Origin of the sequence: Streptosporangium fragile, assembly GCF_039534445.1 — a bacterium.
Taxonomy (GTDB): domain Bacteria; phylum Actinomycetota; class Actinomycetes; order Streptosporangiales; family Streptosporangiaceae; genus Streptosporangium; species Streptosporangium fragile.
The window spans coordinates 141,743-197,749 of sequence record NZ_BAAAVI010000006.1; the positions used below are offsets into that span (position 1 = coordinate 141,743).

Genomic DNA, 56,007 nt, shown 5'->3' on the forward strand with positions numbered 1-56,007 from the left:
GCGAGGACGACGGCGACCGGCGCGACCGGTGGCAGGGCGAGGACGACGGCGACCGGCGCGACCGGTGGCAGGGCGAGGACGACGGCGACCGTGGCTCAGAGGCCGCGGAGTTTCCGCGTTCCGGACCGCCGCCGCGGCGGCGCGCCCGCCGTTTCCGGCTGGCCGCGTGGGTCGCGCTGATCATCGCCGCGGCTGTCGTCGGCGCGTCCGTGGTGTGGGTGAACGGCCCGCCCACCGAGGCCGAGCTGCGGGAGAAAGCCGGGCTGTTCGACAAGGACAGGCTCCGCATCGGCGTGAAATCCGACACCCCGGGCATCGCCCTGCAGGAGGAGGGCGGCAGGCGGGTCTACAAGGGCTTCGACATCCAGATCGCCTACATGATCGCGGCGGACCTGGGCTACCCGCCGGACAAGGTCGACTTCCTGGCCATCGAGACCGAGGACAGGGCGCGCATGCAGGCCCTGGACGACAACGGGCGCTTCATCAAGGTGGACCTCGTGGTCGCCACCTTCAGCGTGACGCCCGCCCGGAAGGCCGACCCGTCCGTCGGCTTCTCCACGCCCTACCTCTTCACCGAGCAGTCCGTGGTGACCAAGTCCGACTACCCCGGCACCATCACCTCGCTGGGACAGCTGGAGGGCAAGAAGGTCTGCACGCTCGGCACCTCCACCTCCGAGAGTGAGCTGTCCAGGGCGACCCGGGCCGTCGTCACCGGCAAGAACCTGCTCAGCGACTGCGTGCGCGGGCTCCACGACGGCGAGTTCGACGCGGTGACCACCGACGCGGCGCTCCTGGCCGGGTTCGTCGCGCAGTCGGACGGGAAGCTCCGCCACCACGACATCGCGCTGGAGAAAACCGAGATGTGGGCGGTCAACGTGGGCTCCAACCACGCGCTGCGCACCCTGGTCGACCTGGCGCTCTACCGCTCCTACGCCGACCCCCGGGACCAGCGTTGGGAGCAGGCCTACCAGACCCACATCGACCCGCTGCTCTCGGCCAGCCCCCGGGTGAACGTGGCGCAGTCGGAGCAGCCGTGCGCGCTTCCCCCGGAGGTGCGCCGGTGGCCCTGGGAGCGGACCCTCCCCGTCCAGGAGTGCCCGTCCCGGTGAAAACCGACCGGGGGCGGATCGACGCGCCAGGGGACGACGAGCGGGGCGGGGAGCCCGTCAGGGGTGACAGACGGGTCAAGGACGCGCCGAGGAACCAGGAGTGGCTGCTCGCGCTGCTGCCCGCCTTCCCCCTCGTGCTGCTGGTGATGCGGCTGTGGTACGCCAGCAGGCAGGACACCCAGACGCTGCTCCTGCTCGTGCAGACCATCAGCCCGTTGGGCATGCTGAGCGCGGTCCTGCTGACGACCGTGTGGGTCCTGCCCGCCCTCGTCCTCGGCGGGCGCCTGCTCGGCACCCTGTACTGGGTCAGCACCGGCCGCTCCTCATGGCTGGTGCGCGCCGCCGAGCGGCTGCCCGGCTGGGTCGTGCTGCTGGCCCTCGTCGTCGGGCTGTGCGCCTGGCAGCTGCGCTTCCTGCCGACGCTGGCGATGATGGCGCTGGCCGTGGCGGGCCTGACGGTGCGCGACCGGTTCCCCGGCCACGAGGAACTGCGGGCGACCGTCTGCTACGCGCTGCCGGTGATCGTGGCGGTGCTCTCCTACGCGCTGCTCTGGCCGGCCATCACCGCCGCCTTCGCCGCGCGGGACGTGGCCACCGCGATCCTGCTGACGCTCCCGCCCGGGCTCACGGTGCTGCTGACCGGCCCGGTGCCCGAGGCGCCCGCCAGAGTGCTGACCCACGGCATCGCGATCGCGATGTCGGTGCTCACGCCCTTCCTGGTCGGCGTGGTCGTCATGAAGGCGCCGATCCTCCCGATGATCGCCCTGCAGTTCGGTGACGGCGGGTCCAGGGAGGTGATCGTGGGCTACCTGGTCGCCAGCGACGACCAGATGTCCACCGTCCTCGGCCGGGAGGGCACCGTGCGCTTCATCCCGAACGACCGGCTCCAGTCCAAGGTGCTCTGCCCCGACCCGGGGGACGTGCCCAGGACCTGGGTGAACCTGCACGGCTGGTACGTCGAGCAGAGCGTGCTCTCCTGGCTCGTCCCGGCCGGGCAGCCGGGACCGGCCGACCCGCGCTGCCAGGGCCGCGTCGTCGACGACCCCACGCTCGGCTGACCGGCAACCCCGCCGGCCCGTCCGCCGCCACGTCGGCGCCGTGCCGCTCGCCCCACCGCCGCCGGGCGCAGGCCGGCCCGGTGGGGCGGCGAAGGTGGTACGGGGGTCAGGTGGAAGAACCGCGACCCCGAGGAATGCGTCACCGGCGCCCGCACGGCACGGCACCGAACGGCGGCCACGCCCCGGGGTGCCGGTCGGCCGTGTCGCCCGTGTCGTCGGCAAGCCCCAGGACACGGCAGGCCGACCGGACCAGCCGCAGAACCGCGGCCCGCTCATCACCCGTCAGTTCCGCCCCGTCCCTCCGGGACACGAACAGCGCCGGACCGTACTCGGACACGGAACCTCCAAACGCCGATGAATTCGGACGATCCCCGGATGGCGCAGGTCCGCGGGGACGGGACGCGACCGGGGGAAGCCGCGGAGACCGGTCCGGGGCGCGTGACCGGGGACCACGGAGACCATCCAGAGTACGTGGCCAGGGGGAGTCGCGAAGTCCGGCGGAAGAGGATGAACGACGAGAACGCACCCGAGCCGGGCGGGCCCCGTAGGCCCTGTCCGGGGGATCGCCGAGCGGACTACTGACGGTAGTCCTCGACCTCTTCGATCGGGCGGGGGGCCGCCGCGTCGGGGTCGTCGCCGAACTCGCGGCGCGCCCGGCGCTGCCTGAGCAGGTCCCACGCCTGGTCGAGGGCCTCCTCGAGGTTCTTGATCCGGTTGTTCTCCTCGTGGGAGGAGATCGAGTGCGCGGCGAGCCGCCGCCGGAGGTCGCGCTCCTCGGCGATGAGCTCGTTGATGTGCGTGAGGATGTCGCGGTCCTTCATGGTCCCTCCCACTGTCGGGGTCCTTTTGGACTGTATCGAATCGGCGACTGACCGCTCCGACGCGGACCGGGTCCGCCGCGGCCCACCGTGCCCGGCCCATCCGTTTCCCGCCCGGAAGTCGTGTCTGACCTGCGTGGACACCCTTCGTGGCCGGGTGCGCGGAGACCCCATGTCCCGCGATGTGAGACCGAGGTCCGAGCATCCGGACACGTCTGCTAACGTGCTATGCATGCTGCGCGGGCTGCTTCTTAGCTGCCGCGACGAGGGCCTGTAGAGGCCGGCTCCCTCGTCGCGGAGCGAGCCATGCGCGTCGGCCACGATTGTTTTTCCCCAGTCGAGGAGCCTTTGCATGTATCCGCAGCAGCAGCCCAGCCCCATGCCGTTCCACCGCTACCGGCCGTTCACCCCGGTCAGGCTGACCGACCGCACCTGGCCCGACAAGGTCATCGAGAAGGCCCCCCGGTGGTGCGCGGTCGACCTGCGTGACGGCAACCAGGCGCTGATCGACCCGATGGACTCCCACCGCAAGCTCAAGATGTTCGAGCTGCTGGTGAAGATGGGCTACAAGGAGATCGAGGTCGGCTTCCCGGCCGCCTCCCAGACCGACTTCGACTTCGTACGGCAGATCATCGAAGAGGGCCTGATCCCCGACGACGTCGTCATCCAGGTCCTGACCCAGGCCAGGGCCGAGCTGATCGAGCGGACCTTCGAGTCGCTGCGCGGGGCCAAGCAGGCCATCGTGCACCTGTACAACTCCACCTCCACCCTCCAGCGCCGGGTCGTCTTCGGCCAGGACCGCGAGGGCATCACCGCGATCGCGGTCGAGGGCGCCCGGCTCTGCAAGAAGCTGGCCGCCGAGATGGACGACACGGAGATCTACTTCCAGTACTCCCCGGAGTCCTTCACCGGCACCGAGCTGGAGTACGCCGTCGAGGTCTGCAACGCCGTCAACGACGTCTGGCAGCCCACCCCCGAGCGCAAGGTGATCGTCAACCTGCCCGCCACCGTCGAGATGGCCACGCCCAACGTCTACGCCGACCAGATCGAGTGGATGAACCGGCACCTGGCCTACCGCGACTCGATCGTGCTGTCCCTGCACCCGCACAACGACCGGGGCACCGCCGTGGCCGCCGCCGAGCTGGGCTACATGGCCGGGGCCGACCGGATCGAGGGCTGCCTGTTCGGCAACGGCGAGCGCACCGGCAACGTATGCCTGGTCACGCTGGGCATGAACCTCTTCTCCCAGGGCATCGACCCCGAGGTCGACATCTCCGACATCGATGAGATCCGCCGGGTCACCGAGTACTGCAACCAGCTGCCCGTCCACCCGCGCCACCCGTGGGGCGGCGAGCTGGTGTACACCGCCTTCTCCGGTTCCCACCAGGACGCCATCAAGAAGGGCTTCGAGCACCTGGAGCGCGACGCGGCCGCCGCGGGCGTCCCGGTCGACGACTTCACCTGGGAGGTGCCGTACCTGCCGATCGACCCCAAGGACATCGGCCGCACCTACGAGGCGGTCATCCGGGTCAACAGCCAGTCCGGCAAGGGCGGGGTCGCCTACATCATGAAGGCCGACCACCACCTGGACCTGCCGCGCCGCCTGCAGATCGAGTTCTCCCGCACCGTCCAGGCCCGCACCGACGCCTCCGGTGGCGAGGTCACGCCGGAGCACATGTGGGAGATCTTCACCGACGAGTACCTGCCCAACCCGGCCAGCCCGTGGGGCCGCCTGGGCCTGCTCGCCCACCGCACCACCTCCCGGGGCGACGGCAAGGACGCCATCGGCGCCGACCTGCGCGTCGAGGGTGAGATCCGTGAGGTCGAGGGCGTCGGCAACGGTCCCATCTCCGCCTTCTGCCACGCCCTGACCAAGGTCGGCGTCGAGGTACGCGTGCTCGACTACGCCGAGCACGCCATGAGCGCCGGCACCGACGCCAAGGCCGCCTCCTACGTCGAGTGCGAGATCGGCGGTCAGAGCCTCTGGGGCGTCGGCATCGACGCCAACACCACCACCGCCGCGCTCAAGGCCGTCATCTCCGCCGTCAACCGCGCCGGCCGCTAGCGGCCGGTCGACCGCACCGGCGGCCGTCAACCGTACCGGCCGCCGGGGCCGTCGACCACGCCGACCACCGGCCGCCGACGGGCCGCCAGCCGCACCGGCCGCCGGTGGAACCACGACCTGCCGGACCTGCCCCGCTCACCGGGCACGACCTGCCCATCGAGCATGGCCCGCGCCACCTCGGCACAACCTGCCGTCCCGGCGCCCGGCGATCGCCCACCGGGCACCCGCGCCGCCCACGAGGCACCCGCGCCGCCCACGAGGCACCCGCGTCGCCCATCCGACCGCGCCCGTGCGAACCCGCACGGGCGCGGTCGCGTCATGTCCGGGGAACCGCCCTATTTCTGGCCGGGCAGGCGGGCCGAGGCCTTGCGTGCGCTCACCGACCGCGAACGCACCGTGCTGGCCATGATGGCCGAAGGCCGCTCCAACGCCGCGATCGCCGGCGCCCTGTTCCTGTCGTACGGGTCGGTGGAGAAACACGTCACGCAGATCTTCGCCAGACTCGGCCTGTCTGCCTCGCAGAGCGACCACCGCCGGGTGCTCGCCGTCCTGCGCTACCTGGAGTCGTGACTGCCGCTGTTGATCCTGTCCGTAGGGCTTGTGATCGCTTGAGGGATCTTGTGCCGACCTGTCGGGACATTGGGATTCTCTGGACCGCTTCATCTTGCTGTCTCCTCGCCGCCGCCCGCCTTCAGGCACGTCCCGGACGGGTTCCCCGGTCGTAAACTGGGGGAAGTCCCAGGCCGGCGCGCCTGTACGGGGTGTCTGAGCCGTCTTCGGCGGCGAAGCGCGCGCCCGGGGCAGGACGGGGGTGAGACGCTGATGAGCGAGCAGCTTTCGGACGAGGTCCTCTCCGTTGCGGAGCGGGCGACCATGCGCGACCTTCTGATGGCCGATCGCGAGAGCACAGTGATCGAGATCGCGGCGCTGACGCGCGACTGGGACGACATCGTGGAGTCGTCGGTGCTGATGGCGGCCGACGACGAGCAGGACCCGGAGGTGGCGGCGATCGCCTTCGAGCGGGCCCATATCCAGGCCCTCCTCGGCCAGATCCGCAACCATCTCGACGACCTCGACGAGATGATCGAGCGGCTGGACAAGGGCACCTACGGTGTGTGCGAGCGCTGTGGGCGGCCCATCGCGTTCGAGCGCCTGCAGGCGCGCCCGGTCGCGCGGACCTGTATCGGGTGCGCGGCCCGCAGGAGGTGAGGCGGGCCTCCCGGACCGCTTCCGGAGGCGAGTCTCCCGAACCGCTTCCTTCCCCGCGCGGGGGTTGCGCCCACGGGCGTGACCGGCGCGGGGCAGGCCCGGGGACGTGACCGGCGCAGCATCGCCAATCGCCCACAACCGGGCGAAAAGCGGAGGGGCGCAGACTACCGCCTCATGCGGGTTCCAGTCATACTCCAGCACAGCCTCGTCGAATGCGGGGCCGCCTGTCTTGCGATGATCCTCGGCGCGCACGGGCACCATACCTCCGTGCGCGTCCTGGCCGAGGAGATGGGCATCGGCCGGGACGGCGTCAGCGCGCTCACCCTGGTGCGCGTCGCGCGGGCGCGTGGGCTGATCACCCGCGCGCTCTCCCTGCCGGCGGCGCACGTGCCCGAGATCGCCCTGCCGGCTGTCGCCTACTGGCAGGCCAGGCACTTCGTGGTGGTGGAGCGGGCGGTCAGGGGACAGATCACGATCGTCGACCCGGGCGCCGGGCGGCTCAGGCTCACCCAGGAGGAGTTCGCGCGGGACTACAGCGGCGTGATCCTCACGTTCGCCCCCGGCCCGGACCTTCGGCGGGGCCGCTTCGGTGAACGGCGATCCTGGTGGTCGCGCTACGTCCGCTCCAGCGTGCTGAACCACCGGGGCGTCCTGGCCGTCCTGGTGCTGCTCAGTCTCATCCTGCAGGGGCTCGGTCTCGTCCTGCCCGCCGCCACCGAGAGCATCGTGGACCAGGTGCTGGGGCGCGGGGAGATCGACCTGTTGCCCCTGCTGGGACTGGCCGCGATCACGGCGGTGCTCGCCCATCTCGCGGCAGGAGGGCTGCGGGCCTGGGCGCTGGTGGTGCTGCGGGCCCGGGCCGATACCGCCCTGCTCGACGATCTGGCCAGGCGGCTGCTCGCCCTGCCGTTCCGCTTCTTCGCCCACCGGGGCTCGGCCGACCTGGTCGCGCGGATCGCCGGAGCCGGCCTGCTGCGTGACATCCTCACCGGCCAGGTGTTGTCGGCCCTGCTCGACGCCCCCCTCGCCATCGGTTATCTGGTCGCGATCACCGTACGGTCGCCGCTGCTCGGCGGGGTGCTCGTCGTCCTGGCGGGGGCCCAGCTCCTCGTGCTCCTCCTCTCCCGGCAGCGGATCCGCGACCTGGTCCACCGCGAGCACGAGGCGCGCAACGACGCGCAGGGACAGCTCATCGAGTCCGTCAAGGGGATCGAGACGATCAAGTCGTCCGGAGCGGAGTCCCAGGTTCTGGAACGGTGGACGCGTCTGCTGGGCGTCCAGATGCAGTGGGTGCGGCGGAGCACGTTCGCCCAGGGCATGCAGGACACCGCGCTGGCGGCGCTGAGGTTCGCCACCCCGCTGACGCTGCTGTGGGCCGGCGCGTGGCAGGTGGTGGAGCACCGGCTCACCGCGGGCGCCATGCTCGGCGTGCTGGCCCTGGCCGCCGCGGCCCTGGCGCCGCTGACCTCGCTGGCCGGCAGCCTGCGGAGTCTTCAGACCGCCCGCGCCCAGGCCGAGCGGCTCGCCGACATCTGGGAGACCGCCCCTGAGACCGGTCCCGACGACGCGGCGGGTGACGAGGGCAAGGCCCCGCGCTCCTCCGCCACGACCGCGGTCGCCGGCCGTCGCGGTGCCGGAGCGCGGTGGAGCGGGATAGAGCTGAGGGGCGTCGGCTTCCGGTACGCGCCCGAAAGCCCGTGGATCGTCCGCGGCATCGAGCTGCGCATCACCCCCGGTCAGAAGGTCGCGCTGGTCGGCAGGTCCGGGTCCGGCAAGACCACCCTCGCGCGGCTGCTGCTGGGGCTGTTTCCGCCGGTCGAGGGAGAGATCCTCTACGACGGGGTGCCGGTGTCCCGCCTGGATCCGGGGTGGCTGCGCCGCCGCTTCGGGGTGGTCACCCAGGAGCCCGCCCTGTTCACCGGCTCGATCGCGGACAACATCGCGCTGGGGAGCCCCACCGCCTCCCCGGAGCAGGTGGAGGAGGCCGCCCGGCTGGCCTGCGTCCACGACGACATCGCCGCCATGCCGCTGGGGTATCACACCCTGCTCACCGAGGGCGCGGGCCTGTCCGGCGGTCAGCGCCAGCGCATCGCCCTGGCCAGGGCGATCCTGGCCCGGCCGGAGATCCTGCTGCTGGACGAGGCCACCAGCCACCTCGACACCGATACCGAGGCGGCGCTGAGCGCGAACCTCGGCACCCTCCCCCAGACGCGGATCGTGATCGCCCACCGGCTGAGCACGATCAGAGACGCCGACCTGATCCTGGTGCTGGACGGCGGCCGGATCGTCGAGAGCGGCGCGCACGACACGCTGGTCGGCTCGGACGGCCTGTACGCGAGCCTCACCCGGGCGCAACTCCCGGCAAGTCCCTGACAGGTCTCACATGCAAAGCACAAGCGAAGATCCGCAACATTGGTCAAGAGATCGCTTTCTCACAAGGAAAGGAGGAACGTTCCATGAACGCGAAGCCGCGTACTGAGATCGGGGACATCGCCCCGGTCGGCATGGAGCTGGACGAGAGCGCGCTGAGCAGCATCAGCGGCGGCCAGGAGCCCGTGATGGTGACGGCCGAGTACTTCGACCCGCCCGGCGTCTGCTACGGCGACTGACGAGCGTCCGCTCGCGTAACCGGTCGTGCCCACCGCCTCGTCCGAGGGACGGCGGGCACGACCGGTGTTCACCGGGCGCGGGCACGCGCCGTCCCCGCGCCCGGTGACCCCGCCGCCTCGAGTCCGGAGCGGTCCGCCGCCCGCGGTGACCCAACCGCGCGCAGGCCCGCTCCGCAAGGAGATCCGTGTCACCCCCGCATGTTCTCGTCCTCACCCGTGACAACGACCCGCACGCCGACCGCGTCCGGCACCTGCTGGCCGGACGCGGCGCCCGCACCACCGTCTTCGACAACCGGGACTACCTCACCCGGGCCCACGTCGAGCTGGCGTACACCGCTCGCGGGCTCGCCCGGCGGCTGCTGCACACCGAGTCCGGCACGCTCGACCTGGACTCGCTGACCGCGCTGTGGTGGCGGCGTCCGATGCCGCCGGAGGCCCACCCGGCGATCACCGACCCGTCGGTGGCCGCCTACACCGCCCAGGAGAGCGTGAACCTGATCACCGACCTCTGGGAGCATCTGCCGTGCCGTGCGCTGCCCGCACGGGAGTCGGTGGTCCGGCGGGCCGCGCACAAACCGTCCCAGCTCATGCTGGCCGCCGAGCTGGGGTTCGAGATCCCGGAGACGCTGATCGCGACCCAGGCGGACGCCCTGTGGGACTTTCACAACCGCCATGACGGGCACATCATCGCCAAGCCCATGGGCACACCCTGGGTGGAGAGCCTCGCGGGGGGCCACACGGTCATCCGCAAGTGCGATTTCGTCTCGGCCCGCGATCTGGCGTACGCGGAGGCGCTGCGGTTCTGCCCGGTCATCGTGCAGCAGTATGTGCCCAAACGGCTGGAACTCCGGGTCACCGTCGTCGGCCGGCGGGTGTTCGCGGCGGAGATCCACTCTCAGAGCAGCAACCGGTCGCAGGTGGACTGGCGCCGGTACGACTTCGGGGTGACACCGTACGGCGTGCACCGGCTTCCGGATGAGGTGGCCCGCCGGTGCCTGGCGATGACGGACCGTCTCGGCCTCGCTTTCGGAGCCTTCGACCTGGTCCTGACCCCGGACGGCCGGTACGTGTTCTTGGAGATCAACCCCAACGGGCAGTGGTTGTGGATCGAGGAGCTGACCGGTCTGCCGATCAGCGAGGCGGTCTGCGACCTGCTGCTGGAAGGAGCCTGACATGTCGCCGACGGTGCCCCCCGATCTCCTCGACGACGCCTTGGCGTGGCTGCGCGGGCTGGAGGGCGTGTCGCCGGAGCACGCGAAGGAGCGGCTGGCGGACCTGCGCGCCCGGTCCCCGGAGACGAGGATGCGGCTGCTGTGGCAGCGTGAGGCCGCCACCGGCGAGTACCACTACGACCTGCTGTTCCTCTCGCCCGAGGGGAGCGTCTCACTGGCCTTCGCGCCGGACCGGGTGATCCCGTGGCCGCTGCGGGGAAGCCAGCGCTCCGGCGAGCAGCTCGTCCTGCGCGTCAACGGCGTCGACATGACGATGGAGCGGGCCGTCTCGGTCCTCGACGTGCTGTGGGAGGACACCGGCCTCGCCAGGCGGTTGGTGAACGCCGCCCTGGTCGAACAGGCCCTGGCCACCCGGCAGACGAACCTGTCCGCCGACCGGCTCCAGCAGGCCATGGACGCCTTCCGCCGGGCACGGGGACTGCTGACCGCCGAGGCGACGCGGCGGTGGATGACCGAGCGTGGTGTGAGCCATGCCCGCCTGGAGGAGATCGTGGCGAGCGAGGCCGCCGTGGCCGACCTGCGCCGCGAGGTGGTCGAAGGGCGGGTGGAGGACTTCTTCGCCGCCCACCGGGAGGAGTTCGACCGGCTGCGCGTGGTCAGGCTGCGATACGCGGACCGTGATCGCGCCGACGCCGCAGCCGGGACCCTGCGGAACGGGGTGACGGAGAAGGACCCCGTCGCGCTGGCAGTGGGGGAGGTGCTGGCGGGCGTGGCCACCTGCCGGATGGAGGCGAACGGCAGGGACGAACTGGTCGCGCTCTTCGGCGCCCGGGCGGCGGAGGCGCGGACCGGTCAGGTGCTCGGACCCGCGGGGCTCCCGGACGGCGGCTTCTGCGTCGCGCATGTGCTGGCCGTGGAACCGGCCGTGCTCGACGAGGTGACCCGCGGGCTCGTCGAGCGGCGGATCTTCGAGGGCTGGCTGGCGGAGCAACGACGACACGCCCACATGGAGTGGTTCTGGGGCAGCCGGGTCCGCACCGACGAGATCACCGCTGACCTGCGTACCTGACACGGAACCCGCCGGGAACGTCCTCCGCGTCCGTGCCCCGCGCCCCGGTGAGCCGTACGTCTCCGGCGGCCGGGACGGGGCCGCCCGTCGCGGGGGAACGCGGTGCGTGGTTGCCGCGTCCTATGTGAGCGCGGTGCGGTGGGCGGCGCCCGGCACACCGCGTCTGGCGCGGCGGCGGGCATGGAGAGGGCACAGCGTGACCGGACAGCGGGGCAACTGGGCGGGCAACATCACCTACGGGGCCGCGCGGTTCCACCGCCCCGGCAGTGTCGGCGAGCTGCAGGAGCTGGTCGCGGGGAGCCGGGCCGTACGGGCGCTCGGCACGCGGCACTCCTTCAACGAGATCGCCGACTGCCCCGGCGGCGACGCCGTCTCGCTGGACGGCCTGCCCGGGGCGCCGGAGCTCGACCCCGCGCACGGCACGGTCACGGTCGGCGCCGGAACGCGCTACGGCGAGCTGAGCCGGTGGCTGCACGGTGAGGGATACGCCCTGCGCAACCTCGGCTCGCTGCCGCACATCTCGGTCGCCGGTGCCTGCGCCACGGCCACCCACGGTTCCGGCGACGCCAACGGCAACCTGGCGACCGCGGTGTCCGCCGTCGAACTGGTCACCGCGGACGGCGAACTCGCCGTTCTCAGCCGGGAGAAGGACGGCGACCGCTTCGCCGGGGCGGTGGTCGCCCTCGGCGCGCTGGGCGTCGTCACCCGGCTCACCCTGGACGTGGTCCCGGCCTTCGACGTGCGGCAGTACGTCTACGAGAACCTGCCGTGGGAGCGCCTGGAGGAGCACTTCGAGGAGATCATGTCCGCCGCGTACAGCGTGAGCCTGTTCACCGGCTGGCGCGACCGGGTGATCGACCAGGTGTGGGTGAAACGGCGCGAGGGCGACCCCGGGGCGTGGGAGCCCGCGCCCCGCTGGCTGGACGCCACCGCGGCCACGGCCGACCTGCACCCGCTGCCGGGCATGCCCGCCGTCAACTGCACCGCCCAGCTCGGCGTGCCCGGCCCGTGGTACGACCGGCTGCCGCACTTCCGCCTGGACTTCACCCCCAGCAGCGGGGAGGAGCTGCAGTCGGAGTACCTGCTGCCGCGCCGTCACGCGGTCGCCGCGCTCCACGCGCTGGACGGGGTCAGGGACGTCATGGCCCCGGTCCTGCAGGTCTCGGAGATCCGTACCGTCGCGGCGGACGACCTGTGGCTGAGCCCCGCCTACCGGGAGGACGTCGTGGGCGTCCACTTCACCTGGAAGAAGGACTGGCCGGCGGTGCGCCGGGTGCTCGGCGCGGTCGAGGAGGCCCTGGAGCCCTTCGAGGCGCGTCCCCACTGGGGCAAGCTCTTCACGATGAGCCCCGAGCGAGTGCGCTCCCTGTACGGGCGGCTGCCCGACTTCCGGGAGCTGACCGGCGAGTACGACCCCGCCGGGAAGTTCCGCAACCCGTTCGTCGACGAGGTCTTCTTCGCCGGAGAGCGTCCCGCCTGAGGGCCGCTCGTGCTCGGGTCACGTCGCTCCCGATATCCGGCGTGACCTGCTGAGCGGCGTCCGGCGGCCTGCCGGAGGGGCCGACGGATTCCGGGACGGGCCAGCGGATTCCGGGACGGGGCGGCGCCGGACGGGGTGGTCCCGGTGGGACAGCGCCGGGACGCGGCGGTGCCGGGAGACCCGGGGGACAGTGCGGGATGCGGCGGCGTCGGGGCGGAGTGACGCCGATCTCACCATGGGTGTTGGCCAGGTCCCGGCGCCGTCGCATAAAGTGTTTTACGGATAAAACACTTCTTAAACTTTCCCGTACGGAGATCATGAACGAGCGATCAGGCACTCGTGTGCATCCGCTGCCGCTGAAGGGGGTGTTCCGGCTCGGCCGGTGGGGCGACATCTGGCACAAACACGCGCTCAGCGCGGTCGTCGCCCTGGCCGTCCCCGACCTGATCCTGCTCGCCATGGGCCGTCTGGACCTGGCGGTCTACACCTCCGCCGGGGCGATGTGCGCCCTGTACGCACACGGCCTGCCGTACCGGGCCCGGGCCCGCGCGCTGCTCGGGGTGATACTGGGCATGATCGCGAGCGTGGGCGTGGCGCTCACCGCGGCCGCCCTCACCCGGTTCGCCGTCGTCCTGGTCGTCGTGTCCGCGGTGCTGGCCGCCCTGCACAAGGTGGCGTGCGACGCCACCCGGATCGGCCCGCCCGGGAACCTGATCTTCACCTTCATGGCGGCGGCGTGCGCCTTCGTGCCCCAGCGGCTCGCCGAGGTGCCCTTCCACCTGGCGCTCGCGGCGGTGGGCGCGGTCATCGCGTGGCTGGTCTGCATGGCCCCCGCGATCGTCCGGCCCGACGGTCCCCAGCGCATCGCCGTCGCCCGCGCCCTGGAGGCGGTCGTGCGGCTCCCGCGCGCCGGTGCCGACACCGCCGTCGCCACCGCCGTCGACGCCGATGGTGACGTCGGCGCCAACACCGGCGCCAACACCGGCACCGATTCCGGCACCGATTCCGGTGCTGTGCTCCGCGCCCGCCACGCCGCCGCCGCGGCGGTGAACGCCGCCTGGCACACCATCCTCCTCGTGCCCCCGAGCCCGGACCGCGGCGCACTGGAACGCCTTCTGGTGCACGCCGAGGAGTTCCTCGCGACCGGGGCCGTCGCGGACGCCGACCGGTTCGCCGGCTGGGCCGCGGACCTGCGCCGGAACCGGCCACTGCCCGAGACGGACCTCACCGAGGCCGAGGCCGCCGAGCTGGCGGGCGTGGCGGTGGAACGGGCCGCGTGGGGCGGCCGGCCGGGCCTCCTGAGCGCCTTCCACCCGTCCTCCCCGCTGTTCCCGATCGGGGTCCGCGTCGCCGCCGGGTCCGCTCTCGCGGGGCTGGTCTCGATGGCGGCCGGGGTCGGTCACCCCTACTGGGCGATCGTGACCGCGGCCGCCGTCTTCCAGGCCAACGCCACGCTGTCCTGGCAGCGAGCGCTGCAGCGCGTGCTCGGCAACCTCGCGGGACTTCTCCTGTTCGTGGTCCTGCTGCCGATCAGCCGCATCGGGCAACTCGCGCTGGTGCTGCTCGTGCTGCTCCTCCAGTTCGCCACCGAGGCGTTGATCACCCGCAACTACTGGCTCGGCACCGTGTGCGTGACGCCGATGGCCCTCCTGCTGACCGAGTTCCCCGGCTACCAGCCCGCCGGGCAGATGATCACCGATCGCTGGCTGGACACCTGCGTGGGCGTCGCGGCGGGACTGCTCGGCTGCCTGCTGGTGACCAACCGCCGCACCGCCGACCGGATCGACGCCGCGCTCGGGCGGGTGGCCGCCGCGCAGGATCGGGCGGAGCGCCTGCCGGAGGCCGGTCCCGCCGGTCCGGGTGAGGCGTTCCAGGCCCGCAGCCTGCTCGTCGCCGCCCTGGTGGAGCTCCGGGAGGCCACCGAGATCGCCGCAGGGGAGTGGTGGCGGGACACGCCGCCCGAGGAACGGATCGCCCGCGCCGAGCGGCGGGGCCATCGGACGCTCGCACGACTGGCCGAGCCCGTGCGCGATAGAGTCGGCTCCCGGCCGGTGGGCGGGTGAGGGGGCCGGTGGGCATGACGCCGGTTCGCGATGCCGGTCCCGACCGATGGGCGGGTGAGGGGGCCGGTGGGTATGGCGCCGGTTCCGGCCGGCGGACAGGTGAGGGAAGCAGGGGCGCGGAAGACGTGGAGGACGTGGAGGACATCGTCGCGCGGGTGATGCGCCAGTGGCAGCGCATCCACCCGGAGCTGGACACCGCGCCGATGGCCGTGATCGGCCGCCTCAACCGCTGTTTCCTGCTGATCCAGCAGGCCACCGACGCGCCGCTGCGCAGGCACGGCCTGACCCGGCCCGAGTTCGACGTCCTCGGTGCCCTGCGGCGGCTGGACCGGGAGCTCACCCCCGGCGAGATCGCCCGCGAGACCTTCGCCTCCGGGGCCGCCGTCACCAAGCGGCTACGGCTCCTGGAGGAGCGCGGGCTGGTGACGCGCCGCCCCGACGACCGCGACCGGCGGGTCAGCCACCTCTCGCTCACCGACGAGGGCCGCGCGCTCATGGACCGGATACTCCCCGAGCAGGTGAGCTACGACGGGTCGCTGCTGGCGGGCCTGGACGAGGAGCGGCGGCGCGAACTGGCGGACCTGCTCGGCGAACTGCTGCTCCGCCTGGAAGGGCAGCTGGGCGCCCACCGCTTCTGACCGTCCCGGGGCCGGGGCGGTCCGGCGGCCGGGCAGGCCAGGGCCGGGCAGGCCGAGGCCCGAGCAGCCGAGGTCGGGCAGGTCGAGGTCGGACGGATCTCGTCCGCCCCTTGCCTGCCTCTCGCCCGCTCCTCGTCCGCTTCGCGCTGCGACTGAACGCGCCTTGCGCCGACCCCGCAACTTACACACTCCATCGCAGCAAGAATCCATGTAAGAGTCGTACATATAAAGCAAGATTGCGAAACTGTTTCGCAGGAGCCTTGTGGAACGGGGTTCGGGGGTCCTACTGTCGCCTCACCCGCACGGCGTCCGCTCCGCCCGGGCGCCGTGCGGGTGTTCACCCCCCGAGAGAAACGAGCATCCGATGTCACGGAGCATCACGGGAGCCATGACGAGGTGGTCCGGCAGGCCACCGCGGGCGGCCGCAACGGTGATCGCGGTGGTGACCGCGGCCGCCGTCGGCCTCGGCGCCGTGCCCGGCGGTCCGGCCCTCGCCGACACGGGCGCGGCCGGCGCCCCGCCCCCCGTTGTGACGCGCGCCGCCCTCGACCCGTCGCTCGTCGCGGGACGGGGCGCCGCCGTCGCCTTCGCCGAGCAGGAGGCGGAGAACGCCGCGACGAACGGCACGATCATCGGCCCGGACCGCTCCGCGTACACGCTGCCGGCGGAGGCGTCCGGCCGTAAGGCGGTCAGGCTGACGCCGGGACAGCACGTGGAGTTCACGCTGCCGAGCAAGGCCAACGCGATCACCGTGCGTTACGGCATCCCGGACGCGCCCGGCGGGGGCGGCATCACCGCGCCGCTCGACGTCACGGTGAACGGCAGGGCCAAGAGGACCATGACCCTCACGTCGCAGTACGCGTGGCTGTACAACCAGTATCCGTTCTCGAACGACCCGAACGCCGACCTGCTCCACCCCGACTGGTGGATCACCGAGTGCGCCTGCGTACCCGCCACCACGACGCCGCCCCCGGTGATCGCGAAGCCGTTCCGCCCGAACCACTTCTACGACGAGCAGCGCCTCCTGCTCGGCCGGACGTACCGGGCGGGCGACAGGGTACGGCTCACGGTCCCCGCCGGGAGCAACGCCGCGTGGACGGTCATCGACCTGCTCGACTCGGAGCTCGTCGGCCCGCCGCGCGTCACCCTCGCCGCGGCCAACGTGCTGGCGTTCGGCGCCGACCCGTCCGGCAGGCGCGACTCCGCCGACGCGTTCGACAGGGCGATCGCCTTCGCGCAGCGCAAGCGCCTCAAGGTCTACATCCCGCCGGGCACGTACCAGGTGAACCGCCACATCATCGTCGACAACGTGACGATCGAGGGCGCCGGCAACTGGTACACGATCATCAAGGGGCGCGAGGTCGCCCTCGACACCCCGGCCCCCGACGGCTCGGTGCACACCGGTGTCGGCTTCTACGGCAAGGACGCGTCGGCCGGCGGCAGCAGGAACGTCCACCTGTCCGGCTTCGCGATCGAGGGCGACGTCCGCGAGCGCATCGACACCGACCAGGTGAACGGCATCGGTGGGGCGATGAGCGACTCGACCATCGACGGCCTCCACATCCGGCACACCAAGGTGGGCATGTGGTTCGACGGGCCGATGACGAACCTGCGGATCACGAACAACGTCATCGTCGACCAGATCGCCGACGCCATCAACTTCCACACCGGCGTCACGAACTCGGTCGTGTCCAACAACTTCGTCCGCAACACGGGCGACGACGGCCTCGCCATGTGGTCCGAGAAGACCGCGAACGCCGGCAACACGTTCGACCGCAACACCGTGCAGACGCCGGTGCTCGCGAACGGCATCGCCGTCTACGGCGGCAGGGACAACACGATCTCCAACAACCTCGTCGCCGACCCGATCCGTGAGGGCAGCGCCATCCAGGTCGGGTCCCGGTTCGGCGCCGAGCCGTTCGCCGGGCACCTGCGGATCGAGAACAACACCACGGTCCGGGCCGGCACGTACGAGCTGAACTGGAAGATCGGCCTGGGTGCCATCTGGTTCTACGCGCTGGAGAAGGACATCGACGCGGACATCCAGGTGGTCGGGGACCACTACCTCGACAACACCTACAACGCGATCATGCTGGTCAGCGAGTGGTCGGTGAAGGACCTGTACGCGATCGAGAACGTCCGGTTCAAGGACATCAGGGTCGACGGCACGGGCACCTCGGTGGTCAGCGCCCGGGTGAAGGGGACCGCGTCCTTCGAGAACGTGGACGCCCGCCACGTCGGCGCGGTCGGCGTCAACAACTGCGGCTCGTTCGGCTTCCCGCCCACCGGCTCGGAGTTCTCACTGACGGACCTGGGCGGCAACGACGGGGGCGGCACCACCGGGCCGTGGCTCGCCCCGTGGATGCTGCCGAACACCGTCACCTGCGACGACCGCCCGCCGGTCGTCGCACCACCGGCGCCGTCCCCGTGGTGACACCTCACCGGGACGCGTTCCGGGCGGTGTCGATCCGCCTGGTCGGCTGTCCGGGAAAACCCGGGCAGCCCGGCCGTGCGGTGGCCGGGGCCGGGACTACTTCACCAGGTACCCGCCGTGCGCGGCCGCGCGCTCGTTGAAGTCGGCGAACTCCTCCAGCCATTCGACCACGTCCTTGGTCGGGGGCGCGTCGTCGAGGAAGGACAGCGTGTCGCCGGGCACGTGATGCTCCACGGCCAGGCGCAGGCGCGACGCGATGAAGCGTGCCTCCTCGGCGGTGATGTGCCAGCCGTCGTTGGACTGGAACTTCGCCATGTCCACACTCTGCTCGTTCGGCTCCAGCCCTTCGACCTTCAGCGCTTGCTCCAGACCTGGCGCGGTGATCGCGCCGGCTTCCAGCATGATCAACCGGATGTACCCCATCATCCAGCCGTTGAAGTTGCACCAGTCGTGGGGCGCCTTCTTGAATTCGAACATATATCCCATTGCGGCACCTTAGCAGGTTCCGGGCGGGGAAGGATCTTGGCTGTTGCGCGGTGCCGGGGGCGTGCCGGAGGTGTGAAGGGCTTCCTCTCGCCGCCCCTCGACTGACCGCCCGGATCGGCGGTCAGTCGAAGGCGCCGCTCTTCACGGCGCCGAGGAAGGCGTTCCACTCGCCGGGGCCGAAGACCAGGACGGGGCCGTGGGGGTCCTTGCTGTCGCGGACACCCCTGCGACCGCCGGACAGGCTGGCGACCTCTACGCAGTTGCCGCCGTTGCTACCCGAACGGGAAGACTTGATCCATGGGGCCGTCCTCAGCTCTCGGGTCAGCTCGTCCATCGCCGTATCGTCTCCTTGATCAATTCCAAGGATTCGCGCTGGGGCAGTGCTTCGGAGCGAATCCCCTCGTATCTGAATATTAGAGTTTTAACGGTTTCCACCCAATCGGTTACCTGGGCGTTGGAGGCCGCTTCGACATAGGCGGTGTCAGGAGTTCCGTGCGTTTGCGCGATGGCAAAACCTCCCAGGAGGCCGGTTGTGGAGTAGGCCCTGACGGGGAGAACTTGGATCGTGATTCGAGGAGCCTGACCGGCCTCGAGAAGGCGCTCCAGTTGAGCCGCCATCACGGCGGGGCTGCCGATCGGACGGTGGAGAACACCTTCGTCCATGACCACCCAGAGCATCGGGGGCTTGGGGCGCCTGAGAATCGACTGGCGTTCCATCCGCGCGGTCACCTGCTCCTCGACCTGTTCCGGTGACACCCCGGGTTCGCCTTGCAGCATGGCCCGCGCGTAATCCTCCGTCTGGAGCAGGCCCGGCACGATCAGCGGCTCCCACGTGCGCAGCGCCTCCGCCGTCGCCTCCACGTCGAGCCACGGCCGGAACCAGGGTGGGGCCGAGGCGTGGCTGACCATCGGCCAGAGCCGCATCAACGCCCCCTCCGCCTCCAAAGCCTCGTCGCAGTGCCGGGCGAACTCCTCCGAGGGCGACCGTTTCGCGGTCTCGATCATGCTGATCGTCCCCACGGAGTAGGGCACGGCCCGCGACAGCCGGATCTGGGACCAGCCCCGGGCCTTGCGGTGCCGCCGCAGCTCGAAGCCGAAGAGGGCGGTCGGCGAATCGGAGGGGCATAGATCGCTTTCCTTCGGCATCCGGCCTCCCGGGGGAATCGGAGTTTCAGTTGGGCTTTCATCGAACTGTTGATGGCGAATCGAAGTCGATCGACTACTTAATGTAGCCGCAATCTGCGATGGTCGAGAGGTCGATCGGGGATTGTTTCGTCGAGTAGGTGAAGCCATGAAAACGGCGAGTCCGGGGCCGAGGATCGTCGGCCGGACCGATCTGCCCAGCACCCGTGAATCCGTCTCGCGCGCCCGTGCCAAAGTGCGTGGCTGGCTCGGTGACAGCCACCCCGCGATCGACGACGTCGTGCTGGTGACCTCGGAACTGGTGACGAACGCGATCAGGCATTCCGACGCCCGAACCGGTGATTTCATCGGTCTCACGGTCACCGCGACAGCGGACGTCGTCCAGGTGGAGGTCAGAGACCCGGGTTCGCTGTTCTCCGGGCCTCACGTCCGGAAAGAGGAGGAGGCCGAAGACGGCCGGGGGCTGTTGATCGTCCGCGAGGTCTCCCTGGCATGGGGGACACGCGACCACGGCCGGGGCCTGGGCCGCACGGTCTGGTGCGCCCTCCGGGCCACCCCGCTCCCGGCCGATCCGGAGTCCCCGGCCGACCTGGACCTCGTCCCCGAAGCGGCCCCCGAGTAGGGGAAGGGCCTCGCGGAACTTGTCGGATTCCGGCCGGAGCCTGCCCGTAATCCGGCCGGAGGAGTTCCTCGATGAGACCCGTTCCAGTCCCATCGGGGCCGCCATTCCCGAGGGCCTTTCCCCGAAGGTCCGGTGGTGTGCCGGGGTCCTTTCCTCTGAGGTCCGGCGGTGTCGTCAGGACGCGGGAACCATGCCGCGGTCGATGGCCTCCTGGCGGAGGCGTTTCAGCGGGATCGCGGCACCGTCGCGTTCGATCCGCCAGACGTCCCAGCCGGCGCACGCCTTGGTCCCGGCGACCGCCGCACCGGCGGCGGACAGGGAGTGGAAGGGCTGGCCGGTCTCCAGCCTGATCACTCCCTTCTCCTCGATGGTGGCGAAGTGGACCTCGCCCTTGACCGTCCGGAAGATCTTGGCGTTCGGCGGTATCAGGCCGAACGTGATCAGATCGACGACCTCGACACCGTAGCGGCGGCGGGCCGCGGGCCGTTCGGCGGGGACGTCGATCACCGGCAGCCGGAAGCCGAGCCTGGCCGGGTTCCAGATCTCTTCGCAGAGGAGCCGGTAGAGGTTCTGCCGCAGCTCGATCTCCCGTACGCCGAACTCCGGGCAGGGCTGGAACGCCCTGTCCAGGCCCGACGCTCTGAGGTACTTGGTGAACGGCGTGTTCCGCAGGCGGCTCTTGGGGTGCAGGGAGGCCGCGAGCCTGTTCTCGGCGTAGTAGTGCTCAAGCTTGCGCTCGTAGGGGTCGTCCCGGAAGCTCGCGTTGACGGACTTGGGCAGGAGCAGCAGGGCGCCGAGGCGGTTGCGCCGGAGGTAGAACTCCGCGGTGGTCTCGACGACGGCGCGATACCGCTCGAAGCGGTTGGCCCAGATGTGCTCGATCTCGTAGTCGCGGCCTCCCTGGAGGAACTCGTACTCGTGGTCTCCTCCCTCGCAGGCGCGCTGGACGTGGGCGGTCATGCGCGCGAGCAGGTAGCGGACCAGGCGGCGGTTGTTCGCCCGGAGTCCCAGGGAGAGGATCTCGCGGAAGTCGTACTCGATGAGGGAGGTCTCCCGGCCGAGGACCGTGGCGACCTCGTCGGCCGTCCGGCAGATCCGCAGGAGGGGGATCAGCCGCTGGACGATCTGGTCGAGGTCGCGGCGCTGCACCGGGAGGTTGTTGACGCACCGGCGTACGTAGACGAGGTCGAGGAAGGCCGCCGCCATCGAGCACTTCTCGATGAAGACCGCGTCGGAGTCGTCGGATGAGACGACGGAGAGCAGGAAGGTGAACTGGTCGTCGACGCCGTTGTACCCGTTGAAGAAGACGGCGGCGAGGTCGGGCCGGTACTCCCGGCGGGCGCGGAGCAGCACGCGGTAGCGCTCGGACACCTTCGTGAGCCTCTCGACGAACTCCCGGGCGCCCGCCGGGCGGTCGAGGCCGAGCTGGACCTCGTTGCGCAGGATCCATTCGTGGGCCGCCCGCCCGATCTCGGCGGCGTCCGAGGAGGTCTCGTCGAAGTGCGCGTACCGCGCCGTCAGGAAGGATCGGACGTAGGCGCTGGGCGTACCGGCCTCGGGGGAGTCGGCTTCCGCGGTGGCGAGGCGGGCCAGCATGTCCGCCCAGGACCTGCCCAGTTCCTCGCGCACCCGCGGGCTGACCCGCCGGAAGAGGTGCCCCTTCAGCAGGTCCACGTGGCTCAGCCGGAGTCCCCGGTCGTTCATGGACACGAAGATCTCGCGCCCGTTCTCCTGGTCGAGGGCCCGGATGCCGACCATGCACACCCGGTCGAGCAGCCACCGGACGAAGGGGACCAGGGCCTCGCCGCGCAGCCGCTCGGGGAAGTCCTCGTCGATCTCCCTGCTCCGGTCGTGGAGGTTCCGCACGGAGACGTGGGCGTCCTCGGGGAGCGTGAACCCCTTGAGACCGTTCCAATCGCTGACCAGGGAGTTGAGCAGCTGCGCGCGAGCCAGTTCCTCGGAGCTGCCGACCTTGAAGCTCCGCTTGCCGTGCCGCGCCGTGTAGGTGAGCCCCTCCAACTCGTCGGCGTAGATCCAGTTCTCCTGGTCGAGTAGGAGCTGCCGGAGATAGATCAGCAGGAGATGGAGCGTCGTGACACGTTGCTGGCCGTCGACGAGGAAGGTGCGGCCGTCGCTCTCGTGGTAGACGTAGGGGCCGAGGAAGTACGGGGCGTAGTGGCCGACCTCGTCGCCCTCCCGGATGGGATCCCACTGGTCGAGGAAGCGCTGGCTGAGGTCGTCGATCAGCGTGCCGACCTCGTGCCGGGTCCAGGTGTATTCCCGCTGGTAGTAGTCCAGCGCGAAGGAATTTCGCTCGAAGAGCGTGCGAACCGTTACACCTTCGCCGTGAATAGGACTGTCCACCATGAACTCGGATACGCCTCTCGCCTGTGGGATGCCGCTCTGAGGGCCGGTTCATTCTCGTCTATCACGCCGGACATGGAAACGGTGAGAATCCACCGAAGTCACGGTTCCCCGCCGCGAATGGCTCGTTTTGGGATTTGATTCGCGTTCCGGGTGCCACCAGGCTGGACGGCGGGCACGACTCTTTCATATATGAAAGAGTCGTGCCACGATCCGGCTCGCGGGACAGGTCAGACCGGCAGGCCGATGATCTGGGCGTGGCAGCGCATGGCGTGGTCGAAGGCCGCGGCGCGGTCCAGGATCGCGTTGTTGAACTGGCCGAACAGCTCGAAGCTGACCCAGCCGAACAGGCCGGTCCAGGCGATGACGGCGCGGACGATCACGTCGTCGGGGGCACCGGGGATCATCTCGCGTATCCGGGCGGCGTCCTCACTGAAGGAGGGCGGGGCGGGCGGGCAGGGGGCCGGCGGGTTCAGGGCCCCGGCGCGGAGGGCGTCGGAGACGATCCGGCCGTAGACGAGGGTGTCGCGGACGGCCGCGGGGACGGTGTCCTGCGGTGCCTGGTAGCCGGGAACAGGCGAGCCGTACAGCAGGGCGTACTCGTGGGGGCGCGCCAGCGCCCAGTCGCGTACGGCGTGGCAGACCGCCAGCCACCTGCCGGTGTGGTCCTCGCGGGGGAGGGCGGCGTCGGCCCGTTCCACGGCCTCGCCGAGCGCGTTGTAGCCGTCGATGATCAGGGCGGTGAGCAGGTCGTCCCGCGACGGGAAGTAACGGTAGATCGCGGAGGAGACCATGCCCATCTCCCGGGCGACCGCGCGCAGTGAGAGCCCCGTCGCGCCCTCGACGGCCAGCTGCCTGCGCGCGACGTCGGTGATCTCGCGGGTCAGTTCCGCCCTGACGCGCTCCCGTGCGGTGCGGCTCGAACTCATGGCCCGACCCTACCAGAGCGATGAAAAGAAAAGAGAGCACTGCTCTTGACGGACGATGCTCTTTGAAGAGAGCATTGCTCTCGAACGAGAACGGCAATCTCCGAGGAGTGCCCATGGTGTCGCTGGCCAAGAACGTCAACCTCCTGGTGACGTTCCTGCTGGAGCTGGGCGTGCTGGCCTCGGCCGGCATCTGGGGCTTCACGGCAGGGCAGACCTGGCCGGTGAGGCTGCTCCTCGGGCTCGGCGGGCCCGCGCTGTTCGTCGCGGTCTGGGCGGTCTTCGGCGCGGCCAACGACCCGGTGATCCCGCTTACCGGGTTCGCCCGGGTGGTCCTGGAAGTCCTGTGGTTCGGTGGCGGCGCCACGGCCCTGGTCGCGGCGGGCCGGGTCGTCCCCGGAGTCGCCTTCGCCGCGGTCTTCGTCGTCAACGCCGTCCTGCGGATCGTCTGGAAGCAGTGACCCGCACCGGGCGGCGCCCCGGCAGGCAAACCGCACCGGGCGGCGTCCCGGCAGGCAAACCGCACCGGGCGGCGTCCCGGAAAGCGGTCCCCTCAACGTAGTGGAAGGAAGAACAACCATGGCCAAGCACGTCATCGCGGGAGCGGGGCAGATCGGCACCCACCTCGCCAGGATTCTCGCCGGGCAGGGACACGAGGTGGTCCTGGTCAGCCGGTCGGGATCGGGGCCCGAACTGCCCGGGATCCGCAAGGTCGCCGCCGACGCGGCCGACCGGGAGCGGATGACCGGCCTGGCCCGGGACGCCGCCGTCCTCTACAACTGCGTCAACCCGCCCTACCACCGCTGGGCGAGCGACTGGCCGCCGATGGCGGACTCACTGCTGGCGACCGCCGAGGCCACCGGCGCCGGATACGTCATCCTCGGCAACCTCTACGTCTACGCCGCCCCTGACGCGCCGATGAAGGAGGACGACCCGCTCACCCCGCCCAGCGCCAAGGGCGCGATCCGCGTCCGCCTCTGGCAGGACGCCCTGGCCGCGCACCGGGCCGGCCGGGTCCGGGTGACCGAGGTGCGCGCGTCCGACTACTTCGGGCCGGGCTGCCTCGACCAGTCGCACCTGGGGGAGAGGTTCGTCCCCAAGCTTCTGTCCGGCAGGTCCGCCCGCTTCGCGGGTGACCCCGCCCAGCCGCACAGCTGGACGTACGCGCCCGACGTCGCGCGGGCCCTGGCCGTGGTGGGGGAGGACGAGCGCGCCTGGGGACGGGCCTGGCACGTCCCGACGGACGACCCGATGACGGTGCGCGAGATCACCGAGCGCCTGTGCGCGCTCGCCGGCGTGCCGAACCCCGGGGTCAAGGCCATGCCCCACTGGCTTCTGCGCACCGCGGGCGTGTTCTCGCCGTTCATCGGTGAGTTGGAGGAGCTGCGCTACCAGTTCGTACGCCCCTTCGTCCTCGACTCCACCGACTTCCGGTCCACCTTCGGGATGGAGCCGACCCCGATGGACGAGGCACTGGCCGCGACGGTCGCGTGGTGGCGCGAGCGCCTGGCGGTGGCGGCCTGAACGGCGGGCGGTACGGCGGGTGGTCGCGCGGCCGGGGTGATCTCCAATGATCTACAAGCTGTTCACAAGTTCCTGACTCTAGCCTCGGCCGTTGTACGAGGTCCTCACGCGCTCCCGCCGGAGTGGCGTGCGGGCCGGACGAACAACCGGACGACGGGGCTGTCTGACGGGGAGCGCGGCGGACCGTCGCGCCCGCCGCGCCCGTCGCGGGAGACGCCGGAGAAACGGGGGACGGGCGTTGGACGAGCCGCTCAGCCGGTATCGGGAGGCGGTCGCCCTCCACCGGGAAGGTTCGGAAACCGACCCGGGGGAGCACCTGCCGCTCCTGGCCGGGGCCCTGGCCGGCCTGTGCGGGGCGCTGATCGAGCTGAGGCGGCTCGACGAGGCGCTATCCGCCGTTCAGGAGTCCGTCGCGGTTCTCCGGCGGCTGGCCGAGACGGACCGCAGCCGGTACGCGATCAAGCTCGCCCCCGCCCTGTCCCAGTCGGCCGCGCTGCTGTCGGCCCTGGACCGGGACGAGGAGGCCGTGCTCGTGTGGGAGGAAACCGCCGCCCTCTGCCGGGAGCTGGCGGACGTCCTCGTCTACCCGGACGATCCCCGGTCTCTGGTGCTGGGCGCCCTGGGCTCGGCGCTGTACGAGCTGGGGTCGGTGCTGGCCCGCCTGGGCCGGTACGACGAGGCCGTGTCCGCGCTGGGAGAGGCCGCCGACGTCCAGCGGAGCCTGGTCGCGGCCGACCCGGAGGAGCATCTGCCTGATCTGGCCGGATCTCTGGACAAGCTCAAGGCGGTGCTCGTGGAACGGGGCCGGGGCGGTGAGACCCTGCCCGTGGCCGAGGAGGCCGTCGCCGTCCACCGCTGGTTGGCCGAGATCGCCCCCGACCGGCACGCTTTCGCACTCGCCCGCGCCGTGGGCGACATGGGGGTGGAGCTCGCGAAGGCGGACCGCCTCGACGAGGCCGTACCCCTGCTCCAGGAGGCCGTCGACTCCTACGGCGAGGTGCCGGCCGCCCAGCACGGCCCGCAGGCCCGCGCCACCGGGGAGATCAAGGGTGCGACGCTGGCCGTCCTGGGCATGACCCTGCGCCGTCTGGGACGGCTCGACGAGGCCGTTCACGCGCTGTGGAGGGCCGTCGACGTCCAGCGGGAGCTGGCCGCCGCCGACCCCGAACGCTTCGCGCCGCCCCTGATGGGCACCCTGAACAAGCTCGGCAAGGCGCTCTCGGCGCAGGACCGGCGCGACGACGCCCTGTCCGCGTTCCGCGAGGCCGCCCGCCTCGGCAAGGAACTGGCCGAGGCCGACGCCGGACGCTTCCTGCCGGACTACGCCTCCTCCCTGATCGACCTGGGGGTGGCGCTCGCGAAGGTGCGACAGTTCGACGACGCCGAGACCGTGGCGAGAACGGCCGTCTCCATGTACCGGGGCCTGACCCGGATCGACCCGGGACGTTTCCTCCCCGGCCTGGCCGACGCCCTGGGCTGCCTGGAGGCGATGTACGTGGAACTGGGGCGTCTCGACGAGGTCCTGCCCGTGCAGGAGGAGGGCGTCGCCGTCCACTGGGAACTCGTCAAGGCGGACACCGGCCGTTTCCTGCCCGACCTGGCCCGGTGCCTGTTCAACCACGGCGCGCTGCACAGCCATCTCGGCCGGCCCGGTGACGCCGTGCCCGTGCTGGAGAAGGCCGTCTGGGCGTACCGGCAGCTGTTCTCCCACCGGCCCACGGATCACACGGACGACTATCTGCGTGCGCTCCGCCACTTCGCCGACTGCCTGACCGCGGTCGGCAAGCACGACGTCGCCGCCCAGGTGCGGGAGGAGCTGGCGACGTTCGGGGCGAGCTGAGCACCGGCCCGGTGGTTCGTCATGTTTTGTGTGACTTTCGTTTTTAGCTGATCGTCCGGGGTCGCCGTTGCGGCTGGGCCGTTACGCGTGCTCCCGCCGGAGCGCCGTGCGGGCCGGACGAGTAACCCGATGGCGGGGACCGTCTGACGGGAGCGCGGCGGGCCGCCTGCCGCCGTGTCCGTCGCGGGATACGCCGTGAACAAGGAGATGGACGTTGGAAGAGCAGCTCAGCCGGTACCGGGAAGCGGTTGATACGCACCGGGAAGGTGCCGAGACCGACCCGGCGGGACACCTGCCGTACCTGGGGCATGCCCTGTCGGAGCTGGGCAAGGCGCTGATCGAGCTGGAGCGGTACGACGAGGCGCTGTCCGCCTTCCGGGAGTCCGTCGACGCCCACCGGCAGTCGGTCGAGATGGACCGTGACCCGCACCTCCTCGGACTCGCCCCCGCCCTGATGGAGCTGGGCGGGCTGCTGGACGCCCTGGACCGGGACGAGGAGGCCGTGACCGCGTGGGAGGAGTCCGCGGCCCTCTTCCGGGAGCTGGCGGCCGCCCCGGAACATCGGGACGACGCCCGGCTCCCCCGGCTGCTGGACGCCCTGGGCACGGTGCTGAACGGGCTGGGCTGGGCGCTGTTCGGCCTGGGCCGGTACGACGGGGCCATGTCCGCGTTGCGGGAGTCCGTCGACGTCCGGCGCGGGCTGGCCGCCGCCGACCCGGAGAACTTCCTGCCCGACCTGGCCGAGTCCCTGAACAAGCTGGACGCGGTGCTCACGGAGCTGGGCCGGTACGGCGAGGCTCTGCCCGTGATCGGGGAGTCCGTCGCCGTGCATCGGCGGCTGGCCGAGGCCGGGTCCGGCCGGCCCACGTACGAGCTGGCCCTCGTCGTGGGCGAGCTGGGGGTGACGCTCATGGAGGTGGGCCGTCTCGACGAGGCGGTGCCTCTGCTCCGGGAGTCCGCCGGCACCTTCGACGAGGTCCTGGCCGCCCAGCGTGACCCGTACAGCCCGCAGATCCTCGCCATTCACGAGGGCAAGGGCTCGGCGCTGTCGAACCTGGGCCTGACGTTGACCAAGCTGGGACGGCTGGACGAGGCCGCGACCGCGCTGGAGGAGGCCGTCGCCTACTACCAGGTGCTCGTCCCCGCAGACCCCATGCGCCACCTGCCGGGTTACGCCCGCGCTCTGATCAACCTCGGCAACGTGCGCTCGGCGCAGGACAGGATCGATGACGCTCTGAAGGTGCTTCGCGAGGCCGTCAGCATCCGCCAGGAACTGGCCAAGGCCGATCCGGAGCGTTTCATGCTGGACTTCGTCCGCTCCATGTGGAGCTTCAGCGTCCTGCTCCTGCAGGCGGAACAGTTCGGCGATGCCGAGGTCGTCGCGTCGATGGCCGCGTACGAGTGCCGTACCTTGACCGAGGTCGACCCGGGGCGTTTCCTCCCCGAACTGGCCAAGGTGCTGCACAGCCTGGAGTCGGCGCTCGTGGCGCTGGAGCGTTTCGAGGATCTCCCGGCCGTCGAGGAAGAGGCCGTCGCCATCCACTGGGAGCTCATCAAGGTGGACAGGGAGCGTTTCCTCCCCGGACTGGCCCGCTGCCTGTCCAACCTCGGCCTGACGTACGACAGACTGGGCCGGCCCGGTGACGCCGTGCCCGTGCTGGAGAAGGCCCTGTGGGCTCATCAGGGACTGTTCCTCCTGCGGCCCACGGCTCACCTGGACGACTGGCTGCACGCGTTCCATCACCTCGCCGAATGCCTGACCAAGGTCGGCAGGCACGACGAGGCCGCCCGGCTGCTGGAAAGCCGCGGTGGTACGGCGTGAGGTGAGCGCCGGGGCATGTGAGCAACTTCGAGGAGAGAGATCATGACGGGCTCCGAGACCGGCTGGGCGACCGCCGTCGCGCGAATCGCCGGGTGCCTGCGCGACGGGACGACCACGCTCGACCTGTCCGGGTTCGGCCTGAAGGCATTGCCCGAATCGCTCGGCGACCTCACCCACCTGACCGAACTCAACCTGCGCGGTAACCGGTTGACTGCGCTGCCCGAGTCCTTGGGAAGTCTCACGGCCTCCAAGATCTTGACCTGCGGAACAGTCAGCTCACCGTCCTGCCGGAGTCGCTGGGCGACCTCTCGGGCCTGACCAGGCTCGATCTGGAGAACAATCTGCTGACCACGCTGCCCGAGTCGCTGGGGGTCTCACCGATCTCTATGGGCTCAACGTGCGGAACAACGAGCTGACCGTGTTGCCCGGGTCGTTGGGAGGTCTCACCAGTCTCGGAAAGCTCGATCTGCGGAACAACCGGCTGACCGCGCTGCCCGAGTCGCTGGGGAGCCTTCCCTGGCTCACCTGGCTGAACGTGCGTGGTAACCAGGTGACCGCGCTGCCCGAGCGGCGCAGGGACCTCTCCGCCGCCGAGGTCGCCTTGCAGGTGTTGCGCGCCCGGTTGCGGGAGCTGTATCGCGACAGCGGCCGGGCCTGCACGACCTGGCCGGTGCGGATCAACGAGCAGTCGGGCGAGGCGGACATGGTCGGTCCGACCACGGTGCACACGGTGTTGCACTGCCGGTTTCTGCCCAGCTGGCCGCAGGTGGAGCACCTGGTGCGGGCGCTGGCCTTCCATCCCGGCGGCCACCTGCTGGCCACCGGCGGCGCCGACGGGACCACACGACTGTGGGTCCGGGCACCCCACGAGCCGTAGTGGACGATCGCGTCTCCGGCGGGGCGTCCGCCGCCGGTGGCGCGCGGATGGCAGTGACGGCACCGCGGTACGGCCGGTCACCGGTCACCGAGGCGTCGGTTGCCGGGGTGCCGGACGCGGTACCCACGTGGCGCCGGGCGGCGCGCGCCGTACGCTCGGAGCATGAAGATCGCTGTCATCGGCCTGGGGGACATCGCGGAGAAGGCGTACCTGCCGGTCCTCGGCGCGACACCCGGGCTCGACCTCCACCTGTGCACCCGCGACCGCGCCACGCTCGACCGGATCGGTGACGCCTACCGCGTCGGGCACCGGTTCACCTCGGTGGCCGACGTGCTGGAGGCGGGGGTCGGGGCGGCCTTCGTGCACACGGCGACCGGGGCTCATGTGGAGGTCGTCGAGCCGCTGCTGCGGGCGGGCGTCCACGTCTACCTGGACAAGCCGATCGCCTACACCTTCGCCGAGTGCGAGCGCCTGGTGCGGCTGGCGCGCGAGGCGGAGCGCTCGCTGTTCGTCGGCTTCAACCGCCGCAGGGCCCCGTCCTACGCGGCCCTGCGCGAGCTTCCCCGCGACCTGGTGGTGATGCAGAAGCACCGGGTACGCCACCCCGACGACCCGCGGATCGTCGTCTACGACGACTTCATCCACGTCGTCGACACCCTCAGGTTCCTGGTTCCCGGCGAAATAAAGCACACCGGCATCCGGACCCGGGTCGTCGACGGCCTGCTGGAGCACGTGACGCTGGAGCTCTCCGGTGACGGTTTCGCCGCGTTCGGCATCATGAGCAGGGTGAGCGGCAGCGCCGAGGAGACCGTGGAGGTCATGGGCGGTGACGTCAAGCGCCGGGTGGTGAACCTGGCCGACGTGATCGACCACTCCGGCGGCGAGACCCTGACCCGCCGCGGCGACTGGACCCCGGTCTCCCGGCAGCGCGGCATCGAGGGCGCCTGCCTGGAGTTCCTGGACGCCGTCCGCTCCGGCACCGTCGTCGACGCCGGAGACGCCCTGGTGACCCACGCGATCTGCGAGGACGTCGTCGCCGCCTGCGCGGCGGGGGAGACCTCGGCCGGGTACGACCCCGTCTGAGGGCGATCGTCAGGGCGGGCTCGTCCCGGCCGGTCCCATCCGCGGCACGACGACTCGACGGTGCGACGGCGCGGTGGGTCAGCGCTGGGCCAGGTACTCCCGGCCCAGCGCGCGCAGCCGGTCGTGGGCCGACTCGTAGACGGCCGGTCCGCCGAGGACGGACTTGGGGAGCCGGGCGACCATCGTGTAGTTGGTGTCGCAGACGTTGCCGACCGGGGCCTCGCCGATCTGGCTGACCAGCTGGTAGGCGTCCAGGACGTCCAGGCCGGTGAGGTAGGCGGCCCAGGTGACCAGGTCGTGCTGGCTGATCCGGTAGGCGTCCTCCAGCGGGCGGGCCGAGCCGGTCGACATGAGGTGGGTGTCGTCCTCCATCCGGGGCCACGGGGTGATCACACCCTTGATCAGCTCCACCGCGACGACGGTGTTCATCGCCGCCTCGACGGCCGTGCCGCACACCTCGCCGTGCCCCTGGCGGGCGTGCCCGTCGCCGATCGCGAACAGTCCGCCGGAGACGTTGACCCCCAGGTAGACGGTCACTCCGGCGCGCAGCTCGGGGGAGTCCATGTTGCCGCCGTGGGCGTCCGGGGTGATGGTCATCCGGGCCTCGGACGCCCCGGGCGCGACGCCGACCGTGCCGTGCATCGGGTCGAGCGGGAGCTCCGCGGTGAAGTCGCTCCTGCGGGCGTGGTAGCGGACCACCCCGGCGGCGACGTCCACGTCGTAGAGCCAGACGACCTCGTCCAGCGGTGGGGTCAGCATGGCGGTGGTGTGGGTGCCGGTCAGCGCGCCGAAGTGCGGGAACGTGGTGGAGACCGCCCAGTCCCTGGCGGGTTCGACGGAGACGAGGTGCAGCGCCAGCGTGTCGCCGGGTTCGGCGCCCTCCACGTGGAAAGGGCCCGTCACCGGGTTGAGGTAGGGGAAGTCGCAGACCCGCGAGGGCAGGTCGTCGACCGAGGTGACCCGGCCGGCGAAGCAGTCCTCGGTGTACATCTCGACGATCGTGCCCGGCTGGATCCCGGCCACGGCGGGCCGTCCGCCGAAGGTGTAGGCGAGATCCTCGGGCTTCGGGCGGTAGGAGACGAGGTTCATCGCGCACCGCCGTGGTGATCGGGCGCACCGGACGGTTCCGGGGCGTCGGTGAGCCCGGCCAGGGTGGGCCGGTGGCCCGACGCGTAGGAGACGGCGAGCAGGACCAGTCCGATGCCGAGCCAGAGCAACCCCAGCGTCTGGGCCGCGATGCTGGCGTTGATCACGACGTAGACGAGGATCGCGAAGCCGATGACCGGGGCGATCAGGTGCCGCCACCAGTCGCGGCTGCCGCCGCGTACGACGTAGTGGACGACCACCGAGACGTGCAGTGCGAGGAAGGCGCTCATCGCGCCGAAGTTGACCAGGCTGCTGATCAGCGGGATGCCGTCCTCTCGGGTGGTCAGGTAGAGGCCGACGACCAGGGAGATGGCGGCGACCATGAGGGTGGCGTTGACCGGCACCCGGTGTTTGGCGTCGACCCTGGCCAGGAAGTGGGGGAGCTGGCGGTCGCGGGCCATGGCGAACAGCAGGCGGGAGGTGGCCGCCTGGGCGACAAGGGAGTTGGCGAAGCCCCAGGCGATGGCGGTGGCCACCGCGGTGAGCACCCCCAGCCAGGGACCTCCCGCGAACGCGGCCATGTCGTAGAAGGCGCTGCCTTTCGGGTCGCCCTCGGCCAGCAGCCGGCTCCGGCCGGGGGTGAGCAGCGCGGCGACCCAGGTCTGGGCGATGAACAGCACCCCGGCGAGGACCAGCGCGGCGACCATCGAGGCACCCAGCCGCCGGGCGGTCTCCCGGCTCTCCTCGGCCAGCATCGAGATGCCGTCGAAGCCGAGGAAGGACAGGACCGCGATCGAGACCGCGCCGAAGACGAGCGGCCAGGAGAACGTCGAGGGATCGAACAGCGGGCTGAGCGCGCCAGCCTGCGCCCTGCCCCGGGCGATGGCGGCCAGTCCGATCACGATGAAGATCGCCAGGACGATGAGCTCGCCGACCAGCATGATCTTCGTGACCCGCGCGGTCATCTGGATGCCCGCGTAGTTCACGATCGTGTTCAGCGCCACGAACGCCACCAGCCATCCCCAGACCGGAATGAAGGGCACGAACGACGCCATCGCCGCGCTCGCCACGAGGTAGAGCAGGGCGGGCACCAGCACGTAGTCGAGCAGGATCACCCACCCGGCCAGAAACCCGACGGGGACCGCGATGCCACGGCCGGCGTAGGTGTAGACGGAACCGGCCATCGGGAACGCGCGGGCCATCTGCGCGTACGACAGGGCGGTGAAGGCCATCGCGACCATGCCGATGGCGTAGGCGAGGGCGACCATGCCGCCGGAGGCCTGGAAGACGCCGCCGAAGATGCCGAACGGCGCGATCGGCACCATGAAGATCAGGCCGTACACGAGCAGGTCGGTGAAGCTCAGGGACCTGCGGAGTTCCTGCTGGTAGCCGAACTGCTCAAGGGAAGGCTCGGTGGTCACGGCACCGCCTCCTCGAAGAGGGCCTCTCGAAGTAGGTGCAGCCGTACCCAGGGCCCGGGGCTTCATGGGAAAGAGCCTTCACCGAAACCTTTGCCGGAAAATGACGGGGCCGGAGCCGGGCGCCGTCCAGCGCCCGGTTCCGGCCCGCCGAGGTGCCTCCGGGCTCAGCGCATGCGACGCGGGTCGTCGTCGACGTCCCCCTCGACGTCGATGCGCTCCTTGCGGACCTGCCCGGAGACGGTCTGGTTCTCGGTGACCTCGTCCTTGGTCATCCGGACCTGCTCGACCGGGACGGTCTCGGTGGTGACCACCGGCCGCTCCTCGTGCAGCGTCACCTCGTGCTCGGACTCGGTGATCTCCGGGCCGCTCATCGCCTGGTCCAGGTTGGCCTCGGTGATCGGCTCGCGCTCGATGCGGACCTCCTCCCGGGTGACCGGTACGGTGACCTGCTCCTCGTCGGTGACCACGTACTTGCGCAGCCGCGCCCGGCCCGTCGTGTGGGTCTCGGTGCCGGCCCGCAGGTGCTCCTCCGACCGGGTCATCGCGTCGCCGGACGTGGTGCCGCGGCCCGTCATGGCGGTCTCGCCGGCCATCGCGTCGCCGGCGAGGGTCTCGCCCCCGCGCCCGAGGCGTTCCTGCTCCCGCAGGCCGCCGGTGTGGGCCCAGCCGCTCTCGCCGGGCTCGTTGGCCTGCTGCCAGGCCTCCTCCCAGCTGAGCTCGTAGTAGCGGTAGAGTTCGCGCTCCTCCTCCGCCGACAGGTGCCCGCCCGCCTCGACGTCGACGTTCGGGGCGTTCTTGATGCGGGCCTTGTCGTAGCCGACCTCGACGTGGTCCTCGACCACGTTGGCGTCGCGGATCGGGACGAAGGTCTCCTTCATCCCGAAGAAGCCGGTCTTCACGCACAGCCACTCGGGGCGGCCGGTGGCGTCGTCGAGGTACACGTGCTTGATCTCGCCGACCTTGTCGCCGTCGCGGTCGTACAGCGGGTGGTCGATGACCATCGGAATCTGCTCTCGCGTGATCATGCTGTCTCCTTCCAGGTGAAAGCCTCGACTGCCATACCGCGAGAGACGTCCGGAAAACCAGACTTAGTGGATAAAGTGCTCAACTCCTGATAAATAGCATTTTTTCTGGCGGGGTGAGTGGCCGGCCGCCGCCCGATAACCGGGCGGCGGTTTCACGGCCGCGGGCCCCGGGCCCCGGCCCGGGGCCGTACGGGCGCGGGGCCGCGGGAACCGAGAGGTTCAGGAGCACAGGCCGCGCAGGCGGTGAGCCTCGGCGACGCGGCCGACGCCGATCATGTAGGCGGCCTGGCGCAGGGTGATCCCGTGCTCGGCCGAGACCGCCGAGATCGCGGCCACGGTCTCCGCCATCAGGCGGCGCAGCCTCGCGCCGGTCTCGTGCGCGCTCCAGGAGCAGGCCTGCAGGTTCTGCACCCACTCCAGATACGAGACGATCACTCCGCCCGCGTTGGCCAGGATGTCGGGGACCACGACGGTGCCCGCGTCGGCGAGGATCGCGTCGGCCTCCGGGGTGACGGGGCCGTTGGCGGCCTCCACGACCAGGCGGGCCCTGATCCGCGGGGCGTTCTCCGCGGTGATCGCCACCTCCGGGGCGGCGGGGACGAACACGTCCACGTCGAGCTCCGGCAGGTCCTCCGGGGGCAGGGCGTCGGCGCGCCGGTGGCCGCGCACGCCGCCGCTCTCCTCCGCCCAGGCCAGCAGGGCGTCGACGTCCAGGCCGGAGGCGTCGGCCACGGCCCCGGTGCCGTCGGAGACCGCGACCACGCGGCAGCCCGCGCTCGCGAGGTGGCGGGCGGCGGAGGCGCCGACCCGGCCGAAGCCCTGGACCGCGACGGTGCGGCCCTCGGGGGAGCCGGGCAGGGCCTTCAGCGTGGCGATCGCCAGGCCGCGGCCGGTGGCGTCGGCTCGCCCGCCGGTCGCCAGCCCGCCCGCCATCCCGGTCACCGTTCCGGGTGCCGGGTAGCCGCCGGCCGAGTAGCCGTCCAGGATCCAGGCCATGGCCCGCTCGTCGGCGCCGGCGTCGGGGGAGGGGATGTCCTTCTCGGGACCGATGACCGGCAGGATCTCGCCGACGTAGCGGCGGGTGAGCCGCTCCAGCTCGCGTCCGGTCAGCTCGGCCGGGGCCACGCGGAGGCCGCCCGCGGCGCCGCCGTACGGGATGCCGACCAGCGCGCACCTCCAAGTCATCGCCATGGCCAGCGCGGTGGTCCGGTCGATGTCGGTGCCGGGGTGGAAGCGGATGCCGCCCATGGCCGGGCCGCGGGCGGTGTTGTGCTGGACTCGGAAGCCCTGCACCACCTCCATCCGGCCGTTCTCGCGGCGGACCGGCACCGAGACGCTCAGCGAGCGGCGCGGGGTGGCGAGCATGGTGCGCAGGCCGTCGTCGAGGCCGAGGCGGCCGGCCGCCTCGTCGAGCCGGAACAGCGCGGAGTCGAGGGCCTGCCGGCCCGGGGGGACGATGGTCGCCGGCGTCGTCGACGGCACCGTGAGCGTCATGAAAGAAACCTCCGTACGTTGAGCGGAGCGCCGTTGCTCCGCTCGGGGCGGTTAGCCATGATCAGGTTAGGCGCGGTTCTTTGCCCGCAGGGGAGGACCGTGTTTCGTTCTGGTGACTGACCTTCATATGACCGACTTTTGGGTGTTCCCCCGCTTCTGGGGGGATGTGGTGTTATCAAGGTGAGCTTCCGGGCACTCTGCGGGGAATGCGCCAATATGGCAGTTCCCGGGTGGGGTGCCCGCCGTTGTGGAGTGGCTGAGGGGATGGACGTGCCGGAACTTGTCGTCGGGCCGATGCTCCGTTATGTGGATGAGACGAGCGCGTCGGTGTGGCTGGAGACCAGTGAGCCGTGCGAGGTGGTGGTCGAGGCCGGCGAGGTGCGTTCGGCGGCGCGGACGTTCACCGTGCACGGCCACCACTACGCGCTCGTCGACGTGGAGGGCGGCGGGACCTACCGGGTCACCCTGGACGGGGAGACCGTCTGGCCGTTGCCGGACCACCCGCCCAGCCGTATCCGTCTCCTCGGTCCCGGCGGACCGAGGAGGGTGCTGTTCGGCTCCTGCCGGACCAGCGTGCCGCACGACACGCTCCACACCCTCTCGCACGGGGTGGACGTGCTGCGCGCCTACGGCTGCAGCCTGATGGAGCTGCCCGAGGACCGCTGGCCCGACCTGCTGCTCCTCCTCGGCGACCAGGTCTACGCCGACGAGCCGTCCGCCGGCATGCTGGAGTTCATCAGGAACCGCAGGGACGAGGAGCCGCAGGGCGAGGTCGTCGACTTCGAGGAGTACGCCGAGCTGTACCGGCAGGCGTGGACCGATCCGGAGATCCGCTGGCTGCTCTCGACCGTGCCCACCGCGATGATCTTCGACGACCACGACCTGCGGGACGACTTCAACACCTCCGCCACCTGGCGCGAGCAGATGGACGGGGTGCCCTGGTGGCGGCGGCGGGTGGTCGCCGGGCTCGGCGCCTACTGGGTCTACCAGCACCTGGGCAACCTGTCGCCCCGGGATCGCGCCGCGGACGAGGTGCTCACCAAGGTGTGCGCCGCGGAGGGCGACGCGGCCCACATCGTCGACGCGTTCGCCGAGCACGCCTACCAGGTCCCCGCCGACAGCCGGTGGAGCTATGCCCGGGACCTCGGCGACACCCGCCTGATCATGCTCGACTCCCGGTGCTCCCGGCAGCTCGACCCCGCCGACCGGCGCATGATCGACCCGGTGGAGTGGGAATGGCTCACCGAGCAGCTCCGCCGGGATGGCGCGGAGCGCTTCGTGATCGGCTCGTCGGTGCCGTTCCTGCTGCCCGCGGGCATCCACCACATCCAGACCTGGAACGAGGCCCTGGCCCGGGGCGCGTGGGGGAGGACGGCGGCCCGCTGGTCGGAGGTGCTCCGTCAGGCGGTCGACCTGGAGCACTGGTCCGCCTTCCGCCGTTCCTTCGACGACCTGTCCAGGCTGCTGGCCGGGCTCGGCAGGCCGGTGATCATCCTCTCCGGCGACGTGCACTACTCCTACGTCGCCAAGGCGAACAGGCTCCCCATCTACCAGCTGGTGTGCTCGCCGATCCGCAACCCGCTGAGCCGCACCCTCCGCCTGGCCAACATCGTCGCCCAGTTCGGCATCGCCACCCTGGTCGGCGGCTGGGTCGCCCGCCTGGCGAGGATCCCCAGGCCCCTGTTCAAGTGGCGGATCACCAACGGTCCGTGGTTCTCCAACGCGATCGCCGTCCTGTCCCTGGGGGACGGTTCCGTCTCGGCCCGCTGGGACACCGCGACCGCCACCGAGGTCTCGGAGATCACCACGGTGGAGCTGCCCGAGGTCTCCCCGGCCCGCTAGAGGCCGGTCGGGCGCCGGTCACCGGTCGGGCGCCGGTCGGACGCCGGTGCGGCCCGCGCCCCGCCGGGGGCACGGGCCGCACCGGGAGATCCCGCGCCGGCTCCCGCGGCCTCCGCCGCCCGGGTCAGCCGGAGAACTCCGCGAGGGCGGCGGCGAGCTGCTCGACCGCCCAGGCGAGGTCCTCCTCGGAGACGACGATCGGCGGGGCCAGGCGGATGGTCGAGCCGTGGGTGTCCTTGGCCAGGACGCCGCGGCGCATCAGCGCCTCGGAGACCTGCCGGCCGGTGGCCAGGGAGGGGTCGATGTCGACGCCCGCCCACAGGCCGCGGCCCCGTACGGTGACCACGCCCTTGCCGACCAGGCCGCGCAGCCGCTCGTGCAGGACGGCGCCCAGTTCCCTGGCCCGCGCCTGGTACTCGCCCGTGCGGAGCAGGTCGATGACCGCGCACGCGACCGCGCAGGCCAGCGGGTTGCCGCCGAAGGTGGAGCCGTGCTGGCCCGGCTTGATGACGCCGAGCACGTCCTCGTCCGCGGTGATCGCCGAGACCGGGACGACACCGCCGCCCAGGGCCTTGCCCAGCACGTAGATGTCCGGCACGACGCCCTCGTGGTCGCAGGCGAAGGTGTCGCCGGTGCGGCCGAGGCCGGACTGGATCTCGTCGGCGATCATGAGGATGTTCTCCGCGGTGCACAGCTCCCGCACCTGGGTGAGGTAACCGTCCGGCGGCACCAGCACGCCGGCCTCGCCCTGGATGGGCTCCAGCAGCACCGCGACCGTGTTGGCGTCGACGGCCTCGCGGATCGCCTCGATCGAGCCGTACTTCACGACCCTGAAGCCGGGAGTGTACGGCCCGAAGCCGTCGTGGGCGTCCGGATCGGTGGAGAAGCTGATGATCGTGGTGGTGCGGCCGTGGAAGTTGTCCTCCATCACGATGATGTTGGCCTGCTCCGCGGCCACGCCCTTGACCTCGTAACCCCACTTGCGGGCCACCTTGATGGCGGTCTCCACGGCCTCGGCGCCGGTGTTCATCGGCAGGACCATGTCCTTGCCGGTGAGGTCGCCCAGCCCGGCGGCGAAGGCGGCGAACTGGTCGTGGAAGAAGGCGCGGCTGGTCAGGGTGAGCCGGGCCAGCTGCGCCTGCGCCGCCTCGATGATCTTCGGGTTGCCGTGTCCGAAGTTCAGCGAGGAGTAGCCGGACAGGAAGTCCAGGAACCGCCTGCCCTCCACGTCGACGACCCAGGCGCCCTGCGCCTCGTGGATCACGACGGGGAGCGGGTGGTAGTTGTGCGCGCTGCGGCGCTCGCTGAGCTCGATCAGCTCGTTCGTGCTGGTCATCCGTTACTCGCCGTTCCTTGGTGCTCTGGTCGTGCCGTCCGGTCTCATGATCGTGACCATGTGCCCGGTTTCTATCCCCTGATCTCCAGCGTGCAGCACTTCGGCCCGCCGCCCGCCTTGCGCAGCTCCGAAAGGTCCACCGGGACGACCTCGAAGCCCTGACGCTTGAGTTCGAGCTGGAGGTCGGCCGCCTCGGCGTTGATCACCACGTTCCTGCCGTCGCTCACCGCGTTGAGGCCCAGCACGGCCGCGTCGTCCTCGTTCGCGATCACAGCGTCGGGGAAGAGGGTCCGCAGCACCTCCTGGCTGCCCCGGGAGAAGGCCCCCGGGAAGTATGCAATGTTATGCCCGTTGAGCGGGAAGAGTGCGGTGTCAAGGTGGTAGAAGCGCGGGTCCACCAGCTGCAGCGTCACCACCGGGCGGCCGAGGAACTCCTGGGCCTCCTGGTGCGCGGCGGCGTCGGTACGGAAACCGGTCCCGGCCAGGATCAACCGGTCGAGCGTGAGGAAGTCGCCCTCGCCCTCGTTGGTGAAGGCCGCCTCGTACACCCGGTCGTAGCCGCGGTCGGTGAACCACTTCAGGTACGCCGGTCCCTCGGCCGCGCGCTGCGGGTGGGTGAACCGCGCCCCGTACACCCGTCCGCCGACGACCAGCGCGCCGTTCGCGGCGAAGACCATGTCCGGCAGGCCCTCCACCGGGTCGATGAGGCTGACGCGGTGCCCGAGCTCCTCATAGGCGCTCTTGAGCGTCTCCCACTGCCGGATCGCCGTCTCGCGGTCGGCCCCGGCTTCGGGGTCCATCCACGGATTGATCGTGTACTCGACCGCGAAATGGTCAGGCCGGCACATGAGGTAATGCCTCGTCATGGATAACCCCGCAGAGATACGTCGTGGTGGTGGACGCCGCCCGGATCGCGCCGGCGAGTTCCGTCGCGATGGCGACCCCCACAGCCTAAGAACGGCGTTATCGCAGGCCAAGGGGCTGATTTTGCGCGTGGGCGCAGATCTTTTGCGTCTTTCAGATGATGAACGCCGATTCGTTGTGCGGGCCGATGAAGGGTTCGTCCCGCGAGGTCACCAGGGGCGTCTCGATCAGCCGGGAGAGCACGATGGAGCTCTTGGTGCGCACCACGAACGGCTCCGCCGCGATGCGCTCGATCACCTTCTCCACGTGCCGCACGTCGGTGGCCCGGATGTGCAGCAGCGCGTCCGCCTCACCGGTGATGGTGCACGCGGAGACCACCTCGGGGAGGCGGCTGACGGCCACCCCGATCTCCGACGGCGAGGTCTTGCCCGCGCAGAACAGCTCCACGTACGCCTCGGTGGTCCAGCCGAGCGCCGCGGGCTCCACCCGGGCGGTGAACCCGGTGATGGCCCCCGTCTCGCGCAGCCGGTCGACGCGGCGCTTCACCGCCGACGCCGACAACCCCACCCGGTGTCCGATCTCCGCGTAGGTGGCACGGGCGTCCTCGACGAGCGCCCTGATGATGTCACGATCCAGCTGGTCCAGTTCCACGCTGCTTTGTAACACACGCGCAGGGCCGCGACGGTCGTCGCGGCCCTGCGGCGCCCGGTACGGCGCGCCGGGGCGCGCTCACGGGCGAGGTGGGCGCCCCGGACGTGCCGGGGCGGTGGGTTGGCGCCCGTCCGGCGGACCGGCCGGACGGACGGGCTGAAGGGGCGCTCCGATCACACCGGGGCGGATCGGGCGGCTCCTCGGCTCAGGTGGGCTGGTCCTCGCCGACGGCCTGCTCCTGGGCCTCCTCGGGGGAGGCCTCCAGGTCGTCGCCGGCCTGGGCGAGCGCCGACTCCTTGTCCAGGCGCACCCAGCTCGTCACGCTCTCGACCGCGAACAGCACGCCGAGGTAGAGCGTGAGCGCGGCCAGCACCCAGGTCAGCACGCCCAGCGCGGCGCCGGCGCCGATCAGCAGCAGCCGGAGCTCCCAGCCCAGACCCGCCTGGAACACCCAGGGGGCCGGCCAGATGCTCTGCCGTGTCCGGTAGACCGTGTCGTAGGTGTGGTAACCGACCACGTAGAGCAGCACGAACAGCAGCCACTTGGGCGCCTCGGCGGCCAGGCCGACCAGGATGACGACGAGGAACTCGGTGCCCCGGATGAGCGGCGGCACCAGCCAGTCGAGCTTGCCGAGGTGCGAGCGGGCCGCGGAGGGCAGCACCAGCACGAGCATGATCAGCGCCGGGACGATCAGGATCGGCCCGTTCACCAGCATCCCGGCCGCCGCCATCGCGACGATCGCGAACAGGGCGGCGAGCGTGGCGGGCACCGGCGGCAGCCCCGGCCCGACCTTGTCGCGCAGCAGCGTCACCAGCGGGCCGTCGTCGCGGTAGGCCAGCAGGCGCGCGGTCTGCACGCGCAGCCGCTCCTCGTACGGGTCCGGGGCAGGGGGGGTGGTCTGCGGCTGGGTGATCATGCGAGGGACCTCATCAGGCGGCCGGTGAGCGAGTAGACGGCGCCGACGGCGCCCCAGGTGATCAGGACCAGGAAGGTGACCCTGGCATCGAACAGGGCGCTGACGATCGCGATCGCGGCGAAGCGCTCGCCGATCGGGAACACGATCATCTTGCGGGCCCAGTGGACGGCGCGGTACTTACCGGCCTTGCCCCAGATCCTCAGCAGGCCGCGGATCCCACCGGTGCTCCGGGCGATCTTGCGCTGCTCCAGGGCCTGGCGCAGGCCGGTGTCAGGGCTGATCGAGAGCGGCACCGAGGGCAGCGGCGACGGGGGCTTGCGCCGGTTCGCCGCGCCGTAGGAGAAGTCGAGCAGGTGCCTGATGGACTGCACGCCGAGCGCGATCAGCGCCAGGACCCACACGTCGCCCACGCCGGAGACCGCCGCGCCGACCGCCAGGCCGGCGAAGACCACGTACTCCTTGAAGCGGTCGAAGGTGGCGTCCAGCCAGGCCCCGAGCACGCCGAACTTGCGGGCGTAGCGGGCGAGCTGGCCGTCCACGCAGTCGAACACGAACGCGAAGTAGATCAGCACACCGCCGGCGATCATCCCGACGCGCTGGCCGGTGGCGAAGCACAGGGCCGCCGCCACGCCCAGGCCGATCGAGATCAGCGTGACCTGGTTGGGGGTGAGCCCCTGCCTGGCCGCCCAGCGGGCGATGTAGCGGGAGTAGGTGCTGACGAAGTAGGTCGTGAAGAAGCCGTCGGCTCCCTTGACCGCGTTCTTCAGCCGCGCCCGGTCCTCGTTGAACGTGGACATCTCGGCGACCGCCTCGGCGGCCTGCACCGGGTCGGTCAGCCGGCGGAAGAACAGGTCGCGGCGACCGCGGACGCCGACCGAGACGCCCCGCCGTACCAGGCACAGAATCAGGAGCTGGACCAGGTCGTCGTCGGGGCCCAGCAGGTGGGCCATGTCGGCCAGCTCGCGGCAGGCCTCGGCGAGGGTCGCCGCGTGCTTGTGGTGCAGGTGCAGCGGGCCGAGCGCGACGGAGTTGGGGCGGGTCACCGCGTGGAAGGCGGAACCCACCGAGATGACGCGGGACTTGCGGGCCCGCACCCGGACCGGCAGGCCCTCCAGCCGCCGGTCGCCGATCTCCGGCAGCGCCTCGTCGATCGGGACGTCGGCGACGATGGCGTCGCCGTTCTCGTCCTCCTCGCGGGGCTCCTTGGTGATCAGCGCGAGCGCCCCGCGCTTCGACTTGGTGATCTGGTAGATCAGCTCGTCGTGGATCAGCGAGTTCGTCGGGAGGAAGAGCAGGTTCTCCGTGGTGTTCTCGATGGCGTCGGCCACGGCGCGCAGGTCGCCGGCCAGGTCGGAGGTCTCGACGAGCCGGCCGGGCAGGCCCCGGTGGACCATCGCGTCGCCCGAGCGGACGATCGTCACCGGCGACGGGTCGAGTGAGGCGATCTGGCCGTGCAGCTTGCCGATCACCGTGGGGCAGCCGGGAAGTGAGGGCAAGGTCAGCGCGGCGGGCGGCGTCGCCTGGCCGGGAGCGATATCAGGGCTGGGCGATGAGCCCAGCAGGACCACGCGGGGCATGGCACCCTTTCGTGCGGAGACGGGCGTGAGGCGGTAGAGCGCGGGCGGGATTTCGCCAGGGGCCAAAGTTTAGTGAGTTTTAGGTGAACAACACGCACCGGTGATCCATCCGTGTCGCTTGATCGTAGTTGCACCCCTGTCGTGTGAGCCGTCCCACTAGACTGGGCGGGTGAGTCTGTACCGCGACGACGGCATCGTGCTCCGCACCCACAAGCTGGGCGAAGCCGATCGGATCGTCACCGTCCTGACCCGCCGGACGGGCAAGATCCGGGGCGTCGCCAAGGGCGTCAGGCGCACGACATCACGATTCGGTGCCCGTCTCGAACCGTTCACCCACGTCGACGTCCAGCTCCACACCGGCCGCACGCTCGACGTGATCACCCAGGCCGAGACCATCCGCCCGTACGGTGAGCCGCTCGTGGCCGACTACCCGCGCTACACGGCGGGCGTCGCGATGCTGGAGACCGCCGACAAGCTGATCATGGACGAGAAGGAGCCCGCGCTCCGCCAGTTCCTGCTGCTGGTCGGCGGCCTGCGCACGCTGGGCTCGGGAGAGCACGAGCCCCGGCTCGTCCTGGACGCCTACTTCCTGCGCTCGCTCGCCGTCGCCGGATACGCCCCGGCCCTGGAGACCTGCGCGCGGTGCAGGACCCCCGCGGTGCGGGCCTTCGCCATCGTGGCGGGCGGCGTGGTCTGCGGGGCCTGCCGCCCCGCCGGAGCCGCCGTGCCGGAGGGGGAGACCCTGGCCCTGATGACGGCGCTCCTGAAGGGCGACTGGGTCACCGCGGACGCCTCCGGTGCCCGGCACCGCGCCGAGTGCAGCGGCCTGGTGGCCGCTTACCTCCAATGGCACCTCGAACACGGCATACGCTCTCTCCGACACGTAGAAAGGGAGCCAGCCTCGTGAACGTCCGTCCACCCGCCCCCCACCCCTCCGGCGCCACCCCGCCCCGGATCCCACGCGACCTCGTGCCCCGGCACGTCGCGATCGTGATGGACGGCAACGGCCGGTGGGCCAAGCAGCGGGGCCTGCCCCGCACCGAGGGGCACAAGGCAGGCGAGGCGTCGCTGTTCGACGTGATCGAGGGCGCGATCGAGCTGGGCATCCCCTACCTGTCGGCGTACGCCTTCTCCACCGAGAACTGGAAGCGCTCCCCGGACGAGGTCCGCTTCCTGATGGGGTTCAACCGCGACGTCATCCGCCGCCGCAGGGACGAACTCCACGCGATGGGGGTGCGCGTCCGCTGGGCCGGCCGCCCCGGGCGGCTCTGGAAGAGCGTCATCCAGGAGCTGCAGGACGCCGAGCGGATGACCGAGGGGAACTCCACGCTGACCCTGCAGTTCTGCGTCAACTACGGCGGCCGCGCCGAGATCGTCGACGCCGCGCTGCGCCTGGCCCAGGACATCGCCGCGGGACGGGTCAAGCCCGGCCGGGTCAAGGAGGAGACCTTCGCCCGCTACCTCGACGAGCCGCAGATCCCCGACGTCGACCTGTTCCTGCGCTCCTCGGGGGAGCAGCGCGTCTCCAACTTCCTGATCTGGCAGACGGCCTACGCCGAGATGGTCTTCCTCAACCGCCTCTGGCCCGACTTCGACCGGCGCGACCTCTGGGAGGCCTGCGAGGTCTACGCCAAGCGCGACCGGCGGTACGGCGGCGCCGTGCCCAACACGGTGCCGGGCGCCGGGGCCGTCAGGCCTTGACCTCGCGGAGGCGGCCGGTCTCGACCTCGTAGGCGAAACCGCGCACGGAGCCGGTGTGGGGGATGAAGGGGTCGTTCTTGATCCGGTTGATCGACTGGACGACGTCCTCGTCGAGGTCGGTGAAGGACTCGGCCGCCCAGTCGGGCTTGATGCCGACCTCCGACCGGATCTGTCGCTTGAGGTCGTCGTCGGTGAAGGTCGGCATGCCGCAGTCGGCGTGGTGGATGAGGATGATCTCGCGGGTGCCGAGCAGGCGCCGGCTGACGGCGAGGCTGCGGCGCTCGTCGGAGAGTGGCGGTCAGGCGCGGCGGCGGGCCCGGTAGGCGGCCACGTGCATGCGGTTGCCGCAGGTGCGGCTGTCGCAGTAGACCCGCGAGCGGTTGCGGGACTCGTCCACGAAGACGTGCCCGCAGTCGGGGGCCGAGCAGGTGCGCAGCCGCCCCCACTCGCCCTCGACGAGCAGGTGGGCCAGGGCGACGCCGAGGTCGGCGGCCAGGTGCTCGTGCAGGGAGGCGCCCGGGGCGAAGTAGTGCACGTGCAGGGGGTGGCCGTCGTGCTCGGTCAGGCGGGGTGTGATGCGGGTGCTGCTCAGCAGGGTGTTGAGCCGGATGACCGCGGTGGCCTGGTCGGGGGCGGTGAAGACCTTGTGGAAGGCCTCGCGCAGGGCCCGTACCTGGGTCAGGTCGGTCTCGTCCAGCGTCTCGACGCCGCTGACCTCCTGCCGTTCGACGAATGCGCCGAGCTGTTCCAGGTCGGTCAGGGTGTCTTCGCCCCCGGTGGACGGAGAGGTGTTGACCAGGTCGACCACAGTGGCGAGTGAGTGCACCATGTCATGTCCGAATGGCATGTTGACTCCTGTTGAGAGCGGTTCTCGCGTGGGGGCGCGTACGGCGACTCGCCGTGTCGGAAGCGTATCTCTCCCGTGGACCTGTCAGGCGCTCTCCGGCGCGCACATCACCGTGGCGCCACATGTGCGAGACGAACGAGACATCGTTCATACCTCTATATAGCCCTATAACTGTTATGTCCGCTTAATGGGCGCGCGTGATCGACGAATGTGCCCGCCCGGCCGTGCTCGGCCGGGTCCGGCCACCCGCCCCGGCCGCCCCCCCCGCGGCGGGGTCGGGGCGGGTCTCGGGGCGGGTCTCGGGGCGGGTCTCGGGGCGGGGAAATCAGGCGGACTCGACCGTTCCCGCCGGCTCCGCCGTCCCGGACGGCGTGGCGACGGAGCAGACGGCGCAGGTGCCGAACACCTCGACCGTGTGGGTGATCTCGGTGAAGCCGTGCTCGGTGCCGACCGCCTCGGCCCAGCGCTCCACCGCGGGTCCGGCCACCTCCACCGTCCGCCCGCACCTGCGGCAGACCAGGTGGTGGTGGTGATGGCCGCTGGCACACGCCCGGTAGACCGACTCCCCGTCGTCGGTCCGCAGCGTGTCGACCCGGCCCGTCTCGGCGAGCGCTTGGAGCGCCCGGTAGACGGTGGTCAGTCCGATCTTGGCGCCTTCCGCGCGCATTTCCGCGTAGACGTCCTGCGCGCTGCGGAAGCCCTCGCTCTGGCGGAGGACCGCGTGGACGGCATCACGTCTGTTGCTCATGGGCTGGACTCCTGAGGTCGGCTTCGGCGTACGAATCTACCGAGCCCGAGGGCCAGGACGAACCCCGCGAGGGCAACGATCACAATGATCGCACCCGGCGGCACCTCGACGTAGAACGAGGACGTCAGACCGCCCACCGTGGCGATCATCCCGAACACCATGGAGAGCAGCATCGTGCTCCTGAACCCCCGGGCGAGCTGCTGGCTCGTCGCCACCGGCACCACCATCAGCGCGCTGACCAGCAGCAGCCCCACCACGCGCATGGCGATGACCACGGTGAGGGCGGCGGTGACGGCGATCAGCAGGCTGAGGAGCCGTACCGGCAGACCGCTGGCCCTGGCGACCTCCTCGTCCTGGCAGAGCACGTAGAGCTCCCGCCCGAAGACGCCCACCACGCCGAGCACCGCGACCGCCAGCAGCCCGATCACCCACACGTCCTCGACGGTGACGCTGCTGATCGAGCCGAACAGGTACGACATCAGCGTGGCGTTGCTGCCGCCGGGAGCCAGCGAGATGAGCAGCACACCCCCGGCGATGCCGCCGTAGAACAGCAGCGCGAGCGCCACGTCGCCGCTGGTCCTGCCGCGCGCGCGGACCAGCTCGATGGCCACCGCGCCGAGCACCGAGACCACCACGGCGGTCAGCACCGGGGCGGTGCCGGTCAGGAAGCCGAGCGCCACCCCGGTCAGCGCGACGTGCCCGATGCCGTCGCCCAGCAGGGCCAGGCGGCGCTGCACGATGAACGTGCCGATGGCGGGGGCCGCCAGGCCGACCAGGAGCGCGGCGATCAGTGCCCGCTGCATGAAGTCGAACTGCAGAAGCTCGATCATGACGCGGGCCTCCAGTCGAGCGGGCTCGCCGGCTTCTCCTCGGCGTGCGGGTGGACGTGGTCGTGGCCGGGCAGCGCGTGCGCGCCGACCGCCTGCGGCGGCGGGCCGTCGTGGCAGACGCACCCGTCCCTGAGCACCACGGCGCGGGTGATCAGGGACTCCAGCGGGCCCAGCTCGTGGGCGACGAGCAGGACCGTCTTGCCCTGCTCGACCAGCGCGGTCAGGGTGTCGGCGAGCAGTTGCTGGCTCGCGGCGTCGACGCCCGCCGTGGGCTCGTCCATGACGTAGGTGTCGGGTTCTCCGGCGAGCGCGCGGGCGATGAGCACCCGCTGCTGCTGTCCGCCGGACAGGGCCTGGACCGGGTCGGAGGCGCGGTGGGCCAGGCCGACGGTCGCGAGGGCGCGGGCGGTCGCCGCACGGTCGGCGGCGCCGGTCGGCCGCAGGCGCCGCTGCCGCGCGATCCGGCCCGAGGCGACGACCTCCCGGATCGTGGTCGGCACGCCGCCGCCCACCGAGAGCCGCTGGGGCACGTAGCCGATCCGCCACCACTCGCGGAACCGGGCGGGGGTCGCCCCGTACAGGAGGGTGCTGCCGCCGGACAGGGGGACCAGGCCGAGCAGGGCGCGGATCAGGGTGGACTTGCCCGACCCGTTCGCGCCGAGCACGGCCACGGCCTCACCGGGCTCGATGGTCAGGTCGATCCCGCGAAGCACCGGACGGCGGTCCAGGGTGACCTGGCCGCCGCTCATGGTGAAAACAGTCTGGGTGGATGTCACATGTGGCCTTTACGAGCAGCTGAGCGCCGCCCTGAGTACGGTGAGGTTCTGGCGCATGGCGGACAGGTAGTCGCCGTTCGCCGGCTGGCTTTCGACCGGGTCGAGGACCGCGGTCTTGGCGCCGATCTCCTGGGCGAGGACTTCGGCGACCTTGGGGCTGACGAGTGTTTCGGTGAAAATCGTAGTCACCTTCTCCTGTTTGGCCACCTTTGCCACTTCGGCGAGGCGGGCGGGAGAGGGCTCGGCGTCCGGATCGATGCCGCTGATGCCGATCTGGTGGAGCTTGTAACGGTCGGCGAGGTACCCGAACGCGGCGTGGCTGGTCACGATCGCATCCGCGGAACACGTGCCCAGGCCCTTGGCCAGCTCGCCGTCGAGGGCGTTCAGCTCGGCCGCGGTCTTGGCGGCGCGGTCCTTGTACCCCTGCGCGTGCGCGGGGTCGGCGGCGGCGAGCCGCTCACCCAGCTTGGTGGCGACCGTCGCGAAGCGGGCCGGGTCGAGCCAGATGTGAGGGTCGTAGTCCACCTCGTGCTCGTGCGCCTCCTCGCCCTCGTGGGCGGCTTCCTCGGCGCCGTGCTCGTCGTGGCCCTCCTCGGCGGTCGCCGGCAGGGTGGTCACCGCGGTGACCGCGTCGAAGCCCCGGTCGGCGGCGTGCTGCTCGACCGCCTCGTCCACGGCCGGCTGGACGCCTTTGATGTAGACGACGAGGCCGGTCTTCTCCAGCCCGGCCACCTGGACCGGGGTCAGCTCCAGGTCGTGCGGCTCGACGCCCGGCTCGGTCAGGCCGGTGACGGTCGCGTCGGGACCGCCCACCCGCTCGGCGAGCCACTGCAGCGGGTACATGGCCGCGGTGACGCCGGTCTTCCCGGCCGCGGAAGAGCCCGATCCCCCCGACGGGCCGCCGGTCTGCGCGGAGCCGGCAGAGTCGGCGCCGCAGGCGGCGGTGGCGGTGAGAACGGCGGATACGGCGAACACGCCTGCGGTGCGCATGCGCATACGTCGGGAAAACTCGGACATCATGCCCACTAGTATGCGCGTAAATGAAAATGGTTGTCAAAGTCGCACGCTGTCGGCCCCCGGCGGACGTGGTGGGGACGGTGGGAGTTCTTCGTCCGTGCGGGGTCGTCGGTGGTGAGAAGCGCGGCGAGCTCTCCGGTGCCCGCCCGGTGGTCCTCGCCCAACCGGTCCCCCGTTCCGCCCTGGACGGTGGAGAGCCCGGCCGGCGAAGGGGGCGTGTCGCGGGCCGGGCTCTCGGCGCCGGGCGGGGAGCCGCCGCTCCCGGGCCTCGGCGGTCGGTGGGGGGTGCGCCAGGGGCGGGAGGCGGGCCGCGCGCCGGGACCGGCGGGCAGACCCGGCGCGTCAGGGCGCGGCGGGAGACGGCGTGATCCGCCGCTCCCCGGTGTAGACGTTCATCGAGCTGCCCCGCACGAACCCGATGAGCGTCAGGCCCGTCTCGGCGGCCAGCTCCACGGCCAGCGAGGAGGGGGCCGAGACCGCGGCCAGCACCGGGACGCCGGCCATCACCGCCTTCTGGACGAGCTCGAAGGACGCCCGGCCGGAGACCATCAGCACCGTCGAGGACAGCGGGAGCCGGCCGTCGCGCAGTGCCCAGCCCACCAGCTTGTCCACCGCGTTGTGCCGGCCCACGTCCTCGCGCACGCACAGTGCCCGCCCGTCAGGCGTGAACAGGCCCGCGGCGTGCAGCCCGCCGGTCCGGTCGAAGACCCGCTGGGCCGAGCGGAGCCGGTCGGGCAGGGCGGCGACCACCTCGGCCGTCACCGGAGCCGGATCGTCGTCCACCCGCCACGCCGCCACCGTGCGGACCGCGTCGAGCGAGGCCTTCCCGCACACCCCGCAGGAGGAGGTGGTGTAGAAGTTGCGCTCCAGCGAGGTCAGGGGCGGGGAGGTGCCGGCGGCGAGCCTGACGTCGAGCACGTTGTAGGTGTTGCTCCCGTCCTGGGTGGCGCCCGCGCAGTAGCGGATCGCGGCGATCTGCTCGGCGGAGGTGACCACCCCCTCGCTGACCAGGAAACCGGCCGCCAGGTCGAAGTCGTCGCCCGGGGTGCGCATGGTGATGGTGAGCGGGCGGCCGTTCAGCCGGATCTCCAGCGGCTCCTCCGCCGCGAGCACGTCGATCCGGTGCGCGACCGCGGTCTCGCGCAGCTTCATGACCCGCCGCTTGACGGTGACCCTACCCATCGGCGGGGGACGCCTTCGCGGTGTTCTGGACGTGCTGGTAGCCGAAGCGGCCCTTGATGCACAGGTTGCCGTGGGTCACCGGGTTGTCGTGCGGCGAGGACACCTTGACGATCCGGTTGTCCTGCACGTGCAGGGTCAGGTTGCAGCCGACCCCGCAGTAGCTGCAGATCGTCGTGGTCTCCGTCTGGCGTGACTCGTCCCAGCTGCCCGCCGCGCGCATGTCGAACTCGGTCTTGAACGACAGCGCCCCCGTGGGGCAGACCTCCACGCAGTTGCCGCAGTAGACGCAGGCCGAGTCGGTCAGCGGCGCGTCGTGCTCGGTGGAGATCGTCGCGTCGAAGCCGCGGCCGGCCACCGAGATGGCGAAGCTGTTCTGCCACTGCTCACCGCAGGCGTCGACGCACTTGTAGCACAGGATGCACTTGGCGTAGTCGCGCACGTAGAGGTCGTTGTCGACCTTCGCGGGCTGCGCGACGGTGGCGGCCTCCTCGCCGAAGCGGTCCGGCCGGGCGTCGTACTCCTCGATCCACTCGGCCGCGCGCGGCGTGGTGGACAGGTCGACGGTCGAGGCGAGCAACTCCAGGACGATCTTCCGGCTGTGCCGGGCGCGCTCGGTGGCGGTGCCCACCACCATGCCGGGCTCGACCCGGCGCGAGCAGGCCGGGGCGAGCGTCCGCGAGCCCTCCACCTCGACCACGCAGACCCGGCAGGCGTTCTTGGGGGTGAGCGTGTCGCCGTAGCAGAGCGTCGGGATGTCCTTGCCCGCGGCCGAGCAGGCGTCCAGCACGGTCGAGCCCTCGGGCACCCGGACCGGCTCTCCGTCGACGGTCATGTCGATCAGCCGCCGGGGCGGCGGAAGGGGGATGCTCATGATGCCTCCGAGGGAGAGAAGACGCCCAGCCGGTCGATCGCCGACTCGACGGCGTTCCAGGCGGTCTGGCCGAGCCCGCAGATCGAGGCGTCGCGCATCGCGCGGCCGACCTCGCGCAGCAGGGCGAGGTCGCCGTCCGAGGGACGGCGGCGCAGCCGGTGCAGGGCCTCCTCCTGGCGTACGGTGCCCACCCGGCAGGGCACGCACTGCCCGCACGACTCGTCGCGGAAGAACTCCGCGATGCGCAGCAGGATGCGGGCCAGGTCGACGCTGTCGTCGAGGACGAGGACCACGCCCGAGCCCAGGACCGTGCCGGCCGCGCGGGTGCCCTCGAAGGTGAGCGGGACGTCGAGCTCGTCCGGGCGGACGAACCCGCCGGCCGCGCCGCCCAGCAGCACCGCCCGGAGCGTCCCGGTCGCGCCCCCGGCCAGCGCGAGCAGCTCGCGCAGGGTGGCGCCGAACGGCACCTCGTAGACGCCCGGCCGGGCGACCGTGCCCGAGACGCAGAACAGCTTGGTGCCCGTCGAGCCCGCCGTGCCGGTCGCGGCGTAGGCGGCGGCCCCGCCGGTCAGGATGGGCAGCACGTTGACCAGGGTCTCGACGTTGTTGACCACGGTGGGCTTGCCGAACAGGCCCTTCTCGACGGGGAAGGGGGGCTTGGTGCGCGGCTCGCCCCGGTACCCCTCGATCGAGTTGAAGATGGCGGTCTCCTCGCCGCAGATGTAGGCGCCGGCACCGCGCCGGATCTCGATGTCGAAGGCGAAACCCTGTCCCATGACGTCGTCGCCCAGCAGGCCGCGCGAGCGGGCGACGGCGATCGCGTGGGTCATGCGGCGGATCGCCCGGGGGTACTCGCCGCGGATGTAGAGGTAGCCCTTGCGGCAGCCGGTGGCGTACCCCGCGATGGTCATCGCCTCCACCAGCGCGTAGGGGTCGCCCTCCATGACCACGCGGTCCTTGAAGGTGCCCGGCTCGCTCTCGTCGGCGTTGCAGACCAGGTAGTGGGGGTGGTCGGGCTGGCGGGCCGTGGCGTCCCACTTGCGGCCGGTGGGGAACGCCGCGCCGCCCCGGCCGACCAGACCGGCCTCCAGCACCTCGCGGATGACCCCGGCGGGCCCCAGCCGGACGGCCTCGCGCAGCGCGGCGTAGCCGCCCGCGGCCCGGTAGTCGTCGAGGCTCGCCGGGTCGACGGCGCCCACCCGGCGCAGCAGCACCAGCGACGGGTCGCCCGCCTGCGGGACGGCGTGCTCGGCGGGCGGCTCCTCGCGCTCGGCCAGGGCGGGGCCGGCGGTGACGTCCATGCCGCTGAGGCCGCCGAGCCTGCTGAGGTCCGCCGCGCCGTTCGAGCCGTTCGAGCCGTTCGGCCCGCCTGTCCCCGCCGAGCCGTTCGCGCCGGCCGGGGCGGGCTCGGCCGGGCCGTAGACGGTCGCCCCGGGGATCTCGCCCGCCTGCAGGGCCAGGGCGGCCGGTGCCCGCTCGCACAGGCCGAGGCAGGGGCTCGGCTGCCAGGACATGCCGGGCGGGCCGAGCCGCTCCTCGGCGGCGCGCCGTACCGCGTCGGCGCCGCGCGCCTGGCAGGCCAGGTCGGTGCAGACGTGCAGCACCCGCGCCGGCCGCGGCTTCACCGAGAACAGCGAGTAGAACGTCGCCACGCCGTACGCCTCGGCGGGCGGCACGGTCAGGCGGCGGCAGATGTAGTCGAGCGCGCCCTCGCTGATCCACCCGATCCGGTCGTTGACCGCGTGCAGCGCGGGGAGCAGCAGGTCGCGCCGTTCCCGTGCGCCGTGCCCGCCCACGGCGACGCGCATGTCGCCGACGGAGCGGGCGCCGCCCTCCCAGCCGGATTCGGGCGGGCCGAGGAGCGCGTCGACGGCGGCGCGCTCCTCGGCGGAGGGTGCGGCGTCGCGGAACCTGAGGTCCATGCCGCCGTCACCCGGCCTTCGCGGGCACGAGCCGGTCGATGCGCACCGCGGCGGCCTTGAACTCCGCGGTGCCCGCGATCGGGCAGGTGGCCTCGATGGTCAGGGCGTTGGTGTCGACCTCGTCGGGGAAGTGGAAGGTCATGAAGACCAGGCCGGGGCGCAGGCCCGGGTCGATGTGGACCGGGGCGACCACCGAGCCCCGCCGGGAGCTGATCCTGACCTCCTCACCGGGGCTCACCCCGAGCCTGGCGGCGTCCTCGGGGGAGAGCTCGATGTTCTCGCCCCTGCGCAACGGGGAGGCGAACCCCGAGGACTGGACCCCGGTGTTGTAGGAGTCGAGGCGGCGGCCGGTGGTCAGCCGGAGGGGGTACTCGTCGTCGAGCAGGTCGACCGGCGGGGAGTGCCGCAGCACGGCGAACGGCGCCGGCCTGCCGCGCCTGGCCGGGTCGGTCTCCCACAGGCGCGCGTGCAGGAAGGGCGGTTCGAGGGAGTCCTCCGACGGGCACGGCCACTGGATGCCCTGCAGCTTCTCCAGCCGCTCGTAGGTCATGCCGGTGTGGGCGGGGGAGAGGGCGCGCAGTTCGTTCCAGACCTCCTCGGCGCCGTCGTAGCGCCAGTCGTGGCCGAGGCGGCGGGCCAGCTCGCAGAGGATCCAGATGTCGTCGCGGGCCTCGCCCGGCGGCCGGAGCGCCTTGCGGACCCGCTGCACGCGCCGCTCGCTGTTGGTGAAGGTGCCCTCGCTCTCGCACCAGGCGGCGCCGGCGGGGAGCACCACGTCGGCCATCTGGGCGGTCTTGGTCAGGAAGATGTCCTGCACGACCAGGTGGTCCAGCATGCCCAGCCGCTTGATGCAGCTGAGGGAGTCGGCCTCGGACTGCACCGGGTTCTCCCCGATGATGTAGCAGCTGGTGACCTCGCCCGCGCCCATCCCCTCCAGCATCTCGGTGAGGTTGAGGCCGTAGCGGGGCTGGATGGGGGTGTTCCAGGCCCGCTCGAACTTGGCGCGAACCTCGGGATCGAGGATGTCCTGGAAGCCGGGGAGCCGGTTGGGGATGGCTCCCATGTCGCCGCCGCCCTGCACGTTGTTCTGGCCGCGCAGCGGGGACAGGCCCGAGCCGTAGCGCCCGACGTGGCCGGTGAGCAGCGCCAGGTTGATCAGGGCGCGCACGTTGTCGGTGGCGTTGTGGTGCTCGGTGATGCCGAGCGTCCAGCACAGCTGGGCCCGGTCGGCCCTGGCGTAGGCGTGCGCGAGTTCGCGGACGGCGGCCGCGGGCACCCCGGTGACCTGCTCGGCCACCTGGAGCGTCCACGGCTCGACCGAGGCGGCGTACTCCTCGAACCCCTCGGTGGCGCGCTCGATGAACGAGACGTTGTGCAGCCCGGAGTGGATGATCTCCCTGGCCACCGCGTGGGCCAGCGGGATGTCGGTGCCGACGTTCAGGCCCAGCCACAGGTCGGCCCACTCTGCGGTGCCCGTGCGGCGGGGGTCGACCGCGAACATGCGGGCGCCCTTCCTGATCCCCTTGAGCACGTGCTGGAAGAAGATCGGGTGGGCGTTGCGCGCCGCCGACCCCCACATCACGATCACATCGGCGTCCTCCACCTCCTGGTACGAGGAGGTGCCGCCGCCGCTGCCGAACACCGCCGACAGGCCCGCCACGCTCGGCGCGTGGCAGGTGCGGTTGCACGAGTCGACGTTGTTGCTGCCGACCACGACCCGGGTGAACTTCTGGGCCACATAGTTCATCTCGTTCGTCGAGCGGGCGCACGAGAGCATCACGAAGGAGTCGGGGCCGTGCTCGGCGACGTTGCGGCGGAAGCCCTCCGCGGCCCGGTCCAGTGCCTCGTCCCAGGTGGCCCTGCGCAGCACGCCGTCCTGACGGACGAGGGGATGGGTGAGCCGGTCGTAGTGTTCGGCGCGGTCCTTCTTCATGACCTCACCTTTCGTCAGAATTCTGTATACGGTCTACGGTATGTCGGCTCAGCCGGTAGCGGCAAGGTCCTGCCGCACCCGCTCGTCCAGGAGATCGGCGACCGCGTGGATCGCCCGCAGGGTGGGTACGTCGGCCCCGGTCAGGTCGGCGAGCTCCACCACCGCGGCGAGGATGACGTCGAGCTCCAGGGGCTTGCCCTTCTCCAGGTCCTGGAGCGTGGACGTCTTGTGCTCCCCGGCCCGTTCGGCGCCCGCGAGCCTGCGCTCGATCGAGATCGCCGGGTCGCAGCCGACCCGGCGGGCCACCTCGACGGTCTCGCGCATCATGGTGACCACGAGGTCGCGCGTGTGCCGGTGCCGGCAGATGCCCGCCATGGTCGCCCGGGTGAGCGCGCTGATCGGGTTGAAGGCGATGTTGCCCATGAGCTTGATCCAGATGTCGCGCCGCAGGTCGGCCTCCACCGGGCACTTGAGCCCGCCCGCGACCATGGCCCCGCTGAAGGCGGTGCAGCGGGGTGAGAGCGAGCCGTCGGGCTCGCCGATGGAGAACCGGGTGCCCTCCAGGTGGCGGATCACGCCGGGCGCCTCGATCTCGGTGGCCGCGTAGACCACGCAGCCGATGGCCCGTTCCAGCGGCAGCGCGGCGGTGACCGCCCCGCCGGGATCGACGCTCTGGATGACATGGCCCTGGTACGGGCCGGGCAGCCGGTGGAAGTACCACCACGGGATGCCGTTCTGGGCCGCGATGATGCCGGTGGTCTCGTGGAGCAGCGGCCGGATCATGGGGCCGGCCGCCGCGTAGGAGTTGGCCTTCAGGCCGAGGAAGACGTAGTCCACCGGGCCGACCTCGTACGGGTCGTCGGTGGCGCGGGGGTGGGCGGTGAAATCTCCGCGCGGGCTCAGCACGCGCACACCCGACCTGCGCATCGCCGCGAGGTGCTCCCCCCGGGCGATCAGATGCACCTCGGCGCCCGCCCTATGCAGGGCGGCGCCGACGTAGGCGCCGATGGCGCCGGCGCCAAGAACAGCGACTTTCACGAAGAGGCTCCGTTCTCGCGTCCATAGTGCATTCGGTATACAGTATGGAAAAATTCCGGTCAAGGAGCCGCCGATGGCCGTCATCCGACCTGTCACCGACCATGCCCCGGCCCGGGAGGCGGCCGGACAGCCGCCGCCCTCCCGGGCCGGGTCTCCCGCGCCGCTCCCGTGGGAGACCGCCCGCGCGGTGGCGACCTCGGCCGCGGAGCCGCTCGCCCCGGCGGACCTGCCCCTCCACCGGGCGCGCGGCCTGCGCCTGGCCGGACCGCTGCGTGCCCTGGTCCCGGTGCCCGGGGCCGACGTGGCCGCGATGGACGGCTACGCGGTCGCGGGCCACCCGCCCTGGCGGGTCGTCGGCCTCGTGCTGGCCGGCGGGGCCGCCTACGGCGCCGCGCTCGCCTCCGGCACCGCCGTCGAGATCGCCACCGGTGCCCCCGTCCCCGAGGGCACGGACGCCGTCCTGCCCTACGAGGCCGCCACGCCGGCGCGCGGGGCGGTGACGGGGGCGATCGAGGCGGG

Annotated in this window: 54 protein-coding genes and 1 pseudogene (1 of these 55 running past the window's edge); 27 read left to right on the plus strand and 28 right to left on the minus strand. The window is 71.4% G+C overall.

Translation table 11 applies throughout. The annotated features are described in order from the left end of the window. The coding region (locus ABD841_RS06270; RefSeq protein ID WP_344968761.1) for a transporter substrate-binding domain-containing protein at positions 1–1,109 on the plus strand (1,109 nt) is incomplete at its 5' end. Continuing rightward, positions 1,106–2,167 carry a hypothetical protein gene (locus tag ABD841_RS06275; RefSeq protein ID WP_344968762.1) on the plus strand — a complete coding sequence of 354 codons (1,062 nt, stop codon included), beginning with the start codon at positions 1,106–1,108 and terminating at the stop codon, positions 2,165–2,167. The genes ABD841_RS06270 and ABD841_RS06275, both read left to right, overlap by 4 nt. A 139-nt stretch (positions 2,168–2,306) precedes the next feature. Here ABD841_RS06275 and ABD841_RS06280 read toward each other — a convergent pair whose 3' ends face one another. Beyond that, positions 2,307–2,504, minus strand: coding sequence for a hypothetical protein (locus tag ABD841_RS06280; protein WP_344968764.1), 198 nt, complete (start codon positions 2,502–2,504; stop codon positions 2,307–2,309). A gap of 238 nt (positions 2,505–2,742) precedes the next feature. Then, entirely contained in the window at positions 2,743–2,988 is a 246-nt protein-coding gene (locus tag ABD841_RS06285; RefSeq protein ID WP_344968765.1) for a DUF2630 family protein, read from the minus strand. A 349-nt stretch (positions 2,989–3,337) separates the two neighbouring features. On the opposite strand from ABD841_RS06285, the gene leuA reads away from it, so the two are divergent. After that, complete coding sequence (gene leuA / locus ABD841_RS06290) at positions 3,338–5,050, plus strand: 2-isopropylmalate synthase (RefSeq protein WP_344968766.1); 1,713 nt, start codon at positions 3,338–3,340, stop codon at positions 5,048–5,050. Positions 5,051–5,076: 26 nt separating this feature from the next. Here the strand turns inward: leuA and ABD841_RS06295 are convergent, their stop codons facing one another. Then, the gene (locus ABD841_RS06295) at positions 5,077–5,214 is read right to left on the minus strand and encodes a hypothetical protein (protein ID WP_344968768.1); all 138 of its coding nucleotides are present in this window, start codon (positions 5,212–5,214) and stop codon (positions 5,077–5,079) included. Between the two features lie 154 nt (positions 5,215–5,368). Here ABD841_RS06295 and ABD841_RS06300 point away from each other — a divergent pair, with 154 nt between their 5' ends. The 10 genes from ABD841_RS06300 (at position 5,369) to ABD841_RS06345 (ending at position 17,724) form a co-directional block, all read left to right on the plus strand. After that, entirely contained in the window at positions 5,369–5,620 is a 252-nt protein-coding gene (locus ABD841_RS06300; RefSeq protein ID WP_344968769.1) for a response regulator transcription factor, read from the plus strand. A gap of 252 nt (positions 5,621–5,872) precedes the next feature. Next, entirely contained in the window at positions 5,873–6,259 is a 387-nt protein-coding gene (locus ABD841_RS06305) for a TraR/DksA family transcriptional regulator (protein ID WP_344968770.1), read from the plus strand. Positions 6,260–6,433: 174 nt separating this feature from the next. After that, positions 6,434–8,632 (plus strand): peptidase domain-containing ABC transporter, encoded by a 2,199-nt coding sequence (locus tag ABD841_RS06310; RefSeq protein ID WP_344968772.1) that lies wholly within the window; start codon positions 6,434–6,436, stop codon positions 8,630–8,632. Positions 8,633–8,715: 83 nt separating this feature from the next. Continuing rightward, the gene (locus ABD841_RS06315; protein WP_344968774.1) at positions 8,716–8,868 is read left to right on the plus strand and encodes a hypothetical protein; all 153 of its coding nucleotides are present in this window, start codon (positions 8,716–8,718) and stop codon (positions 8,866–8,868) included. 185 nt (positions 8,869–9,053) lie between these two features. Further along, positions 9,054–10,040: an MvdC/MvdD family ATP grasp protein gene (locus tag ABD841_RS06320; RefSeq protein ID WP_344968775.1), complete on the plus strand. Its 987-nt coding sequence runs from the start codon at positions 9,054–9,056 to the stop codon at positions 10,038–10,040. Between the two features lies 1 nt (position 10,041). Continuing rightward, entirely contained in the window at positions 10,042–11,109 is a 1,068-nt protein-coding gene (locus ABD841_RS06325; protein ID WP_344968777.1) for a TIGR04500 family putative peptide maturation system protein, read from the plus strand. A 196-nt stretch (positions 11,110–11,305) separates the two neighbouring features. Continuing rightward, positions 11,306–12,589: an FAD-binding protein gene (locus ABD841_RS06330; RefSeq protein WP_344968779.1), complete on the plus strand. Its 1,284-nt coding sequence runs from the start codon at positions 11,306–11,308 to the stop codon at positions 12,587–12,589. Positions 12,590–12,906: 317 nt separating this feature from the next. After that, entirely contained in the window at positions 12,907–14,652 is a 1,746-nt protein-coding gene (locus ABD841_RS06335; RefSeq protein ID WP_344968781.1) for an FUSC family protein, read from the plus strand. A gap of 134 nt (positions 14,653–14,786) precedes the next feature. Further along, positions 14,787–15,290 (plus strand): MarR family winged helix-turn-helix transcriptional regulator, encoded by a 504-nt coding sequence (locus tag ABD841_RS06340; RefSeq protein WP_344968783.1) that lies wholly within the window; start codon positions 14,787–14,789, stop codon positions 15,288–15,290. A gap of 388 nt (positions 15,291–15,678) precedes the next feature. Continuing rightward, a complete protein-coding gene (locus tag ABD841_RS06345) occupies positions 15,679–17,724 on the plus strand; it encodes a glycosyl hydrolase family 28-related protein (protein ID WP_344968785.1) in 2,046 nt (681 codons plus the stop codon). A gap of 96 nt (positions 17,725–17,820) precedes the next feature. Here the strand turns inward: ABD841_RS06345 and ABD841_RS06350 are convergent, their stop codons facing one another. From ABD841_RS06350 to ABD841_RS06360, 3 genes are all read right to left on the minus strand, one after another. Then, positions 17,821–18,201 (minus strand): hypothetical protein, encoded by a 381-nt coding sequence (locus ABD841_RS06350; protein ID WP_344968787.1) that lies wholly within the window; start codon positions 18,199–18,201, stop codon positions 17,821–17,823. A gap of 130 nt (positions 18,202–18,331) precedes the next feature. Then, positions 18,332–18,544 carry a DUF397 domain-containing protein gene (locus ABD841_RS06355; protein WP_344968789.1) on the minus strand — a complete coding sequence of 71 codons (213 nt, stop codon included), beginning with the start codon at positions 18,542–18,544 and terminating at the stop codon, positions 18,332–18,334. After that, positions 18,532–19,356, minus strand: a complete 825-nt coding sequence (locus tag ABD841_RS06360; protein ID WP_344968791.1) for a helix-turn-helix domain-containing protein — start codon at positions 19,354–19,356, stop codon at positions 18,532–18,534. The genes ABD841_RS06355 and ABD841_RS06360 overlap by 13 nt, the downstream gene beginning before the upstream one ends. Positions 19,357–19,501: 145 nt before the next feature. Between ABD841_RS06360 and ABD841_RS06365 the strand changes: the two genes are divergently transcribed. Further along, positions 19,502–19,975: an ATP-binding protein gene (locus ABD841_RS06365; protein ID WP_344968793.1), complete on the plus strand. Its 474-nt coding sequence runs from the start codon at positions 19,502–19,504 to the stop codon at positions 19,973–19,975. A gap of 174 nt (positions 19,976–20,149) precedes the next feature. Here ABD841_RS06365 and ABD841_RS06370 read toward each other — a convergent pair whose 3' ends face one another. Both ABD841_RS06370 and ABD841_RS06375 read right to left on the minus strand, forming a co-directional pair. Next, positions 20,150–22,342, minus strand: coding sequence for a GmrSD restriction endonuclease domain-containing protein (locus tag ABD841_RS06370; RefSeq protein ID WP_344968795.1), 2,193 nt, complete (start codon positions 22,340–22,342; stop codon positions 20,150–20,152). Between the two features lie 227 nt (positions 22,343–22,569). Then, positions 22,570–23,268 carry a TetR/AcrR family transcriptional regulator gene (locus ABD841_RS06375; protein WP_344968797.1) on the minus strand — a complete coding sequence of 233 codons (699 nt, stop codon included), beginning with the start codon at positions 23,266–23,268 and terminating at the stop codon, positions 22,570–22,572. Positions 23,269–23,381: 113 nt separating this feature from the next. Between ABD841_RS06375 and ABD841_RS06380 the strand changes: the two genes are divergently transcribed. The 9 genes and pseudogenes from ABD841_RS06380 to ABD841_RS06415 all read left to right on the plus strand — a co-directional run bounded on the left by ABD841_RS06380 (position 23,382) and on the right by ABD841_RS06415 (position 30,411). Beyond that, complete coding sequence (locus ABD841_RS06380; RefSeq protein ID WP_344968799.1) at positions 23,382–23,726, plus strand: YrdB family protein; 345 nt, start codon at positions 23,382–23,384, stop codon at positions 23,724–23,726. A gap of 118 nt (positions 23,727–23,844) precedes the next feature. Continuing rightward, on the plus strand, positions 23,845–24,789 hold the full coding sequence (locus ABD841_RS06385) for an NAD-dependent epimerase/dehydratase family protein (RefSeq protein WP_344968801.1): 945 nt from the start codon (positions 23,845–23,847) through the stop codon (positions 24,787–24,789). 238 nt (positions 24,790–25,027) lie between these two features. Continuing rightward, the gene (locus ABD841_RS06390; protein ID WP_344968803.1) at positions 25,028–26,629 is read left to right on the plus strand and encodes a tetratricopeptide repeat protein; all 1,602 of its coding nucleotides are present in this window, start codon (positions 25,028–25,030) and stop codon (positions 26,627–26,629) included. 214 nt (positions 26,630–26,843) lie between these two features. After that, complete coding sequence (locus tag ABD841_RS06395; RefSeq protein WP_344968805.1) at positions 26,844–28,451, plus strand: tetratricopeptide repeat protein; 1,608 nt, start codon at positions 26,844–26,846, stop codon at positions 28,449–28,451. Between the two features lie 42 nt (positions 28,452–28,493). After that, a complete protein-coding gene (locus ABD841_RS06400; RefSeq protein WP_344968807.1) occupies positions 28,494–28,769 on the plus strand; it encodes a hypothetical protein in 276 nt (91 codons plus the stop codon). Continuing rightward, positions 28,748–28,867 carry a hypothetical protein gene (locus ABD841_RS40760; protein WP_425581952.1) on the plus strand — a complete coding sequence of 40 codons (120 nt, stop codon included), beginning with the start codon at positions 28,748–28,750 and terminating at the stop codon, positions 28,865–28,867. The genes ABD841_RS06400 and ABD841_RS40760 overlap by 22 nt, the downstream gene beginning before the upstream one ends. After that, positions 28,846–28,989: pseudogene (locus tag ABD841_RS06405) on the plus strand (leucine-rich repeat domain-containing protein); the annotation flags it as partial. The gene ABD841_RS40760 and the pseudogene ABD841_RS06405, both read left to right, overlap by 22 nt. Positions 28,990–29,154: 165 nt before the next feature. Then, positions 29,155–29,328 (plus strand): WD40 repeat domain-containing protein, encoded by a 174-nt coding sequence (locus ABD841_RS06410; protein ID WP_344968865.1) that lies wholly within the window; start codon positions 29,155–29,157, stop codon positions 29,326–29,328. Between the two features lie 162 nt (positions 29,329–29,490). Beyond that, complete coding sequence (locus ABD841_RS06415) at positions 29,491–30,411, plus strand: Gfo/Idh/MocA family protein (protein ID WP_344968809.1); 921 nt, start codon at positions 29,491–29,493, stop codon at positions 30,409–30,411. A 78-nt stretch (positions 30,412–30,489) separates the two neighbouring features. On the opposite strand, the gene ABD841_RS06420 is transcribed toward ABD841_RS06415, so the two are convergent. The 4 genes from ABD841_RS06420 to ABD841_RS06435 form a co-directional block, all read right to left on the minus strand. Beyond that, complete coding sequence (locus ABD841_RS06420; RefSeq protein ID WP_344968811.1) at positions 30,490–31,500, minus strand: acetamidase/formamidase family protein; 1,011 nt, start codon at positions 31,498–31,500, stop codon at positions 30,490–30,492. Further along, positions 31,497–32,918: an APC family permease gene (locus ABD841_RS06425; protein WP_344968813.1), complete on the minus strand. Its 1,422-nt coding sequence runs from the start codon at positions 32,916–32,918 to the stop codon at positions 31,497–31,499. The genes ABD841_RS06420 and ABD841_RS06425 overlap by 4 nt, the downstream gene beginning before the upstream one ends. Before the next feature lie 164 nt (positions 32,919–33,082). Continuing rightward, on the minus strand, positions 33,083–33,943 hold the full coding sequence (locus ABD841_RS06430) for a DUF2382 domain-containing protein (protein ID WP_344968815.1): 861 nt from the start codon (positions 33,941–33,943) through the stop codon (positions 33,083–33,085). 219 nt (positions 33,944–34,162) lie between these two features. Continuing rightward, positions 34,163–35,437 (minus strand): Glu/Leu/Phe/Val family dehydrogenase, encoded by a 1,275-nt coding sequence (locus tag ABD841_RS06435; protein ID WP_344968816.1) that lies wholly within the window; start codon positions 35,435–35,437, stop codon positions 34,163–34,165. 264 nt (positions 35,438–35,701) lie between these two features. Here ABD841_RS06435 and ABD841_RS06440 point away from each other — a divergent pair, with 264 nt between their 5' ends. Then, positions 35,702–37,279, plus strand: a complete 1,578-nt coding sequence (locus ABD841_RS06440; RefSeq protein ID WP_486389202.1) for an alkaline phosphatase D family protein — start codon at positions 35,702–35,704, stop codon at positions 37,277–37,279. A 124-nt stretch (positions 37,280–37,403) separates the two neighbouring features. Here ABD841_RS06440 and rocD read toward each other — a convergent pair whose 3' ends face one another. From rocD to ABD841_RS06465, 5 genes are all read right to left on the minus strand, one after another. Next, complete coding sequence (gene rocD, locus ABD841_RS06445; RefSeq protein ID WP_344968820.1) at positions 37,404–38,615, minus strand: ornithine--oxo-acid transaminase; 1,212 nt, start codon at positions 38,613–38,615, stop codon at positions 37,404–37,406. 71 nt (positions 38,616–38,686) lie between these two features. Next, positions 38,687–39,481 (minus strand): dimethylargininase, encoded by a 795-nt coding sequence (gene ddaH / locus ABD841_RS06450; protein WP_344968822.1) that lies wholly within the window; start codon positions 39,479–39,481, stop codon positions 38,687–38,689. A 151-nt stretch (positions 39,482–39,632) separates the two neighbouring features. Continuing rightward, positions 39,633–40,130, minus strand: a complete 498-nt coding sequence (locus tag ABD841_RS06455) for an Lrp/AsnC family transcriptional regulator (protein ID WP_344968824.1) — start codon at positions 40,128–40,130, stop codon at positions 39,633–39,635. A gap of 205 nt (positions 40,131–40,335) precedes the next feature. Continuing rightward, entirely contained in the window at positions 40,336–41,046 is a 711-nt protein-coding gene (locus ABD841_RS06460) for a DUF5941 domain-containing protein (RefSeq protein WP_344968825.1), read from the minus strand. Next, positions 41,043–42,623 carry a CDP-alcohol phosphatidyltransferase family protein gene (locus tag ABD841_RS06465; RefSeq protein ID WP_344968827.1) on the minus strand — a complete coding sequence of 527 codons (1,581 nt, stop codon included), beginning with the start codon at positions 42,621–42,623 and terminating at the stop codon, positions 41,043–41,045. Before ABD841_RS06465 ends, ABD841_RS06460 begins: the two co-directional genes overlap by 4 nt. A 169-nt stretch (positions 42,624–42,792) precedes the next feature. Here ABD841_RS06465 and recO point away from each other — a divergent pair, with 169 nt between their 5' ends. After that, positions 42,793–43,530 (plus strand): DNA repair protein RecO, encoded by a 738-nt coding sequence (gene recO / locus ABD841_RS06470; RefSeq protein WP_344968829.1) that lies wholly within the window; start codon positions 42,793–42,795, stop codon positions 43,528–43,530. Next, a complete protein-coding gene (locus tag ABD841_RS06475; RefSeq protein ID WP_344968831.1) occupies positions 43,527–44,324 on the plus strand; it encodes an isoprenyl transferase in 798 nt (265 codons plus the stop codon). Before recO ends, ABD841_RS06475 begins: the two co-directional genes overlap by 4 nt. On the opposite strand, the gene ABD841_RS06480 is transcribed toward ABD841_RS06475, so the two are convergent. From ABD841_RS06480 to ABD841_RS06530, 11 genes are all read right to left on the minus strand, one after another. Beyond that, entirely contained in the window at positions 44,314–44,529 is a 216-nt protein-coding gene (locus tag ABD841_RS06480; protein WP_344968832.1) for a carbonic anhydrase, read from the minus strand. The two genes, ABD841_RS06475 and ABD841_RS06480, sit on opposite strands and share 11 nt — an antisense overlap. 93 nt (positions 44,530–44,622) lie before the next feature. Next, positions 44,623–45,171, minus strand: coding sequence for a CGNR zinc finger domain-containing protein (locus ABD841_RS06485; RefSeq protein ID WP_344968834.1), 549 nt, complete (start codon positions 45,169–45,171; stop codon positions 44,623–44,625). A 325-nt stretch (positions 45,172–45,496) separates the two neighbouring features. Next, a complete protein-coding gene (locus ABD841_RS06490) occupies positions 45,497–45,919 on the minus strand; it encodes a Fur family transcriptional regulator (RefSeq protein WP_344968836.1) in 423 nt (140 codons plus the stop codon). After that, positions 45,916–46,749: a metal ABC transporter permease gene (locus ABD841_RS06495; protein WP_344968838.1), complete on the minus strand. Its 834-nt coding sequence runs from the start codon at positions 46,747–46,749 to the stop codon at positions 45,916–45,918. Before ABD841_RS06495 ends, ABD841_RS06490 begins: the two co-directional genes overlap by 4 nt. After that, positions 46,746–47,498 (minus strand): metal ABC transporter ATP-binding protein, encoded by a 753-nt coding sequence (locus ABD841_RS06500; protein ID WP_344968840.1) that lies wholly within the window; start codon positions 47,496–47,498, stop codon positions 46,746–46,748. Before ABD841_RS06500 ends, ABD841_RS06495 begins: the two co-directional genes overlap by 4 nt. A gap of 36 nt (positions 47,499–47,534) precedes the next feature. Beyond that, entirely contained in the window at positions 47,535–48,515 is a 981-nt protein-coding gene (locus ABD841_RS06505; RefSeq protein WP_344968841.1) for a metal ABC transporter substrate-binding protein, read from the minus strand. Between the two features lie 369 nt (positions 48,516–48,884). Further along, complete coding sequence (gene fdhD, locus ABD841_RS06510) at positions 48,885–49,724, minus strand: formate dehydrogenase accessory sulfurtransferase FdhD (protein WP_344968843.1); 840 nt, start codon at positions 49,722–49,724, stop codon at positions 48,885–48,887. Beyond that, a complete protein-coding gene (locus tag ABD841_RS06515) occupies positions 49,717–50,595 on the minus strand; it encodes a 2Fe-2S iron-sulfur cluster-binding protein (RefSeq protein ID WP_344968845.1) in 879 nt (292 codons plus the stop codon). The genes fdhD and ABD841_RS06515 overlap by 8 nt, the downstream gene beginning before the upstream one ends. Then, on the minus strand, positions 50,592–52,517 hold the full coding sequence (locus ABD841_RS06520; protein WP_344968847.1) for an NAD(P)H-dependent oxidoreductase subunit E: 1,926 nt from the start codon (positions 52,515–52,517) through the stop codon (positions 50,592–50,594). The genes ABD841_RS06515 and ABD841_RS06520 overlap by 4 nt, the downstream gene beginning before the upstream one ends. Before the next feature lie 7 nt (positions 52,518–52,524). After that, entirely contained in the window at positions 52,525–54,450 is a 1,926-nt protein-coding gene (locus ABD841_RS06525) for a molybdopterin oxidoreductase family protein (RefSeq protein ID WP_344968849.1), read from the minus strand. 48 nt (positions 54,451–54,498) lie between these two features. Further along, a complete protein-coding gene (locus tag ABD841_RS06530; RefSeq protein WP_344968851.1) occupies positions 54,499–55,488 on the minus strand; it encodes a 2-dehydropantoate 2-reductase in 990 nt (329 codons plus the stop codon). Positions 55,489–55,561: 73 nt separating this feature from the next. Here ABD841_RS06530 and ABD841_RS06535 point away from each other — a divergent pair. Beyond that, positions 55,562–56,007, plus strand: part of the annotated coding region (locus tag ABD841_RS06535; RefSeq protein ID WP_486389203.1) for a MoeA family protein (this coding region is incomplete at its 3' end). The annotated region continues 331 nt past the right edge of the window; 446 of its 777 annotated nt are in view.

What these genes read in the sequence shown, in the direction of transcription:
- ABD841_RS06285 (WP_344968765.1), bottom strand. Translation starts at nt 2,988, where the DNA reads ATGAAGGACCGCGACATCCTCACGCACATCAACGAGCTCATCGCCGAG.
- leuA (WP_344968766.1), top strand. Translation starts at nt 3,338, where the DNA reads ATGTATCCGCAGCAGCAGCCCAGCCCCATGCCGTTCCACCGCTACCGG.
- ABD841_RS06295 (WP_344968768.1), bottom strand. Translation starts at nt 5,214, where the DNA reads ATGCTCGATGGGCAGGTCGTGCCCGGTGAGCGGGGCAGGTCCGGCAGG.
- ABD841_RS06300 (WP_344968769.1), top strand. Translation starts at nt 5,369, where the DNA reads ATGTCCGGGGAACCGCCCTATTTCTGGCCGGGCAGGCGGGCCGAGGCC.
- ABD841_RS06305 (WP_344968770.1), top strand. Translation starts at nt 5,873, where the DNA reads ATGAGCGAGCAGCTTTCGGACGAGGTCCTCTCCGTTGCGGAGCGGGCG.
- ABD841_RS06310 (WP_344968772.1), top strand. Translation starts at nt 6,434, where the DNA reads ATGCGGGTTCCAGTCATACTCCAGCACAGCCTCGTCGAATGCGGGGCC.
- ABD841_RS06315 (WP_344968774.1), top strand. Translation starts at nt 8,716, where the DNA reads ATGAACGCGAAGCCGCGTACTGAGATCGGGGACATCGCCCCGGTCGGC.
- ABD841_RS06325 (WP_344968777.1), top strand. Translation starts at nt 10,042, where the DNA reads ATGTCGCCGACGGTGCCCCCCGATCTCCTCGACGACGCCTTGGCGTGG.
- ABD841_RS06335 (WP_344968781.1), top strand. Translation starts at nt 12,907, where the DNA reads ATGAACGAGCGATCAGGCACTCGTGTGCATCCGCTGCCGCTGAAGGGG.
- ABD841_RS06345 (WP_344968785.1), top strand. Translation starts at nt 15,679, where the DNA reads ATGACGAGGTGGTCCGGCAGGCCACCGCGGGCGGCCGCAACGGTGATC.
- ABD841_RS06350 (WP_344968787.1), bottom strand. Translation starts at nt 18,201, where the DNA reads ATGTTCGAATTCAAGAAGGCGCCCCACGACTGGTGCAACTTCAACGGC.
- ABD841_RS06355 (WP_344968789.1), bottom strand. Translation starts at nt 18,544, where the DNA reads ATGGACGAGCTGACCCGAGAGCTGAGGACGGCCCCATGGATCAAGTCT.
- ABD841_RS06360 (WP_344968791.1), bottom strand. Translation starts at nt 19,356, where the DNA reads ATGCCGAAGGAAAGCGATCTATGCCCCTCCGATTCGCCGACCGCCCTC.
- ABD841_RS06365 (WP_344968793.1), top strand. Translation starts at nt 19,502, where the DNA reads ATGAAAACGGCGAGTCCGGGGCCGAGGATCGTCGGCCGGACCGATCTG.
- ABD841_RS06370 (WP_344968795.1), bottom strand. Translation starts at nt 22,342, where the DNA reads ATGGTGGACAGTCCTATTCACGGCGAAGGTGTAACGGTTCGCACGCTC.
- ABD841_RS06375 (WP_344968797.1), bottom strand. Translation starts at nt 23,268, where the DNA reads ATGAGTTCGAGCCGCACCGCACGGGAGCGCGTCAGGGCGGAACTGACC.
- ABD841_RS06380 (WP_344968799.1), top strand. Translation starts at nt 23,382, where the DNA reads ATGGTGTCGCTGGCCAAGAACGTCAACCTCCTGGTGACGTTCCTGCTG.
- ABD841_RS06385 (WP_344968801.1), top strand. Translation starts at nt 23,845, where the DNA reads ATGGCCAAGCACGTCATCGCGGGAGCGGGGCAGATCGGCACCCACCTC.
- ABD841_RS06400 (WP_344968807.1), top strand. Translation starts at nt 28,494, where the DNA reads ATGACGGGCTCCGAGACCGGCTGGGCGACCGCCGTCGCGCGAATCGCC.
- ABD841_RS06410 (WP_344968865.1), top strand. Translation starts at nt 29,155, where the DNA reads ATGGTCGGTCCGACCACGGTGCACACGGTGTTGCACTGCCGGTTTCTG.
- ABD841_RS06415 (WP_344968809.1), top strand. Translation starts at nt 29,491, where the DNA reads ATGAAGATCGCTGTCATCGGCCTGGGGGACATCGCGGAGAAGGCGTAC.
- ABD841_RS06420 (WP_344968811.1), bottom strand. Translation starts at nt 31,500, where the DNA reads ATGAACCTCGTCTCCTACCGCCCGAAGCCCGAGGATCTCGCCTACACC.
- ABD841_RS06430 (WP_344968815.1), bottom strand. Translation starts at nt 33,943, where the DNA reads ATGATCACGCGAGAGCAGATTCCGATGGTCATCGACCACCCGCTGTAC.
- ABD841_RS06435 (WP_344968816.1), bottom strand. Translation starts at nt 35,437, where the DNA reads ATGACGCTCACGGTGCCGTCGACGACGCCGGCGACCATCGTCCCCCCG.
- ABD841_RS06440 (WP_486389202.1), top strand. Translation starts at nt 35,702, where the DNA reads ATGGACGTGCCGGAACTTGTCGTCGGGCCGATGCTCCGTTATGTGGAT.
- rocD (WP_344968820.1), bottom strand. Translation starts at nt 38,615, where the DNA reads ATGACCAGCACGAACGAGCTGATCGAGCTCAGCGAGCGCCGCAGCGCG.
- ddaH (WP_344968822.1), bottom strand. Translation starts at nt 39,481, where the DNA reads ATGACGAGGCATTACCTCATGTGCCGGCCTGACCATTTCGCGGTCGAG.
- ABD841_RS06460 (WP_344968825.1), bottom strand. Translation starts at nt 41,046, where the DNA reads ATGATCACCCAGCCGCAGACCACCCCCCCTGCCCCGGACCCGTACGAG.
- ABD841_RS06465 (WP_344968827.1), bottom strand. Translation starts at nt 42,623, where the DNA reads ATGCCCCGCGTGGTCCTGCTGGGCTCATCGCCCAGCCCTGATATCGCT.
- ABD841_RS06480 (WP_344968832.1), bottom strand. Translation starts at nt 44,529, where the DNA reads ATGCCGACCTTCACCGACGACGACCTCAAGCGACAGATCCGGTCGGAG.
- ABD841_RS06485 (WP_344968834.1), bottom strand. Translation starts at nt 45,171, where the DNA reads ATGCCATTCGGACATGACATGGTGCACTCACTCGCCACTGTGGTCGAC.
- ABD841_RS06490 (WP_344968836.1), bottom strand. Translation starts at nt 45,919, where the DNA reads ATGAGCAACAGACGTGATGCCGTCCACGCGGTCCTCCGCCAGAGCGAG.
- ABD841_RS06495 (WP_344968838.1), bottom strand. Translation starts at nt 46,749, where the DNA reads ATGATCGAGCTTCTGCAGTTCGACTTCATGCAGCGGGCACTGATCGCC.
- ABD841_RS06500 (WP_344968840.1), bottom strand. Translation starts at nt 47,498, where the DNA reads ATGAGCGGCGGCCAGGTCACCCTGGACCGCCGTCCGGTGCTTCGCGGG.
- ABD841_RS06505 (WP_344968841.1), bottom strand. Translation starts at nt 48,515, where the DNA reads ATGCGCACCGCAGGCGTGTTCGCCGTATCCGCCGTTCTCACCGCCACC.
- fdhD (WP_344968843.1), bottom strand. Translation starts at nt 49,724, where the DNA reads ATGGGTAGGGTCACCGTCAAGCGGCGGGTCATGAAGCTGCGCGAGACC.
- ABD841_RS06515 (WP_344968845.1), bottom strand. Translation starts at nt 50,595, where the DNA reads ATGAGCATCCCCCTTCCGCCGCCCCGGCGGCTGATCGACATGACCGTC.
- ABD841_RS06520 (WP_344968847.1), bottom strand. Translation starts at nt 52,517, where the DNA reads ATGGACCTCAGGTTCCGCGACGCCGCACCCTCCGCCGAGGAGCGCGCC.
- ABD841_RS06525 (WP_344968849.1), bottom strand. Translation starts at nt 54,450, where the DNA reads ATGAAGAAGGACCGCGCCGAACACTACGACCGGCTCACCCATCCCCTC.